The sequence below is a fragment of the Sphingomonas flavalba genome (assembly GCF_004796535.1).
In the GTDB taxonomy this organism is placed as follows: Bacteria; Pseudomonadota; Alphaproteobacteria; order Sphingomonadales; family Sphingomonadaceae; genus Sphingomonas_L; species Sphingomonas_L flavalba.
Genome location: NZ_SPHY01000004.1, coordinates 1 through 57,671, shown reverse-complemented (window position 1 = coordinate 57,671; position 57,671 = coordinate 1). Strand labels below are relative to the sequence as shown.

Genomic DNA, 57,671 nt, shown 5'->3' with positions numbered 1-57,671 from the left:
GAAGCGCTCGGTTGCTCGGGCCTGCCCGAACGCATGCTCTACGCCGGCGTGCCGGACGACCTGTCGGCGCGGCCGACCCTGTCGGTGCTGACCACCAGCGACCGTGCGACGGAGGTCACCGTCCAACTCAGCTATCTGGCGCAGGGGTTCGACTGGTCCGCCAACTATGTCGCCGCCATGGCGGAAAGCGGCGCCACCCTCGGCCTGTTCGCCTGGCTGACCGTCGCCAACGGCGGCAGTCAGGGCTTCGCTGACGCCAGCCTGCAGGTCGTCGCCGGCCAGCCTAACCGCGAGCGCGCCCGGCGCGGCGCGCCAGCCGGCCCGCCGCCGGCACTCCGCCTGCAATGCTGGCCGATGGACGTCACCAGCACCCATCCGCGCTGGTCGCTAGCTCCGCCACCGCCGCCCGCGCCGCCGCCGCCCATGGCGATGGACATGGCGGAGAGCATCGTCGTCACCGCGCAGCGCCGGTCGGCGCCGCTGGCATCGCCGACGCCGGTCGTCGCGATCAGCGCGGAGCAGGAGGAACTGGGCGACCTGAAGCTCTACCGCGTCCCGATCCGGGTGACCGTTGCCGCCAAAGGCCAGAAGCAGGTGGCGATGCTGAACCAGCCGGCGGCGAAATTCGTCTGCCGCTATGTCGCCAACGTCAGTGCTGGGGAAGACACGCCTCAGGCGATGACCCTCGTCCTGCGCGCGAAGAACGACAAGGCCAGCGGTCTCGGCCTGCCGCTCCCTGCCGGCGGCGTCGCGGTGTTCGAGCCGGTCGCCGGCCGCAGCCTGCTGGCCGGGGAAGATCGGCTCGCCGACCGCGCGATCGGCGAGGAGGTGGAAATCGCCCTCGGCGACAGCCCGGACGTGCAATGGACGCTGAAGCGCACCGGTGAGAACAGGCGCCGGCAGGACTGGCGGATTGCGGTGACCAACGCCCTGCCGGTTGCGATCGACGCGGAGTTCGTCATCCCCTACGAGCTGGCCGACCGCCCCGCTGGGGTGGAACGCGGCGAGGGCGGCTGGCTGCTGAAGACGCGAGTCGCCGCCAACGGCAGCGCAGACCTTGCCTATCGCGTGAAACTCGACCGCTGAACCCCGCCCCTCCGTGGTGGAAGGGCGGGGCCTCACGATCAGGCCGCTTCATGCCCCTTCTTCATCAGGCTGCGGCTGCGGCTGTAGACGAAGTAGACCGCCAGGCCGATCAGGTTCCAGATCAGGAACCGGGTCAGCGTGTGCGTCGGCAGGCTGGCCAGCAGATAGACGCAGCCGACGATCGCGCCGGTGCCGACCAGATAGGGCGCCGGGCAACGGAACACCCGCTCCAGGTCCGGCGCGCGCTTGCGCAGGATCATCAGGCAGGCGCCGACCGCGATGAACGCGATCAGCGTACCGGCATTGGCCAGTTCGGCGATCTCGTCGAGGCGGAAGAAGCCGGCGACACCGGCGACGAACACGCCGGTCAGCCCGGTGATCAGCAGCGGCGAGCCGGTGCGCGGCGACACCTTCGCCAGGCCGTGCGGCAGCAGCCCGTCGCGGGCCATGACGAAGAACACGCGGCTCTGCCCGTACATCATCACCAGGATGACCGACGGCAGCGCGACGAGCGCGGCGCCGGCGACGATGTAGGACGCGCCGGGATGGCCCAGCGTGCGCAGCACCAGCGCCAGCGGCTCCGGCGACTTGCCGAGCGCGGTGTAGGGCATCGCGCCGATCGCGGCGAGCGCGACCGCCATGTAGATCAGCGTACACACGGCCATCGATCCGATGATGCCGATCTTCAGGTCGCGGCCGGGGTTGCGGGTTTCCTCGGCCGAGGTCGCCACTGCGTCAAAGCCGTAGAAGGCAAAGAATACGACCGCCGCTGCCGCCATGACCCCGCGCGTCTCACCGCCCTCGACATGGCTGATGAAGCCATAGGGCATGAACGGTTTCAGGTTGGCGATGTCGAACGCCGGCAATGCCATGACAACAAAGGCGGCAAGCGCGGTGAGCTTGATGATGACCAGCACGATGTTGAGCGTCGCGCTTTCCCGCGTACCGGCCATCAGAAGCCCGGCGACGGTCAGCGACACCAGCACGGCGGGCATGTTGACCAGCCCGCCGGCATGCGGGCTGGACAGCAATGCCTCCGGCAACCAGACACCGGCCGATTGCAGCCAGCCGACCAGATAGCCGGACCAGCCGACCGCCACGGCCGAGCAGGCGAGCGAATATTCGAGGATCAGGCTCCAGCCAACGACCCAGGCGACGGTCTCGCCGATTACCGAATAGGTGTAGGTGTAGGCGCTGCCCGATGTCGGGATCAGCGTCGCCATTTCCGCATAGGCCAGCGCCGCGCAGGCGCAGACCGCGCCGGCGATCGCGAAGGCGAGGATCACCGCCGGCCCGGCCCGTTCGGCACCCACGCCGGTCAGCGTGTAGATGCCCGTGCCGACGATCGCACCGACCCCAAGGGCGATGAGATGGTACCAGCTTAGCGTGGGTCGAAGGCGGTGGGCGGCGTCGGCCGCCTGGCTTTCGATCGGCTTGATTGGCCCTAGGATGGTCATGCGTCTCCCCTCAATTGTCCTTTATTGCCCTTCGGCGGTGCAAGGCAGCGTCACGGCTGCACGTCTTCTCCGGCCAGTTGCTGGCGCAGATCATCAAGCGTCTTGCTGACGTGCGCATAGGTCAGCCGCGCGATGGCGTCGCCATCGCGGGCCAGCCAGGTATCGAGCATTTCGCGATGCTCCTCGTTGGCGCGCTCATCCCGGCCAAGCGGTTCCAGGTGTTTGCGCGCATACCGCTCCGACAGAACGTGTAGCCGTTCCAGGAAATGGTTGGTCACCGGCTGGCCGCTGGGCCAGATCAGCGCCATGTGAAAGGCGCGGTTGAAGGCGCCGATGCCGTCCCCGCGTTCGTCCGTCACCTGGTAGAGGGTAGCCAGCGTATCGATGGCGAAACGGCGCTCCTCGTCATTGGCGCGCTGGGCGGCGAGGGCCATCACCTCCGGCTCCAGCTTCAGCCGCAACGCGTAGACTTCCTCCGCCTCGTCGGCGGATAGCGGGCGGACGAAGAAGCCGCGATTGGCCTGGGAATGGACCAGCCCCTCCTGCTCCAGCCGCGCCAGCGCCTCGCGCAGCGGGATCTTGCTGATGCCGAGTTCGGCAGCCAGGGCGTCCTGTCGGATCGGCTTATCGGGAGGGACGGCGCCGGACAGGATCCGGCTTCGTACGAGATCAAACAACTGATCGGAAAGGTTGCGGACGACGAGGCTCATGCACGCCTCATACCACCGAAAACCCCGCCCAAAAGGGGTCTGCGCGATCAATCCATATCGTATTGATCCCGGTCGCGATCGCCGAACCCTCGATCGAGGGAATGATCCCCGGTTTTCCGGCAATATCGGCGGTTGCCTCGACCCGGCCGATGAAACGGCTGCCGATATAGCTTTCATGGACGAACCGGTCGCCGACCTTCAGTTTCCCGCGCGCGACGAGATGCGCCATCCGCGCCGAGGTGCCGGTGCCGCACGGGCTGCGGTCGATCGCCTTCTCACCGTAGAACACGGCGTTGCGGCCGTCGGCGCCATCGCCCTTGGGCGCGTCGGCCCACAGCACATGGCTGACGCCGCGGATCGTGCTTTCCAGCGGATGGACCGGTTCGCAGCGTTCGCGCAGCATCGCCCGGATCGTCCGGCTGAGGTCGATGATCCGCGAGGCACCGAGCGCGTCCAGTCCGGTATACGGCCCCTGCGGCTCTATGATCGCATAGAAATTGCCTCCGTAGGAGACGTCGACAGTCAGCGAGCCGAAACCGGGCACGTCGATCTCTATGCCTTCCAGCGCCAGATAGGCGGGAACGTTGCGGATGCGGACGGCGACCACCCGGTCGCCCTCGACCCGATAATCTGCGTCGATGACGCCGGCAGGCACCTCCACCCGCACCCGGCCTGGTTCGCGGGGCGTGATCAGCCCGTTTTCGAGCGCGAAGGTCAGAATGCCGATCGTGCCGTGCCCGCACATCGGCAGGCAACCGCTGGTTTCGATGAACAGGATGCCGGCGTCGCTGTCCTCCCGCGTGGGCGGATAGAGGAAGCCGCCGGACATCATGTCGTGGCCGCGCGGCTCGAAGCACAGGCCGGTCCGGATCCAGTCAAACCGGGCGAGGAAATCCTGGCGGCGTTCCGCCATCGACTGACCGCGCAGCAGCGGCGCACCCCCGGCGACAAGACGGACCGGATTACCGGCGGTATGTCCGTCGATGCAAAAGAAGCTGTGCCGCATCTCGGATCAGGCGGCGAGCGGAACGTGCGCGCTGGGCCGGGTCTCGGCGCAGTGCTCGACCCAGGCGATCACTTGCTGCCGGCGCGCGCCGGACAGCGGCATCCGCGGCATGCGGACCCGTTCGTTGCCACGCCCCATCACCTGCTCAGCCAGTTTGATGCACTGGACGAGGTCGGGCACCGAATCGAGGTGGAGCAGCGGCATGAACCAGCGGTAGATGTCACGCGCTTCCTCGATCCGCCCTTCGTAGACCGCCGCGACCAGGCGGACGGATTCGGCCGGAAAGGCGCTGGTCAGGCCGGACACCCAGCCGCTGGCGCCGAGCAGCAGCCCTTCGAGCGCGACGTCGTCCAGCCCGGCCATCATCGTAAAGCGATCGCCATAGCGGTTGGCGACGTCGGTGAACCGGCGGGTGTCGGGTTCCGATTCCTTCAGTGCGACGATGTTCGGCACATCGACCAGCCCGTCGAGCAGCTCGAAGCTCATGTTGACCCGGTAGGCGGCCGGGTTGTTGTATAGCATGACCGGCAGCGTCGTTGCCGCCGCCACCGCGCGCAGATGCGTCCGCAACTCCTCGACCGTCGGCACGTAGACCATCGCCGGCAGCACCATCAGCGCCGAAACGCCGATCGCCTCGGCATCGCGTGCATATTCCACCGCGCGCGCCGTAGTCAGTTCCGACACGCCGGCGACGAGCGACACGCGTCCGCCGACCGCCTCGACTGACGCGCGCAGCACCGCGCGCTTTTCTTCAGGTTCGAGCGAGTTGTTCTCGCCACAGGTTCCGAGCAGGACGAGGCCGTCGACGCCATCGTCGACAAGGGCGGTCTGGACCTGCTGAGTCGCGTCGAGATCGACCGAGAAATCCTCGGCAAACTGTGTGGTTGCGGCGGGATACACCCCCCGCCACAAGGCCTGCGACGCGTTCATTCAACGGAGTCCCTTCATTGAAGACGATTATCGTATACGGTATATGATCAATATCTGCAACCCTGATCGGTCCCGGTCGATACGTTGTCCTAGGCGTCGGAAAGCCCGTATGACAATCACAACCTTCATCGTTCCACATCATAATTTGCAAGGCACAGAGCAATGACCAACGGCATCGGCGGATCGACTCCCGCCGCGGAACTGGCCGCCATCCGGCCATGGGCCAATCCCGCCCCCGCGATCACCGCCGACGAGCGCGGCGCGCGGATCGAAAAGGCACGCCGACTGACGGCGGACGCCGGCGCAGACGCGCTGCTGGTCGGCGCCGGCGCCAGCCTGCGCTATTTCGCCGGCGTGCCGTGGGGCGCCAGCGAGCGGCTGGTCGCGATGCTGCTGCCGCGCACCGGCCGGCCGATCGTCGTCGCTCCTGCTTTCGAGCTGGGAACGCTGCAGGCCGACCTGGCGATCGAGGCCGACATCCGGCTGTGGGAGGAAGACGAAAGCCCGGCCGCGCTGGTCGCGGCGGCGCTGCGCGAACTGGGCGTCGAAACGCTGGCGATCGACCCGGCGATGGCGTTCCTGTTCGTCGACCGCATCGCCCGCGCCGCGCCGACGGCGACGCTCGTCGCCGGGTCGGCGATTGTCGACGGCTGCCGGATGATCAAGTCGCCGGCGGAACTGGCGCTGATGCAGCAGGCGAAGGCGATGACGCTGGAGGTCCACCGCCGCGCTGCCCGGGCGCTGGCGCCGGGGATCACCGCTTCGGAGGTCCGCTATTTCATCGACCAGGCCCACCGGGCGATCGGCGCGCCGGACGGCAACGGCTTCTGCATCGTCCAGTTCGGCCGCTCGACCGCCTTCCCCCACGGGCTGCCCGGCGAATGCGTGCTGGCGGAAGGCGATATCGTGCTGATCGATACCGGCTGCGTCATCGGCGGCTATCATTCCGACATCACCCGCACCTATGTGTTCGGCGAGGCGTCGGAGGAGCAAAAGCGGATCTGGGCGCTGGAGCAGGCGGCGCAGCAAGCGGCGTTCGACGCGGTGCGGCCCGGCGTACCGTGCGAGGCGGTCGACGCGGCGGCACGGGCGGTGCTGGAGAAAGCGGGTCTTGGCCCGGGCTATCGTTTGCCCGGTCTGCCCCACCGCACCGGCCACGGCATCGGCCTGTCGATCCACGAGCCGGCCTATCTGGTGCCGGGCGATACGACGCCATTGGCGCCGGGCATGTGCTTCTCCAACGAGCCGATGATCGTCGTGCCGGACAAGTTCGGCGTCCGGCTCGAGGACCATTTCCATGTGACCGAGACCGGCGCGGCCTGGTTCACCGAGCCTTCGCCGGCGATAGACCGCCCGTTCGGCTGAGTGGTCAGTCCAGCAAGGCGCGGATATCGTCGTACAGCGCGCGGGGGATGGTGACGCCGTTGGCCAGGCTGCGGACCCGCCCTTCGTAGCGGCGCTGCGAGGGCAGGCGGGCGCCCTGCCCGGTGATGCCGTCGAACACCGCCTCGGCGCGGGCGATGTGGTCGGCGGCGGCGGCGCCGAGGAAACCGGCCGGGTCGATCGCGACGATCAGCTCGCCTCCATAGGGTGCGGAGCCGGCGCCGTCGTCGAAGGCGAGCGACTCGGCGCTGGTCATGTCGCCGATCAGCGGGCCGGCGATCAGCTCGACCATCGTCGACAGCGCGGATCCCTTGTGGCCGCCGAAGGTCAGCATCGCGCCGGCGAGCGCGGTCGCCGCGTCGGTGGTCGGCCGCCCGTCGCCGTCGACGCCCCAACCCTCCGGAATCGGCTTGCCGGCGCGGCGGTGCAGCTCGATCTCGCCGCGGGCGACGGCGCTGGTCGCGAAGTCGAAGACGTACGGGAACGGACCGGGGCGCGGCCAGCCGAAGGCGATCGGGTTGGTGCCGAACAACGGTTTGCGGCCGCCGGCCGGGGCGACCCAGGCATGGCTGGGGGTGATGGCGAGCGCGACCAGCCCTTCGGCGACGACCGCCTCGACTTCCGGCCAGAGGGCGGCGAAGTGGACGCAGTTGTTGAGGGCGAGGGCGGCGATGCCGCAAGTTTTCGTCTTGGTTATCAGGTGTGGAACACCCCGCTTGAAAGCGAGCTGGGCGAAACCTCCACCGGCATCGACGCGGACCAGCGCCGGGGCGATGTCGTCTACGACGGGCTGGGCGTCGGCAGAAACCTTCCCTGTTTTCAATGTGTTGATGCACCCGAGCAGACGATAGACGCCATGCGCGGCGCATTCGTCGCGCTCGCCGGCGACGATCGTCTCGGTCACCGCCTCGACATGGTCGGGGGCAAGGCCGTGGCGGGTCAGCACGGCGCGCGACAGCGCCGCCACCTCGTCCAGGCTCAGGGTGACGGTGTCGGTATCGGTCATGTCATTCCTCGTCGGGGTAAGGGCCTTTGCCGCCATCGGCGATGAACCGGTCGATGCGGGCCGACAACACCGGCAGCGGCACCGATCCGAGTTCGAGAACGGTATCGTGGAAAGCGCGGATGTCGAATTTCGACCCGAGCGCCGCTTCCGCCTTGGCCCGCCCCTTCATGATCTCCATCTCGCCCAGATAGTAGGACAGGGCCTGCCCCGGCCAGGCGATATAGCGGTCGACCTCCGTCTCGATCTCGTGATTGGACAGGGCGGTGTTGTCGCGCAGATATTGCTGGGCCTGCTCGCGCGTCCAGCCCTTGGCATGGATGCCGGTATCGACGACCAGCCGCGCCGCGCGCCACGCCTGGTAGCTGAGCATGCCGAACACGTCGTAGGGCGTTTCGTATATCCCCATTTCGGTGCCGAGCCGCTCGCAATAGAGCGCCCAGCCCTCGCCATAGGCGGAGATATAGACCTTGCGGAACGCCGGCTGAGCCTTGTTCTCGTTGGCGAGCGGCATCTGGAACGCGTGGCCCGGCGCCGATTCGTGCAGGGTCAGCGCGCGCAGCGAATAGAGCGCGCGCGACGGCAGGTCGTAGGTGTTGACCAGATAGATGCCCGGTCCGCCCCGGCCGGAGGTGTAGAACGGCGCGATGTCATCCGGCACCGGGATGACGCCGAAGCGCTGGCGCGGCAGGTGGCCGATCCACTTGCCGATCCGGTCGTCGACCTGCTTGGCGATCCACGCCGCCTCCTTCAGCAGCTCCGCCGGGGTCTTGGCGTAGAATTGCGGATCGGTGCGCAGGAAGTGGAGGAAGGCGGGCATGTCGCCCTTGAAGCCGACCTGCTGGCGCACCGCCTCCATCTCCGTCCGCAGCTTCGCCATCTCGCTGAGGCCGATCGCATGGATCTGGTCGGGCGTCAGGTCGAGGGTGGCGAATTCCTTGATCAGCGACTGATAATAGGCCTTGCCGTTGGGCATCTTCTCCGCCGCCAGCGCGGTGCGGGCCTTCGGGATATATTCGTCCTGCATGAAGCGCAGCAGCGTGCGGTGCGCGGGGACGACCGAGTCGGTGATCGCCTTGACCGCCGCCGCGCGCAGTTCCGCCTGCGTCGCCGCCGGGATCGACGCCGGCATCGTCTTGAACGGCAGGTAGAAGAGCGAATCCTCCGGCGTCTTCGCGTCGACGACCGCGCGGATCGGCGCGTCGCGCCCCTGCAGCGTCACCCTGGGCGGAGTGAAGCCGCGCGCCAGCCCGGCGCGCATGTTGGCGGTCTGCTCGCTGAAGTAGCGCGGGATGTCGTTCATCTGGCCGATGAAGGCGCGATAGTCCGCCTCCGTGGTGAACGGCCGCCGCGCGGTATAGCCGAAATCGCCCCAGAAGGAGCTGTCGGCGTTCAACGGCTTCTCATATTCCCGAAATTCCTGCTGGGCGATCAGCGTGTCGATCTGATCGCGGTAGACCGCATAGTCGACCTGCGCCGCCGGCGACAGCGACGCTACCGGAATCGCATCGAGCTTGCGGCGGACGTCGCGCCAATGGGCGAGGCGGGCCGCCTGCGTTTCCGGCCGCACGTCCGGCAGCCTGGCCTGGATCGCGCCGTCGTCATCCTCGCCACCCGCCATCTGTTGCTGCCGCCAGCCCCATTCGGCCGACGACAATTCGGTGAAGCGCGCATCGGTCGCCGGATCGGCATGCGCGGGAACGGCCGCCCCGGCGAGGAGCAGGGCGACGGCAAGGCCAGCGAAACGACGAGTCATTGGGAAGCCCCGAAAAATGAGTTAGATGGATGCATCGTATACCGTATAATAATCCCTGCCAAGCACGGTCCGCACTTGACGGCATTCGTATACGTTGTACGAAAACTCGTACAATTTAGGGGAGATTTCATGCGCTCGCACCGCCTTTTGCTCTCGATCGCCCTTGGCGCCTTGCTGTCCACGCCGCTTGCCGCGCAACAGCGCGACACCGCCAAGGACGGCGCCCGCGCGGCGGACAGCGCAAGTCGTGTCGCCGCGGCGAGCGAAGTCGACACCGCTGCCGCCACCGCCGAGGAGGACGCGCAGCCGAAGCGCGGCAGCGTCACCATCGCCGGCAAGCGCATCGGCTATACCGTCACCCCCGGCACGTTGACCATCCGCAACGACGAAGGGCAGGCGGTCGCCAGCATGTTCTACGTCGCCTATGTCGCGGACCGGCCGGCCGGGGCGCCGCCGCGTCCGGTCACCTTCACCTTCAACGGCGGCCCCGGATCGTCGAGCATGTGGCTGCACATGGGCTCGTTCGGCCCGGTCCGGGTCGACACGCCGCTCGACACCGCCAACCCGCCGCCGCCCTACAATATCGTCGAGAACCACCAGTCCATCCTCGACCGCACCGACCTGGTGTTCATCGACGCGATCGGCACCGGCCTGTCGCGGCCGATCGGCAAGGCCAAGGGCGCCGATTTCTGGGGCGTCGACCAGGACATCGACGCCTTCGCGCGCGGCATCCTGCGCTATCTGGCGATCAACGACCGCTGGGATTCGCCGAAATTCCTGCTCGGCGAGAGCTATGGCACGCTGCGCGCCGCCGGCCTCGTCCACACGCTGCAATCGCGCGGCGCGCAGATGACCGGCGTGATCCTGCTGTCATCGATCCTGAACTACGGCATCCGCCAGCCCAATTACGACCAGTTCTTCGTTACCTATATGCCCAGCTACGCCGCCGCCGCCTGGTATCACAAGCGGCTGCAGAACCGGCCGGCGACGCTGGAACCGTTCCTGACCGAAGTGCGCGAATGGGCGCGCGGACCGTATCTGTCCGCCCTGTCCAAGGGCGACGACCTGAGCGACGCGGAGCGCAACGCCATCGCCGAGCAGATGAGCGCCTATACCGGCCTGTCGCCCAAGTTCCTGCTCGACGCCGACCTGCGCGTCGACCTGTCGCGGTTCCGCAAGGAGTTGCTGCGCGATCAGCGGCGGACGATCGGCCGGCTCGACACCCGCTTCCTCGGCATCGACGTCGACGCCGGCGGCGACTCGCCCGAATTCGACGCGGCCGACGCGGCGATCGGCGGGCCTTACATCGGCGCGCTGAACAAATATCTTTTCGGGACATTGGGGTACAAGACGAACCTCAGCTATCGCCCCAATTTCTATTCCGGCATTTCGGGCAAGTGGGACCAGAAGCACAAGGCGCCGGACGGGCGGACGATGGCGCTGGCCGCAACCTCGATCGACCTGGGCACGGCGATGCGGATCAACCCCTATCTGAAGGTGCTGTCGCTGAACGGCTATTACGACACGGCGACACCGTTCTTCGGCGCCGAATACGACCTGAAGCACATGCAGATCGACCCGACGCTGCGCAAGAACATCACCTATCGCTATTACGAGTCCGGCCACATGATCTATATCGAACCGGGTTCGCTGACCGCGCTGAAGCGCGACCTCGACCAGTGGTATGACGAGGCGGTCCGCCGCTGAACGCCACCGGCGGGGCTGCGTCTCAGGCGGCGGCCGGCCTTTTTGCCATGGGGAGGATTGCCATGACCCGCCATCTTGCCGGCGCCTGCGCGCTGGCCGCGCTGCTGACCACCGCCGCCGCGCCGGCGCAGATCGCCCGGACCCGGACGATCAACGCCACCGACGCGCAGACGATCACCGACGCCTGCCTGGCGCTGGCCTCCAAGTCCGGCTGGAAAGTGCATGTCGCGGTGCTGAACGAGCATGGCGACCTGGTCCGCTTCGTCGGCATGGACGGCGCCAGCCGGACCAGCGCCGTCCTCGCCCAGGGCAAGGCGGGAACCGTGTTCCGCACCGGCCGCAGCACCGCCGAGGTGGCGAAGATGGCTGAAACGGCGCAGCGCGCTTTCAACGCGGTCACCTATGCCGGCGGCCTGCCGGTGATGGTCGACGGGCGGCTGGCCGGCACCGTCGGCGTCAGCGGCGCGACCGAGGCGCAGGACGAGGAATGCGCCCGCGCCGGGATAGCCGCCGCGCTGTAGGACGGATCGCCATTTAGCCCTGATGGCCTGCAAATGGCGATCCGTCCTAGCCCGCGTCAGGGGATGAGGACGGTGGAGCCGGTGGTGCGCCGCGCCTCCAGATCGGCATGGGCGCGGGCTGCGTCCTCCAGCGGATAGCGCTGGCCGATTGTCACCCCGACCGCGCCGGAGGCGAGCATCGCCCACAGCCGGGCGACCCCGGCGGCGCGTTCCTCCGCCGTCACGTAGTAATCGAACAGCGTCGGCCGGGTGACGAACAGCGAGCCATGCGCGGCGAGCGCGCCGAGGCCGACGCCGGTGACCGGCCCGCCGGCGTTGCCGTAGCTGACGATCAGCCCGCGCCTGGCGACGCTGGCCAGCGTCGCTTCCCACGTCGCCATGCCGACCCCGTCGAAGGCGACGCGGACGCCGGTGCCGTCGGTCAGCGCCCGCACCCGCGCGGGGATGTCGTCGGTGCGCGACAGCAGGACATGGTCCGCCCCCGCCGCCGACGCCAGCGCCGCCTTCGCCGGATCGCCGACCGTGCCGATCACCGTCGCGCCGAGCGCCTTCAGCCATTGCACCAGCAGCAGGCCGACGCCGCCTGCCGCGGCGTGGACCAGCACCGGCCAGCCGGCCTCGACCCGGGCGCAGCGTTCGATCAGGAACTCGGCGGTGCAGCCTTTCAGCAGCACCGCCGCCGCCGTCTCTGCATCGACCGAGTCGGGCAGCCTGACCAGCTCGGCGGCGGGCAGGACGCGGTGGCTGGCATAGGCGCCGCGCCGGGCGCCGAAATGGCCGACCCGGTCGCCGGGGGCGAGGCCGGTGACGTCGGGGCCGACCGCCTCGACGACGCCGGCCGCCTCCGTTCCCAGTCCGCTCGGCAGCGGCACCGGATAGACGCCGGAGCGGTGATAGGTGTCGATGAAGTTCAGCCCGACCGCGGTCTGGCGGACCAGCACTTCGCCGGCGCCCGGCGGCGGCAGCGCGACATCGTGCCAGGCGATGACCTCCGGCCCGCCGATCCGATCGATCCTTGCCACCCGCGCCATGTCGTCCTCCCGTGTCACCGGGGGTTTGTTACGGCCGCCGCTTCGCGATGCAAGCGATATGGCAGGGTGATCACGCAGGACAGGCCGCCGGGCGCGTAATCGAAGGCGACGGTGCCGCGCTCCGCCGCCACCGTCCGCTCGATCATCCGCGAACCGAAGCCGGCCGCGCGCGGCGGCGTGACCGACGGGCCCCCGCTTTCCTGCCAGGTCACGCTCAGCCGACCCGCGCCGTCCAGCGCCCATTCGACCGCGACCCGGCCGCTGTCGTTGGCGAGCGCGCCGTATTTGCAGGCGTTGGTGCCCAATTCGTGCAGCGCCATCGCCAGCAGCAGCGCGACATTGCTCGGCAGGTCGACCGGCGGACCGCGCGCGGCGATGCGTTCGCTCCACCGGTCGTGGAACGGACGGAGCGCGCGGCGGGCGGTGTCGTCCATCGTCGCCCCCCGCCAGCGGGTTTCGTTCAACAGGTCGTGGGCGTCGGACAGCGCCTGCAGCCGGGCGAGGAAGGTATCGCGCTCCGCCGGCGGGGTGGCACGAAACGTCTGGCGCGCGATCGCCTGGATCGTCGCCAGCGTGTTCTTGACCCGGTGCTTCAGCTCGTCGAGCATCAGCGCCTTCGCTTCCTCTGCCGCTCGGCGCTCGGCGATCTCGCGCTGGGCGTCGCGGTGCAGCCGGGCATTGTCCATCGCCACCGCCGCCTGCGCCGCGATGGCGGCGATCAGCATCTCGCTATCCTCGCTGAACATCCTGGGCTGCTCATGGCCGAAGAACAGGCCGCCGATCACCTCGCCGGTGCCGGAGACGACCGGCACCGCCAGATAGCTGACCACCGGCAGATGCCCCTTCGGCATGCCGAAATGCGGCGGGTTGCGACCGTAGCGCGGATCCCGGCGGATATCGTCGGAGCGGACGATCTCCGTCCCGGCGAAGGTCGGCGCGAACACCGCCGAATTGCGCGGCATGCCGAAATTCGCGAATGCCTCTCGCGGCGCGCCAGACAGGGTGTAGAGCAGGTAGGATTCGCCGCTGTCGTCGCGGACATTGTAGAAGAAGGCGCCGAACTGCGCGCCGCTCAGCTCCGTCGCGATGTCGGTGACGGTGTGGACGAGCCGGTCGATGTCGAGCTCGCGCAGGATCAGCTGGGCGACGCGGTTGAGGGTGGCGAGGCGCTGGCTCTGCCGGCGCAGTTGCGCCTCCGCCGCCTTGCGCTCGCTGATGTCGCGGGCGATCTTCGACGCACCGATCAGCGTACCGTCGGCGCGCAGGATCGGCGACACGGTCAGCGACACCGGTACCCGGCTGCCGTCCTTGCGGCAGCGTTCCGTCTCGAAATGCTGGACTCGCTCGCCGCGCCGCAGCCGGGCGACGATCTCGTGTTCCTCATGCTGCCGCTCGGGCGGGATCAGGGTCAGAATCGAGCGGCCGAGTATCTCGTCCTCGCGATAGCCGAACAGCCGCTCTGCCGCCTTGTTCCAGCTGGTGATCGTGCCGTCCAGCGTCTTGCCGACGATCGCGTCGTCGGACGACTCGACGATCGCCGCCAGGCGCAGCGCGACATCGTCCGCCACCGGCCCGGCCGCATCCCCCCGTTCACCGCCCTTACGCATATGTACTCCGGCCTTTCCGGCGGCGGCACCCCGCAAGGCTGCGGTTGCGGCAATACGCGCCGCACCTGTCGCCCGGCGGGAATGGTGGCACCCGCCGGGGCGGCGCGCAAGCGGCATGGACGGCGCGCCAGCGGGCCCATATAGCGGGCGCTTCTTCTTGTTGTGACAGGGGGTTTTCGCCGATGGCCGTTCGTCCTTCTCTGCTCGCCCTTCCGCTGATCGCGCTGGTCGCCGGCACCGCCCCGGCGGCGGTTTCGCCGGAACAGAAGGCGCTGGAGGCACGGTTCGACGCGGGCATCAGCTCCGCCGACCAGTTGGAATGGCTGAAGCGGATGGCGTCGGCGCCGAACCATGTCGGCGCGCCCCACAACAAGGCCAATGCCGAGGCAAGCGTCGCCCTGTTCAAATCCTGGGGCTGGGACGCGCGGCTCGAGACCTTCTCGGTGCTCTACCCAACGCCGATCAGCACCACGGTGGAGCTGATCGCGCCGGACCGGATCCCCCTGGGCGGACAGGAAACGGCGGTGGAGGGCGACGCCACGTCGCGCAAGCTGGCCGACGCGCTGCCGCCTTATGTCGCCTATCAGGGCGACGGCGACGTCACCGGCGACGTCGTCTACGTCAATTTCGGCATGCCCGCCGACTACGACCATCTGAAGCGGCTGGGCATCGACGTGAAGGGCAAGATCGTCGTCGCCCGCTACGGCGCCGGCTGGCGCGGGCTGAAGCCGCTGCTCGCCCAGATGCACGGCGCGATCGGCTGCATCATCTATTCCGACCCGGCGCAGGACGGCTACGCGATTGGCGACACCTACCCCAAGGGCGGCGCTCGCCCGCCGCAGGGGGTGCAGCGCGGATCGGTGATGGACATGCCGATCTACCCCGGCGACCCGCTGACCCCCGGCATCGGCGCGACCGAGGGCGCCAAGCGGCTGACCCGCGAGACCGCGCCGACCATCCTGAAGATCCCGGTCCTGCCGATGGGCTATGGCGACGCGGAGAAGATCCTGTCGCGCCTCGGCGGCCCGGTCGCGACCGGCGCCATGCGCGGGGCGCTGCCCTTCACCTATCATTTCGGCGGCGACGGCGGGGTGCAGTTGCGCCTGGCGGTCAAGTCCGAATGGAAGCAGCGCGCCATATATGACGTCGTAGCGACGCTGAAAGGCAGCACATTGCCCGACGAATGGATCGTCCGCGGCAACCACCACGACGGCTGGGTGTTCGGCGCCGGCGACCCGTTGTCGGGTAACGTCGCGATGCTGTCTGAGGCGAAGGCGCTGGGCGCGCTGGTCAAGGCCGGCTGGCGGCCGAAGCGGACGATCGTTTACGCCAGTTGGGACGGCGAGGAGCCCGCGCTGCTCGGCTCGACCGAGTGGGCGGAAACCCATGCCGCCGAACTGCAGAAGAAGGCCGTCATCTACATCAATACCGACGGCAACGGCCGCGGCTTCCTCGGCGCGCAGGGCTCGCACGGCTGGCAGCACCTGGTAAACCGGGTGGCGGAGGACGTGACCGACCCGGAAACCGGCGCCTCGGTCGCCGACCGGCTGCGCGCCAACATCCGCGCCGACGCCGCCGACGGCACCGGCCGCAGCGACCCGGTCGCGCTCGCCGCCGCCGAAAAGGGCGCAGACCTGCCGATCGGGCCGCTCGGCTCCGGCTCCGACTATACCGCCTTCATCCAGCATCTCGGCATCCCGTCGATCAATCTGGGCTATGGCGGCGAGGACGAAGGCGACGGCGTCTATCATTCCGCCTATGACAGCTTCGACCATTTCACCCGCTTCGATGACCCCGGCCTGCTTTACGGCGCCGCCCTGTCGAAAACGGCGGGCCGGCTGGTGCTGCGCATCGCCGAGGCGGATACGCCGCCGGTGCGCTTCGCTGATTTCGCCACCACCGTCGGCCGCTATTTCGACGAGATCCGGAAGCTGGCCGACGACCGGCGCGGCGAGGACGGCAAGCGCGGCGCGCTGCTCGCCGACGGCAGCTATCGGCTGGCCAGCGACCCGCTGAAGCCGCTGGGCGCGCCCGAAACTCTGGCCGCCACGCCGCATGTCGAGCTGGCCGTGCTCGCCAATGCCGTCGACCGGCTGAAAGCGGCGGCGACCGCCTATGACGCCGCCTACGCCAGCAAGGGCGCCGCCCTGCCCGCCGCGACCCGCACCCAGCTGAACGCCAAGCTGCGCGACATCGACCAGACGCTGCTGATCGCCCAGGGCCTGCCCGGCCGGCCGTGGTTCAGGAACTCCGTCTACGCCCCCGGCCGGCTGACCGGCTATGGCGCGAAGACGCTGCCCGGCGTGCGCGAGGCGATTGAGGACCGCCGCTTCGACGACGCCAACGCCTACGCCCGGCTGACGGCGGAGGCGCTAACCCGCTACGCTCAGCGGCTGGAGGAGGCCCGCGCCCTGCTCCCCGCCGGCTGACGCTTGACGCCAGCCCGGACACCCCATAGATGCCCGGCTTCGCGCAAGCGGCCCCTTCGTCTAGCGGTCTAGGACGTCGCCCTCTCACGGCGAAAACACGGGTTCGAGTCCCGTAGGGGTCACCAGAATGGTGAAATACAAAAGAAAATTCGGTTTGAGGGTGCTGACTGCGACCTGCAGCCGCGCCGCTGAAATCGCGGCTTTGCGCGCTTGTTCTTTTGCGGTGCCGCTTGACGGCATTTTTTCGTGAGAGCTTTCAGCGAGATGACGTGTCATCTCGTCCTTCGAGTAGTGCGTTGTTTTGCCGTTCGCAATCGAATTTGGATCCGTAGTACCCCAGTCACTCGGGGCGCACCCGGCATGCCTGAGAGCGGACACTCGTGCCGCAGGAAAACGCAACGTTGGCCCCGGTTGGCCCGCTTTGGGAGGGAAAGCGCGAAAGCTGGCATTGAAGCTTATCAACCATGCCCCGCTTCTTCGCCTATTGGCTGGTTTTCAGTAGTACCCGCATGATGTGCCATCCGTCCCCCATGAACTAAGCAATAATGTCCACGGTGGTCGGGCACGCAAGCATTAGTTGAGCGGCCGTACGGAGGGTCGCGGGCTGCCGCGGCAATGTGAGGGGGAGTCACCGTCAGCCATTCCCGCCAAGCGCCCGCAAGCTGACCGTCGAGACCCGGCGGGTTTTGAGGGGCGATAACCGAAAAACCCGCCCGCCGTTTCGGGAGGCTTGCGTTCTGTCATAACGGCTGCCTTGTCGGTAGATGTGCCGCACGGGGGCGAATGAGGCATAACCAGAGCCATGATGTCTGAAATTCTAAGAGAACAGTTGCTGCAGTCCGGCGTTTTGGCGTCGGCAACCCTGCTGGCCGCCCTGTTCGTCATTCGCTTCCTGGCCGGACGGGCATTGAAGCGAGGGGAATTCCCGCCGCTGGTCGTGCGCCGCTGGACCGCCAGTCTGCGGAATGTGCTGATCCTCGTCGCGATTATCGGCCTGGTGATGATCTGGGCGCCGCAACTGCGCACCTTCGCGCTGTCGCTCACCGCCTTCGCCGTGGCCTCGGTCATCGCGATGAAGGAGCTGATCATGTGCTTCTCCGGCTCGGCGCTGCGTACCTTGTCGCGCGCCTATTCGGTCGGGGACTATATCGAGATCGGCGGCAAACGCGGCGAGGTGATGGACTTCAACCTGCTGGTCACGCGGCTCCGGGAATTTGAGAAGCAGGACGGATCGTTCAATCGCACCGGAAAGGAGATCATCCTTCCGCACAGCTTGCTGCTGAGTTCTCCGGTACGCGTGGAAGGGCATGCCGGCGCTCGCGTCCAGCACGTGTTCAGCATGACGTTCGAGCCGGATGCCAATCTCTTCGCCGAGCGCGCCGCGATCGAGGCGGCGGCACTCGAGGCTTACGCGAACACGGCTGCGGGCCAATCGAAGCGGCAACGGGGCGCGCCGGCGGCATCACGGGCGGAAGGCGATCACCCCCCATCCATCACCGTTAATGTCGGCACGAGCGATATCGGCAAGTACCGGCTTGAGGTTATATTTTACAGCAAGCCCGAACTCGCTGGCGATGCCGAACGGGCCATCGCCAGCCGTATCGGCGATCTGGTTCATACTCTGCGCGCTGCGGGAAAGACTGCTGTGCGGAAGGAGAGTTGAAGCGGCCCAGGCCCAAATCGGCAATTACCTTTATCTAAATCCCGGAAGCCGCACGGCCGCTGACGGCCAGGCCTCGCCGGAATGGAAACAGCGGTTTCCGTTTTTTCTTCGCAGAGAGGCGCGCGTCTCCGCCATTCGACCGGTCGCTACGGCGGGCCGCTAACCGGCCTATCCTCGTTTCGCCTGTCCACGGCTGAAGCGCGGGATCGCTTCCCCATGGGGGCCACCATAGCGGTTTCGGGCGGGGGCGGGAGAGGGCGGCCTGGCGCGGCGCGGCGCGGGTTCGAGGCAGTCGTTGTCCTCCGTGCAACATGTCGGTTGGCACGGGGCATTGAATGCATTTTCGTGCATCTTCAGACAGGCTGAGGTGATCGCCTGGAGTTCACATGGCTAGATTTGCGCTTTGGTCGCGCCGTCGTTTTCTGAATGCTGCGGCCGTTTCCGTGCCCGCCGCGGTGGCGCTGTCGGCCTGCCAGGGCTTTTCGCGGCCCAAGGCCGGAAGCGACGCCGCCGCGCTGCAGGAACGGATCGCCGGCACCGTCGTCGTCAAGGGCGACGAGACATACGAGACCTGGCGCGAGGCGATGATCTGGCAGCGCGCCAAGGCCAACCGCCGTCCCGACATGATCGTTCAGGTGGAAAGCGCCGGGGACGTGCAGGAAGCGGTTCGCTTCGCTGCCGCGAACGGCATGAAGGTGACGACCCGCTGCGGCGGCCACAGCATGGCCGCCTGCTTTCTGCGCGACACCGGCATGCTGATCGACGTCAGCCGGCTCGACGGGATCGCTGTGGACAAGGCGGCCAAGACCGCCGTCGTCGGGCCGGGGGTGTTCTGCCGCGGCCTTGCCGAGCGGCTGGCGGAGGACGGCCTGGCGTTTCCCGGCGCGCATTGCGGTACGGTGCCGATCAGCGGATTCCTGCTGGGCGGCGGCGTCGGCATGAACACCAACGCCTGGTCGAGCGGCATGAGCGTGTTCGCGGTGAACGCGGTCGACATCGTCACCGCCGACGGGCGGTTGCTGCGCGCCAGCGCGCAGGACAATGCCGACCTGTTCTGGGCGGCGCGCGGCGGCGGGCCGGGCCTGTTCGGGGTGGTGGTGAAGTTCCACCTGCAGTGCTTCGATGCGCCGAAGGTGATCTGGGGCGCGACCTATGTGTTCGCCTTCGACGCGCTGGACGAGGTCACGCGGGTGATGGACGAGGTCGTGCCCCGGCTCGACAAGGACGTGGAGACGTTGGTCGCGATCGCCGCGGCGCCGGACGTTCCGTTCGGCGAGCCGCCGGAGAAGCGCCAGCGCATCTATCTGGACGTGAACGCCTTCGTCGCCAGCGAGGCGGAAGGCCGGCGCAAGCTGACCCCGCTGCTCGACCAGCCGCTAATCGCCCGCGCGATCGAGAGGATCGAGAACCGGGCAGGTAATTTCGACCGCTATTATAGCGACAACGAGGCGTCCTTTCCGCAAGGCCACTGGATGGGCGACGCCGTCTGGGTCGACGATCCGCAGGCGGCGATGGCGGTGCTGAAGGCGCATATGCCGGAATGCCCGGCCCCGCGCGCCACGCCGGTGCTGCTCTACATGGGGACCAACCCGCTGCCGGACGCGGCCTGCTCGCGGATCGCGCGCTTCTACCTGGCGTATTACATGGAGTGGGACGAGCCGGCGGAGGAGGCGGCGAGCCGCGCCTATTGCCTGAAGGTGTTCAACGCCCTGAAGCCCGTCGCGCGCGGCAGCTACATCAACGAGATGGACCAGGAAGGGCGGCCGCAGGACATCCACGAATGCTACTCTCCGCAGGCGTGGAAGCGCCTCGCCGCGTTGCGCGGGCAGTGGGACCCGAAGGGCGTGTTCCATGGCTTTTATGGCGAATCCTGACCCCGTCCGCGCGGCCCGGATGCCCGCGCCCGTGCAACCCGTCTTGCCGAAAGCCGTGCCATGACATCGAAATTGCCGAAGGCCGGTATCGTCGCGGCGCTGGTCCTGCTCTCCGGCGTCGGCGCGCAACAGGCTCTGACCGCCGGAAAGCCGGCGGATTCCGCCACGGTCGTGCGGGAACTATATGCGGCGTTCGAGCGCGGCGACATGGTCGCGCTCGAGCAGCTGATCGCGCCCGATGCGACGTGGACCTATTACGGGCCGCCCGACAAGCTGCCGTTCGGCGGTACCCGCCATGGGCCGAAGGGCGTGGCAGAGTTCTTCGCCACGGTCGACGAAACCCTTGAAAATCCGGTTGCCGTCCAGCGCGCATTCATCGTTTCCGGCGACATGGTCGCCGTTCCCGGCACCGAGGAGAGCACGGTCCGGAAGACCGGCATCCGCTACAAGGCGGATCTGGTCCATGTCTTCAAGGTGCGCGACGGCAAGATCGTCAGCTTCGAGGAGTTCATCGACAGCGGCAAGGTGCTGCTTGCCTTCCAGGGCGACGGCAGCGCCGGAATCGGCGGCGCGCGGGCCGCATCGGCCCCGGCGGCCGGCGGCGCGCGCCGGCCCGTCGACAGAAGCGCGGGCAAGGCCGCGTTCACCACCTGCCTTGGCTGCCATGGCAATGACGGGCAGGGGCGTGCCTATATGCACGCGCCGGACCTGACCGGGCTGGATGCGGAATATCTTGCCCGCCAGTTGACCAATTACCGCACCGGCAAGCGCGGCAAGCTGGACGATGCCCACGGCTTCCAGATGGTCGGCAGGGCGACCGCCATACCCGGGCCGGATGGGGTGAAGGCGGTGGTGTCCTACATCACGGCGTTGCCGAAACCGCAGGCGGCGCCGGTCGCCAACCGCCCGGTGCCGGCGGCGATCCGCGCCATCGTCCCCACCTGCGCGGCCTGCCACGGCGCGGCCGGCGAGGGCAACGCCGCCCTGCAGGCGCCAGCGCTCGATCGGCTGGACGCCGACTACATCGCCCGGCAACTGGTCAATTTCCGCACCGGCAAGCGCGGCTACCATGCCGACGATGTCGCCGGCGCGACGATGGCGGCTTCGGCCCAGACGATCCCGGACCGCAAGGCGATCGACGCCCTCGCCGCATATTACGGCAAGTGATCAATCCAGATTGAGAGCATTTTCGATGACCATAAGAAGAAAGTCCCGTGCATTGGAAATATCGAGGCGACCGAATTCCCGCGCATATGGCGGTTATGCCCATATGCCGACCGCGCATGCGGGAAGCGCCCATGCATAGCGTCGTAGAAACAGCGCAGGTAGCGGACGCGTCGACGCGGATCGATTTCCTCTATCTGTCCGAAGCGGACATGATCCGTGCCGGGGTGACCGACATGGCGGCTTGCGTCGACACGATGGAGGAGATGTTCGCGCTCCTCTACCACGGCGACTACCGCATGGCCGGCGCCAACAACAATTCGCACGGGTCGGTCATCATCTTCCCGGACAATTCGCCGTTCCCGGACATGCCCAAGGCGACGCCCGACCGCCGCTTCATGGCGATGCCGGCCTATCTGGGCGGGCGTTTCCGCACCGCCGGAATGAAATGGTACGGCTCCAATATCGAAAATCGTTCCAAGGGCCTGCCGCGCTCGATCCTGACCTTCGTGCTGAACGACGCCGACAGCGGCGCACCGCTCGCCTTCATGTCGGCGAACCTGCTTTCGGCCTATCGCACCGGCGCCGTGCCGGGGGTGGGCGCGCGCCATCTGGCGCGGAAGGATTCCAGGGTGGTCGGCATTCTGGGGCCGGGGGTCATGGCGAGGACCTCGCTCGCGGCATTCATCGCGGTCTGCCCGCAGATCGATACGGTGAAGGTGAAGGGGCGCGGGCAGAAAAGCCTGGACGCCTTCCTCGCTTGGCTGGCGGAAACCTACCCGCAGGTCACCAACGTGCAGGTCGTCGACAGCGTCGAGGCGGTGGTGCGCGAATCCGACATCGTCACCTTCTGCCAGTCCGGCGCGATCGGCGATCCGTCGCTCTACCCGACGGTGAAGCGGGAATGGGTCAGCCCCGGGACCTTCCTGTCGATGCCCTCGCTCACCAATGTCGACGAAGGTATGGAGGCGGCCGATGTCCGCAAGGTGCTGGACAATCCCGGCCTCTATGAAGCCTGGTACGAGGAAAACCCCAAGCCGGTCCACAAGCTGGTTCCGGTCGTTGGCATCCGCTACCTCGATCTGGTCGCGGAAGGCCGGGTGCCGCGCAGCGCGCTCGAGGACCTCGGCAAGATCGTCGCCGGCGAGGCGGCGGGGCGCACCGGCGACGACGAGATCATCATCATGTCGGTGGGCGGCATGCCGGTGGAGGACGTGGCCTGGGGCACCGTCGTCTATCGCAATGCGGTGCGGAACGGCATCGGCGTCAGGCTCAACCTGTGGGAGCAGCCGGCGCTGCGCTGAGCTGGGCGGATTCCACCGACATTCATTAAGGGAGCGGGCGGCATGGTCGCTATCGTGAAGGTCAAGACGGGGTCCAAGGCCGAGGCGCTGGGCAGCTATTCGCGCATCGTCGCGGTGGACGACCTGATCTTCGTGTCGAACACCGCCGGGCGCCATCCGCAGACCGGGCTGATCCTCGCCGATCCGGCCGAGCAGACGCGCCAGGTGCTCGCCAACATCGAGCGGGCGCTGGCGGCGGTGGACGCGACCCTGGCCGATGTCGTCGCAGCGCGCGTGTTCATCCAGTTCCCGGAGGATATCGACGCGGTAATGGCGGCCTATGCGGAGCGGATGCGCGGGATCGAGCCGACCCTGACCCTGACCTCTCCGCCGCTGGGCTCGAGCGCGTTCAAGGTGGAGATCGAGGTAACGGCCTGGCGCGGCGCGTCGGCGGCCGATGTCGAAGAGATCGTGCTTCCCGCCTGACGGGCAGCGGCTGCGCAGGCAATCGCCGGATAGGGGGTTTGAAGATGGAAAACAGGGCCCCAGCCATCGTTCCGGTCCGGACCGGCGGGACGCTGCCGGCGACGACGACGGTGGCGATCATCGGCGGCGGCATCATCGGCCTTACCGCGGCCTTGACCCTGGCCGAGCGCGGCATTCCGGCGGTGGTGCTGGAAAAGGGCCGGATCGCCGGAGAACAGTCCTCGCGCAACCTCGGCTGGGTCCGCAAGATGGGGCGGGAGGAGGACGACCTGCCGCTCGCGCTCGCGTCCGACCGGCTATGGGCGGCGATGGCCGAGCGGGTGGGCGCGGATGTCGGCTATCGCCGCGCTGGCATCATGTACATAGCGCGTACCGATGCGGAAATGGCGGCGCATCGCGGGTGGCTGCAGCGGGTCGGCGCGGCGTCGCCGGACTCGCGGCTGTTGTCCGCCGCCGACATCGACCGACTGGTGCCGGGCGGGACGGGGGGCTGGGCAGGGGGCATCTTCACGTCCACCGACGGGCGCGCGGAGCCGACGCTCGCATCGAGCGCGATCGCCAGCAGGGCGATGGCACTTGGCGCGGTGATCGTCGAGAATTGCGCGGTGCGGACCCTGTCGACGACCGCCGGCCGGGTCAGCGGCGTCGTCACCGAACGCGGCGAGCTGCGCTGCAACCAGGTCATACTGGCGGGGGGATTGTGGTCGCGTCGTTTCCTCGGCAATCACGGCGTTGCGCTGCCGACCCTGCCGGTGGTGGCGTCCGTGCTGCGCACCGCGCCGATGGAGGGGCCGACGGACATCGCGGTCGGCGCGCCGGACTTCTCGTTCCGCAAGAGCCATGACGGCGGCTACACGATCACCCAGCGCGGCGCCTTCGTCGCGCCGCTGGTGCTGGACAATCTGCTGATCGGGCTGCGCTACCTGCCGATGCTGCGGACGCAGTGGAAAAGCATCAGGCTGTCGCTGGGCCGCGCCCTGCTGGACGACCTGGCGCTGCCGCGCCGCTGGCGCGCGGGTTCGCCGTCGCCGTTCGAACGGGTGCGGACGATGGACCCGCCGGTCAACGCGGGCCTGAACGCGGAGGCGATGCGCAACCTTGCCGCGGCCTGGCCGGTTTTCGGCCAGGCGGTGGTCCGGCAGGCCTGGGCCGGGATGATCGACGTCACTCCGGATTCGCTGCCGGTGATCGCGCCGGTGGCGAAGCTGCCGGGCCTGACCCTCGCCTCCGGCTTTTCCGGGCACGGCTTCGGAACATCGCCGGCGGCGGGGCAGCTTGCCGCCGACCTCGCGACGGGCTCGGCGCCGATCGTCGATCCGGCACCGTACCGGCTGGAGCGGCTGTAGGCGCGCCCTCAGTCCGCGACCGGCATCACCCCGGCGCGGACCACGGTGTGCGAGAACACGCCTTCGCGGCCCAGTTCGAAGCCGACCCCCGATTCCTTGGTGCCGCCGAACGGCAGGGCAAGGTCGAGGATGTTGTGGGTGTTGATCCAGACCGTGCCGGCCTTCAGCCGCTCGAAATAGCGGTTGGCCCTTTGCAGCCCCTCCGTCCAGATGCTGGCGCCGAGCCCGAACCGCGTGTCGTTGGCGATGCGCAGGGCCTCGTCGTCGTCCCTGAACGCAAAGGCGCACAGCACCGGGCCGAAGATCTCCTGCTGCACTGTCGGATGGGTGTGATCGAGGCCGGTGATCACCGCGGGGGTGAAATAGCTGCCGGCGCCGTCGACGCTTTCGCCGCCGATGACCTGCGCGCCGGCGGCGCGCGCCCGCTCGACATGCTGCGCGACGCGGGCGCGGTGGCTGTCGCGCACCAGCGGCCCCATCATCGACGCCGGGTCGAGGCCGGGACCGAGGCGGACCGACGCGGCGATGTCCGCCACGCCCGCGACCACCCGGTCGAAATGCCTCGCGTGGATCAGCGCGCGCGAACCGGCGCAGCAATTCTGCCCCGAATTGCCGTAGATCGCCCATGCCGCGCCGGGAATGGCCTTTTCGAGATCGGCGTCCTCGGCGATGATCAGCGGGGATTTCCCGCCGAGTTCCAGATTGTAGCTCTTGAAGGTGCTGGCTGCCTGCGCGGCGATCTCCAGCCCGACGCGGGTCGAGCCGGTGAAGCTGATCTTGTCGACGCCCGGATGCTCGACCAGCGCCTTGCCGGTCACTTCCCCGACGCCGGTGACAACGTTCACCACCCCCGGCGGCACGCCGGCCTCGTCGCACAGCTCGGCCAGGCGCAGCGCGGTCAGCGAGGTGAACTCGGACGGCTTGAGCACCAGGGTGCAGCCCGTCGCCAGCACTGGCGCCAGCTTCCACACCGCCTGGCACAGCGGCACGTTCCACGGCGTGATCGCGGCGACGACGCCGATCGGAAAGCGGCGGGTGAAGCCGTTGAAGCGGACGTCCGGCAGATAGGGGACGGACAGGTCCATCGTCTCGCCGTGCAGCTTCGTCGCCCAGCCGGCCATGTAGCGCAGCGTGTGGACGGACAGGTCGGCGTCGAACAGCCGGGTGTTGCTGATCAGCTTGCCGCTGTTGACGGTCTCTATCTCGGCGAGCGCCTGGGCTTCGGCGCCGATCAGCTCGGCCAGCCGCAGCATGATCTCCTCGCGCCGATGGGGGCGCATTCGCGCCCAGGCCGAATCTTCCAGCCCGCGCCGTGCCGCCCGCACCGCCGCGTCGACGTCGGCGGCGCCCGCCTGCGCGATCCGGCCGACTTCCCGGCCGCTGCTCGGGTCGATCACCGGCAGCGTCTCTCCGGTTTCGGCCGGGCGCCATTCGCCGTCGATGAACAGCGCCTTTTCGCCGGAGATGAAAGCGGCCGCCTTGGCGCTGAGCAGCGAAAGGTCGTTGGCTGTGGTCATGGGGTCTTCTCCTGGCTGGATGGTTGGCCGGCGATCCGGCTGGAGCCGATGCGCGCGAAGATGTCCGGCCGGCGACGGCGCAGCGCCACCGCCTGCAGCCCGCCGGCCAGCGCGATCACCACCAGCAGGATCGGCAGGCGGTTGACGAGCACCGAATCCGTGCCGGTCAGCAGCGGGTAGTTGCCGACCGACATGACCGTGCCGGCGAGCAGCAGCAGCCCGCCCGCGAAGGGAAAGAGCGACACGCGGCCAAAGCCGCCGGTTTCGGCGCGCAGGAAGAACGGCACGGCGAAGGCGGTGACGCATAGCAGCGCCATCAGCCCGACGGAGCCGAAGCCGGTGAGCGCGGTGGTCAGCGACAGCAGCGGATCAAGCCCGGCCAGCGCGAACAGGATGATGACGATCGAGAGGACGGCGACGATCGGCAGGCCGGCGTTGAACGGCGCGCCGTTCGCTTTGCGCGTGCGGGCGAGGAAGGCCGGCAGCACGCCGTCGCGGGCGAGCGCGAACATGTAGCGGGTGCTGTTGTTGAACAGGCCGAGCGCGGCGGCGAAGGCGCTGCTGATCACCAGCAGCGACAGAACGGTCTCCGCCTCGCGGCCCAGATAATGACGGGCCATGCCGAAGACGAACGCACCGGGATCCTTGCCCGCGATCGCCGCGATGCCCGGCCCGTTGGCGACGGCGAAGGCGTAGGCGGTGAACACGTAGAACAGGCAGATGACGACGATCGCGGCATAGGTTGCGCGCGGAATGCTCACCCGCGGGTTGCGGGCCTCTTCCTGATAGATCGCCGTCGCCTCGAAGCCGATCACCGAGTTGAACGCATAGATCGCGGCGACGCCGAAGCCCGGCGCGAAGACGACCGAAGGTGCGAACACCGCGCGCGGCGTGCCGAGACCCTCTGCATGCAGGATGGCGAAATCGAGCAGGAGAATGGCCAGCACCTCCGCACCCAGCGCCACCGCCAGCAGCTTCGCGGTGAAATCGATGCGGAAATAGGACAGGGTGGCGAGAATGGCGACGGTCGCCAGCGCCACCGCGCCCCAGTGCAGGAAATCCAGGCCGAGCGTGTGCAGGAAGCCGGTGAGGAAATAGGACAGTGCCCCCAGCGTCGCGCAGCTCAGCGCCATGTAGGAGACCAGCGCCACGTAGGAGCCGCCAAGCCCGACGACCTTTCCGAAGGTCTGCGAGATGATCGCGTAGAACGCCCCCGCATTGCGGATGTAGGGGATGAGGCGGACATAGCCGATGGCGAACAGCGTGATCGCCAGCCCGGACATCGCATACGTCCCGGCGACCCCCATGCCGTTGCCGAGCGCGAAGGCGATCGGCATCGTCGCCACCACGATCGCCATCGGCGCCGCCACCGCCAGCACCATGAAGGTGATGTCGACGCTGCCCAGCACGCCTTCCGAAAGCCGATCTTCCGCCGCGGCGGGTGGTGTGGTGGTCGTGTCGTGCAATATATCGGCCTCCGGCTGCGGATGCGTGGCGAGCGCGCACCATCATCCGGCGCATGCTTCGCGGGAATAGCGCAAACGCTCAATCCCGCCCGGCGGCGAAAATGTTGCCGGCGGCGCAACAACCGCTCTGGCTGCCGATATTGACCTTCAGGCCGGTATCGTCATCAATCCGCGCCGGATCAATCGGCCCGCCGGGGAACCGCCCCCACCGGCGCGCCAGCTTCGATGAGGTGTCGCGATGACGAGTCCCCAGGATAGTGCCGACGTCGTCAGGCGGTTCTTCACCGCGTTCGGCGCCGGCGACATGGACGGGGCGTTCGCCATGCTCGCGCCGGACATCACCTGGACATACTATGGGCCGGAGGACAGGATTCCCTTCGCCGGCGCGTTCCGCGGCCATGACGGGGTAAGGCAGTTTTTCGCCCGCGCGGCGGAAACCATCCGCATCAAGGAGATGACGCCGTCCGCGCTGGTCGGCATTGCCGGTGGGGCGGCGGACGGCAGCGTGCTGGGACGCGGCGTGGAGCACAGCGTGTCGCTGGCGACGGGTCGGGAATACCGCGTGGAATGGGTGCACGTCTATCGGGTGAAGGACGGCCTGATGACGAGTTTCGAGGAGTTTCTTGACACGGCGGCGGTGGTGGACGCCCTTGGCAGCTAGCCCGCCGCCGCTGGCCGTCACGGATTTCTGCATGGGATGGAGTGGTTCCGGATGTCTGGTGTAGAGGCCGTTTCGCAGCGGGTGGCCAGCAAGTGCAGGCAGTTCGAGAGCCGTTTCCGCGCGAAGCGGATCCCCGCGATGGTCCGGGATTTCTATCTGCCCGACGCGGTGATGGAAGGGCGGGACCTGCCGGCCCAGGTCGGCCACAAGGCGATCACCCGCATCTTCACCGAGGCGCGGAGCGCGTGCTGCCGGATCGACATCGAGCTCGACGCGCTCACCGTGGTCGGCAAGGTGGCGTTCGGCAACATCACCAACCGCAACACGCTGACCAGCGGAGAGATCGAGATCCACCGCGTGCTGATGATCTGGCAGGAGGTGGACGGCGACTGGTTCGTGTCCCGCGATTTCTTCTTCGCCGAGCAGGACCTGCTGCTGACCGAACTGGAATTCGCGCCTTCGATCGACGAGATCGACACGATGCGGATCCCGCGCCGACGTGGCATGCGGCCCCAGGCAGCGGCCCGCGGCCGGCGGAGAGTGGACAGCTAGATGCCAGGTGTAAGCCGCCGCACCTACGAGATCAGCGTCCAGGATCATCGGCTGCAATATCTGTCGTTATGCGCGCGCCATGGCTCGATGCGCGCCGCCGCCGATTACCTCGGTGTCGCCGCCTCTTCGATCAGCCGGCAGATCAAGCTGCTCGAGCGCGTGCTCAGCATCGATCTGGTCGTCAAGGGGTCGTACAAGGTCCAGCTGACCGAAGCCGGCCAGTTGCTGGTCGAATATTACGACCGCCGCGTTGTCGAGCATCAGGAACTGATGGTCCGCCTCGCCGACCTGCGCAGCACGCGATCGTCGACGATCCGCGTCGTCGTCGCGCAGGGGCTGCTCGCCGGCCGCTTCCTGAAGGCGTTCGCGGCGGTGTGCGGCAGGTTCCCCGACATCAACATCGAGATGCGCACCGTCGATGGCGACGAGGCGCAGAATCTGGTGCTGAACGACAGCGCGCAGTTCGGCCTTCTGTTCGACACCGCGCAGGATGTTCCGCTGAAGATCCTGGCGACCACGCGTCAGCCCTTTTCTCTGTTCGTCCCCGAAAGCCACGCGCTGGCCCGGGAGAAGGCGATCCTGCCGGCGCAGATATCGGGGCAAAGGAATTCCGGCTGTTCCACGACGGCGCGACCACCGACTGGACCGTCGGCGTCTATGCGCTGCGCGCGACCGGCAAGAACCAGCCGAGCGCGGTGTTCAACTTCCCGGTCGACCCGCCGGCCGCGGACGGCATGTACAACGGTGCCGTGTTCCCGCTGTCGCTGAACGCCGACTGGCGGCTGCGCACCAATTCGATCTCCGCCTTCGGGCAGGTCGAGCACGACCTGACGCCGGAACTGACCCTGCTCGCCGGCGTGCGGGTGACCCATGACGACAAGACCTTCAAGGACGCGGACAACGCGGCCTTCCGGACCTGCGACAGCGGGCAGCCGGGGTCGTGCTTCCTGAAGGCGGACGGCGGCGACGGCACGCCCAACCCGTTCGCGCTTGGTTATGACGCCTGGCTGGTGTCCGGCAAGATCCAGCTGGATTACAAGCCGAACGCCGATACCCTCCTCTATGCCAGCGTATCGCGGGGCACGAAAGGCGGCGGCTTCAACAACGGCTTCTATCCGGACAATACGTCGCTTAGCCAGATTCCCTATGGCGACGAGACGCTGCATGCCTTCGAGGTCGGCGAGAAGATCACGCTGCTTGACCGCAAGCTACGTATTAATTCCAGCATCTTCTACTATGATTACAACGACTACCAGGTGTTCAACTATTTCGGGCTGGTCGGCCTGATCTCCAACCAGGACGCCAGGGCCTATGGCTTCGAGACGGAGATCGAGGCGCGCGTCCTGCCGGAACTGACCATTTACGGATCGGCCGCCTATCTGAAGACCAAGATCTTCGACGTGGCCAAGGCCGCGCCGAACGGCGACCTGGTGGTCGACGATCGCAGCATGGCCTTCGCCCCGAAATGGAGCGGCAGCGGCGGGCTGACCTATACCGTGCCGATCGAGGGCACCGGCGAGGTGGCGTTCGACTGGAATTTCGAGGCGCGCAGCGCCCGCTTCTCCGGGAATTTCGGCGATCCGGGGACTGCGCTGGAAGGCTATTTCAAGCATAATGCGTCGATCGCGCTGACGCTCGACAGCGGCTGGGACCTGCGGGCCTTCGTCGACAATATCGGCAACCGCAAGAACCGCACCTACGGTGGTCCGTCCTTCGCCTCGCTGGGGATTGTGCAGTCGCGTTACGCCATGCCACGTGTGTTTGGCGTGGCGGCCAGCTTCCGCTGGTAACGATTTTCGGTGGGGACAGAGCCGATGAGCGACAACGACCCGGTGCCGACGGCCTATGTGAACGGGCGCATCTACACGGTGGATGCCGCCCGACCCTGGGCGGAGGCGATACTGGTACGGGACGGCCGGATCGCTGCCGTCGGCTCGTCCGCCGACATCAGCGCGGCGCTGGGCGCCGGCGGGAAGGTTGTCGACCTGGGTGGGCGGATGGCGATGCCGGGCATCCACGATGCTCATTCGCACCTGCTGTTCAGCGGCCTGAAGAACCTCTACGAATGCCGGTTGTCGCCGGACGCGAAAGCGACCGATTACGCCGGCCAGCTCTGCGAATGCGTGCGCTGCATGGGCGGCAAGCTGGGCGACTGGGTGATCGGCGGCGATTTCAACCAGTTGCTGTCCGAGCCGGGAACCGTCGACCGGAAATTCCTGGACGAGGCTTTCCCCGACCGCCCGGTCTTCCTCACCGACTGGTCGCTCCATCACGGCCTTGCCAATAGCCGCGCGCTGGAGCTGGCGGGCATCGACGCGGCGACCGAGGACCCGTTCGGCGGGCGCATCGTCCGCCGCGAAGGCAGCGACGAGCCGACCGGCGAACTGGTCGAGCGGGCGACGTGGAAAGTCGTCAACGTCATTCCGCAGCGCGACCCCGATATCTATCGCGACGCGCTGAAATGGGCGCTGAAGACCGCCAGCCGGTTCGGCGTCACGTCGGCGCAGGAGGCGTCCGCGACCCGACCGGAACTGGAATTCCTGAAGGCGTTCGACGAGGACGGCAGCCTGCCGATGCGGGTCGCGGCGCATATTCCCTGGCGCGAAGAGCATTTCGGCATGGCGACCAGCGAGGAGCTGGACCGCCTGATCGCCGGGCGCCATGCCTATTCGGGCCGCAACGTCCGCACCGATTTCGTCAAGGTGTTCATGGACGGCACGCCGCTGGCCCCGCACTTCACCGACGCGCAACTCGACCCGGAAACCGGCATGCCGGTGCCGGGCAAGCTGCTGTTCGAACGCGAAGTGCTGGCGGAGGCGCTGAAGGCATGGGACCGGGCCGGGATCACCGCCAAGATCCATTGCACCGGCGACGCCGCCGTCCAGCGCGTGCTGCAGGCGATAGCGGATGCGCGCGCCAGCGGCGCGTGCGAGACGATCCAGGAAGTCAGCCATTGCTGCTTCGTCAATGCGGACGACCTGAAGCGCTTCGCTGACCTGAACGTCACCGCGGAGATGTCGCCGCCGGTCTGGGTGGGCGATGCGCCGGAACTCGCCGCCTTTAGGGAACGGGGCTATCCGTTCGCGTCGCTGGCAGCGCTTGGCACCCGAATCACGCTCGGCACGGACTGGATCTTCCTGCCCGAACCCAATCTTTTCCCGGCCCTGCAAGGGGTGTTGCAGCATGGCAAGGAGGCCGTGTCGCTGGAACGCGCGCTGGAAATGCTGACGCTGGCCGGCGCGCAGGCGGTGGGGCTGGGGGCTGTCGCCGGATCGATCGAGGTCGGGAAGTCGGCCGATTTCATCGTGCTCGACCGCAACCTGTTCGAGGTGCCGGTATCGGCGATCGAACACACGAAGGTCGAACTGACGGTCTTCGAAGGCCGGGTCGTGCATGAAGCATAGGCCGGGCCCGCTTCCGGCCTATCTCGTCACCGGCTTTCTCGGCGCCGGCAAGACCACCCTCATCCGCTCGCTGCTGACGCAGCCGCAATTCGCGCGGACGGCGCTGCTCGTCAACGAACTCGGCGAAATCGGCATCGACCAGGACCTGCTTGGCGCCGGCACGACGAGCGTTCTGCTGGAAAACGGCTGCGTCTGCTGCGCGCTGAACGGCGACCTCGCCTTTGCCCTGCGCGACCTGCTGATCGCGCGCGACAACGGCGAGATGGCGCCGTTCGAGCGCATCATCGTCGAGACGACCGGTATCGCCGACCCGATCCCGATCCTGCGCGTGATGATCTCGGACCGCGCCCTTGCGCGTGATGTCACGCTCCATTCCGTCGTCACCCTTGTCGACGCCCGCGTCGCGAAGGCCACGCTGGAAGAGCAGGCCGAGGCGGTCGGCCAGGTCGCGGCGGCCGACCTGATCGTCATCAGCAAGAGCGATCTGGCCGGTGACGCGGCGACGCGCCGCCTTGCGGCGGACCTGCGGCGGATGAACCCTTATGCCCGGCAGGTCCGGGCCGATCACGGCGCGCTCGATCCCGCGCTGCTCTGCGCCGCGTCGCCGCGCGAGGCGGACGGGGCGTTCGCCGCTCTGGATCGGGACGGCGATGCCCATGCCCATGCCCCTTCCGGGCACGCTCACGCGCACGCCGTCCGGTCGGCATCGCTGCGCTTCGAGGAGCGGCTGCCCTGGGCGAGAATTGCCGATGCGCTCGATCGCGCGGCATCGCGGCACCGAGGCAAGCTGCTGCGTTGCAAGGCCATTCTCAATGCGCGGGACAGCGAGCGGCCGGTCCTGGTCGACGGGGTGCAGGACGCCTTTCACCCCCCGGCTTTGCTCGACGGCTGGCCCGATGCGGACCATCGCAGCCGTATCGTCATGATCGGCCGCGACGACAGTGCAGCGCGGGCTCTTGCCGATTTCAAGGGTTTCGCTGGCCTTTGACGGGACGTGCGCCGGCGATGCGGCAGCCGTGCAGCGCGTAATAGGCGATATACAGATAAAGCAGCAGCATGATCGCAGAGAAAACCGCCTGGAAATCGACATGGGGGATCAGCGCGGCGAACAGTTGCGGGATCACCGCGCCGCCGCTGATCGCCATGATCAGCATCGCCGCGCCGGTTTCGGTCTGGTGGCCCAGCCCGCGCACCGCGAGGGTGAAGATCGCCGGCCACATCATCGCGTTGGCGAAGCCGAGCGCGGCGACGAAGCCGACCGAGACGTAGTCGGTCGTCAGGTAGGCGCTTGCGACCGCGGCGATTCCGGCCAGCGCCGACAGCGCCAGATAGCGTTCCTGCGACACGAAGCGCGGGATGGCGAGCAGCCCGGCGATATAGCCGAGCAACATCGCCGCCAGGGTGAAGGAGGTGAAGTAGGCGGTCTGTTCGAGCGGCAGGCCGAAGGCGGCGCCGTAGGTGCCGATCGCGTCGCCGGCCATCACCTCCGCCCCCATCGCCATGAACAGCGCGACGACGCCGAGGACGAGGTGGCGATGGCGAAAGATCGACGTCATGCCGTCGGCTGGGGGGACAGAGACCTTGGCCTCCAGCGTCGGCAGCGGCGAGCGGTGGACGAGCAGCGCCAGCACCGCGAGCACGACCGCCATCGCGATGTAGGGCCAGTAGATCTTCTGCGCGAATTCGTCGAGCAGCGCGGCCCGCGCCGCCGGGGCGGTGGCATCGAGGCGGGCTTGCAGCGAGCCGATGCCGCGCATCACCAGCAGGCCGAAGGCGATCGGCGCCAGCATCCCCGCCGTCTTGTTGCAGATGCCCATGATCGCGATCCGCCGGGCGCCGGTTTCGATCGGGCCGAGGATGGCGATATAGGGGTTGGCAGCGGTCTGCAGCACGGCGAGGCCGCCGCCGATGACGAACAGCCCGGCCAGCGCCCCGCCGAACCAGCGGTGGGTGGCGAATTGCCCGAACAGCAGTGCGCCGGCCGAAATCGTCAGCAGGCCAATGACCATGCCGTTCTTCATGCCGGTGCGGCGGAGCAGCCAGGCGGCGGGCAGGGCGAGCACGAAATAGGACATGTAGAAGACCGAGGGCACCAGGAACGCCTCGAAATCGGTCAGGGTGAAGGCGAGTTTGACGAAGGTGATCAGCGGCCCGTTCAGCCAGGTGACGAAGCCGAAGACAAAGAACAACGCGCCGATGATCGTCATCGCCAGCTTCAGCGAGATGCCGTCCTGCGGCGCGCCGGCGGCGCCGGGCCGGCCTGGACGGATTTCCTGCGGCGTTTCGCGCATCCCCACCCCCATTTTTCGTTGCGATGACGCCGCCCGCGACCGGGCGGCGCGGCCGGCCGGTCAGTCGCCGATCGGTTGTTGCGGCGCGATGCCGTGCAGCGATGCGACGCTGGCACGTGTCTGGCGCAGCACCTGCCGGGCCTTGTCGCCCAGCGTGTCGGCGACCTTGAACGCCAGCAGGTCGATGACGAACAACTGGCTGTAACGCATCGGATTCGGCTGGAATTCGTTGACGCCGGATTGCGACAGGCCGACCTTCAGGCAGACGTCGACATCGCGGCCAAGTCGGCTGTCGTTGTCGGTGATCGCGATCGACTGGGCGCCGTAATATTGGGCGATGTCGAGGCTGTCCTGCAGCGCGCGCGGCCGGCCGGTCGACGAGACGAACATCGCCACGTCCTCCGCCGTCAGCGTCGCGGCCAGCATCCGCTGGGTATAGCTTTCGCCGACGAAGACCGAGGCGATGCCCAACCGATAGAGGCGGTTGTGCATTTCCTCCGCCATGATCGCCGAACTGCCGCCCAAACCGTAGATCGCGACGCGGCGGGCGCGGGCGAGCATGCCGGCGGCCAGCTCCAGTTGCCTGAAATCGATCTCGGCAAGCGCGCTGTCGATCGCCTGCACCGCCCGCGCATGCAAGTGTGCGGCATAGGCTTCGCCGGGGGCGATCTTCGCGTCGCCGGTGCCCGACGCGGCGGTCGCGGCCGCCGGCGGGCGCCGTTCCGGCATCGGCAGGGTGGAATCGCGCTGCGCCTGCAGCACGGCCAGTTCCTGGGTTATCCGGAACTTCAGGTCCTTGAACCCCTCGCAGCCGACATTGCGGCAGAAGCGGACGACGGTCGGCTCGCTGATCCCGATCTCCGACGCGATCTCGCGGACGCTCGAGCGGATGAAGGCGTGCGGCGAGGCAAGCAGCAGCTTGGCGATCTTGACGTCCGATCGGCTCATCCCCGGTATCGCCGCCTCGATTTTGCCGAGCAGATCGTTGTCCACGGTATCCCCGAGCATCGTCTCTCTCCGGGTTGTCGCGCAACCCCCTCTTGTAGAAGCTTTGTTACATTTGCACGTTTCCAACCCGACCGCAACCGCCTTTTGTGGGGGCGACCCCATCTGCGTCGTGACAAGCGATTGCGCGGAGCGCCAGGGCCGCGCCGGGGTGTGCCGGGGATTTCCGCCGTGGAACGAGCGGATGGCGCTATACCGTTGCCGGTGTAACGATGAATGTACTCAAATTACATTTTGCTTGACCACCGCCGCCACCGCCGCGCATAGTGGCCGGGTCGGCGCTGCGACCGCGACCAGAGCAACGGAAGGGGCAGGGCATAGCATGATCGAGAGGATTGGCGGCACGCGCACCGGATCGGGCGGCCAGCCGCTGCCGTTCAGTCGCGCGACCCGCGCCGGCGATTTCGTATTCGTTTCCGGGCAGGTGGCGTTTGACGCGGACGGCGAGATCGTACCCGGCGGCATTGTCGCGCAGACCCACCAGACGATGCGCAACGTCATTGCCGTCCTCGAAGAAGCGGGCTGCACGCTGGCCGATGTCGTCAAGGTCGGTGTCTGGCTCGACGATCCGCGTGATTTCCAGGCGTTCAACCGTGTCTATGCCGGCTATTTCGGCGATGCGCCGCCGGCGCGGTCGTGCGTCCAGTCGGCGCTGATGGTCGACGGCAAGATCGAGATGGATGCGATTGCCTACCAGCCCGACGGCCGCCGATGACGGCAAGCTTCGGCTATTACGCCTATCCGTGGAACCTGCACGCGCCGCGCGACGAGCTGCGGCACATGCAGGATGCGGGGCTTGGCCATCTGACGGTTGCGGCCAGCTACCATGCCGGCAAGTTCGTGCAGCCGCGCGATCCGCGCGCCCGCGTCTATTTCCCGGAGGACGGGACGGTCTATTTCCATCCGGCGCGCGCCGATTACGGCCTGCTGTCGCCCCGCGTCGCCACGACCACTGTCGCGCAGGACACGCTGGCCGATCTGTGCGCGGCCGACATAATGCCGATCCGCGCGTGGACGGTGCTGAACCACAACAGCCGGCTCGGCTGGCAGCACCCGGACGCGGTGGCGCGCAACGCGTTCGGCGACCCCTATCCGTACAGCCTGTGCCCGGCCCACCCGGAGGTGCGCCATTATGCCGTCACGCTCTGCGCCGATCTGGCGCGCGGCTATGGCGTGCAGGCGCTGCTCCTCGAAAGCCCCGGTTGGCTGGCCTTCGCCCATGGTTATCACCATGAATTCGCGCAGGTGGAGGTGGGGCCGGCCACGGCGGCGCTGCTCGGCCTGTGCTTCTGCCGCCATTGCGTGGGCTCGGCCGGCGCCGCCGGCATCGACGCGGAAGCGCTGCGCCACGTCGTCGCCGGCCATCTGGCCGACGCGCTGGGCGATAGCTCCGAAGCGGCCGAGGCCCGGTCGCGCGCGCTGATCGCCGACGACTGCATCCAGCGCTATCTCGGCTGGCGCTGCACCGTCGTCACCGGTTTGTGCGCCGAGATCCGGGCGGCGGTGCCGGCGGCGGTTGCAGTCAGGGTGATTTCCACCTGCCAGCGGCCGCACGCCGCCGCGATCTGGGAAGGGCACGATCTGGCCGCCATCGCGGCGGTGACCGACGGGCTGGAACTGCCGCTCTACCAGCCGACGCCCGACGCGGTGGCGGACGACCTGCGCTATGTGCTGGGCCTGCTGCCGGACGGGGTGACGCCGAGCGCGATTCTGCGGCCGGGGCCGCCGGACATGGCCAGCGCCGCGCAGCTTGATGCGACGCTGGAGCGCGTGACCGGGGCGGGGCTGCGCGACCTGTCCTTCTACAATTTCGGTCTGCTGCCGACCGCCAGCCTGGACTGGGTCGAGCGTGCGGTCGCGGCCTTCGGGGAGATTGCTCGGTGACATCGACGCAGCAACGCAATATCCTGGTCACTGGCGCGGCCGGCGGCATCGGCACCGGTTTGTGCACCCATTTCGCCGATCGCGGCGCGCGCGTGCTGGCGCTTGACGTCGACGAGGCCGGCCTTGCCGCGCTCGCCGCCCGGCGTCCCGGCCTCGTCCATCCTACCGTCGTCGACCTGCTCGATGCGGCGGCGGTGGCGGCGGCGGTCAGTGCCTTCGCCGACGCGCACGGCCCGGTCGATGTGCTGATCAACAATGCCGGCGCGGCGGCGGCGACCGCGCTCGCCAACCTGACGCCGGAAGCGTGGCGGCAAGACCTGGATATCAACCTCACCGCCGCCTACCATTGCGTCGAGGCGGTCAAGCCGGCGATGATCGCGCGCGGTGCCGGCGTCATCGTCAATATCGGCTCGGTCAACGCCTTCCACGCGCTTGGCCACCCGGCCTACAGTGCCGCCAAGGCCGGGCTTATCAGCTATACCCGCGCGCTGGCGGTCGAATACGGGCCGCTTGGCATCCGGGCGAACATCATCTGCCCCGGCACGGTGCGGACGCAGGCGTGGAACGCCCGGGCGGAACGCAACCCCGATATCTTCACAGCGCTGCGCAAATGGTATCCGCTGCGCGACTTCCCCGACCCGTCCGACATCGCCGCCGCCGCCGAATTCCTGGCGAGCGATGCGGCGCGGATGATCACCGGCGTCGTGCTGCCGGTCGACGCGGGGCTGACCGCCGGCAACCCGGTGATGGCAGCCGAACTGACGCTGGAGCGCTTCTGATGCCGCTTGCTCTCGACCCGCTGCGCCGGGCGCCGTTGCCGCCGGGAACCAAGGGGCTGCCCCCCGGCCTGCCAGCCGGCTTCGCCGCCGCCGACATCGCCGGGCGCGGCTGGAACCTGCTGCGCGGGGACGTGCCGTTGCCGGCGGCGGTGCTGCGACGATCGCATGTCGCGGCCAATATCGCCGCGATGCAGAGCTATCTTGCCGAGCGCGGCGCGCTGCTCGCCCCGCACGGCAAGACGACGCTGTGCCCGGAGCTGTTCGCGCGGCAGATCGACGCGGGAGCATGGGGGATCACCGTCGCCAACGTCCAGCAATTGGCGCTATGCCATGCGACCGGCGTCGACCGCGTGCTGATCGCGAACGAGGTGGTCGGCGATGCCGAGCTTGACGCGCTGGCGCGGATGGCGGCGGAGCGGCCGGCGGCGGAGTATATCTTCCTGGTCGATTCGATCGCCGGCGCCGATCAGGCGCAGGCCGCCTTCGCCCGCGCGGGCGGGGCCGGACCGGCGCAGGTGTTGGTCGAGATCGGTTTCGCCGGCGGCCGCTGCGGTGTCCGCTCGATCGATGCCGCGCTGGCGCTGGCCGCGCACGTCCGCCGCCTCGACCGCCTGTCGCTGCGCGGGATCGAGGGGTATGAAGGGCTGCTGCTTGCCGCCGACGGCAGCGCCGACCCGGCCGCGACCGAGCGCTATCTCGACAGCGTTTGCGCGGCGGCCGGCGCGATCGCCGCCGAAGGGCTGTTCGATGTCGCGGGCGGCGTCATCCTCAGCGCCGGCGGGTCGGTTTATTACGACATGGTCGTCGACCGGCTGGCGCGGTCCGGGCTGGACGGCGCGCGTGTCGTCATCCGCAGCGGCTGCTACGTCGCGCACGACCACGGCTTCTATGCCCGCCATCACGACCAAGCGCGCGCGCGCGCGACGAGCGGGGCACCGCCGGCGCTTGCCCCAGCGCTTGAGCTGTGGGCGCGGGTGCTGAGCCGGCCGGAGCCGGATCTGGCAATCCTGTCGGCGGGCAAGCGCGATCTGTCCTTCGATATCGACCTGCCGGTGGCCGACCGCTGGTTCCGCCCCGGCCACCACGCCGCACCCGAACGCTTCGACGACGGCGCGGTGTTCAGCCTCAGCGACCAGCACGCCTTCCTGCGGCTGGGGCCGAGCGCGCCGGCGATCGCGGTCGGCGACGTCGTGATCCTCGGCATATCGCACCCGTGCACGACGTTTGATCGCTGGCCGCTGTTGCTGGAGGTGGACGATGCTTTCACCGTCGTCGTCGGCCTGCGGACCTGTTTTTGAGGGATCGTCGGGTGGCGTACGGGCAATCGGCTGATATCATCCTGCGCGGAGGCACCGTTGTCGACGGACTCGGCAGCGCGCCGGTCGTCGCCGACGTGGCGATCGCCGGCGACCGGATCGTCGCGGTCGGCGCGCTGGGCGGAATGACCGCGCCGAGCGAGATCGACGCGCGCGGCCTTGCCGTTGCCCCCGGCTTCATCGACGTCCACACCCATGACGACCTTGCCTGCCTGGCCGCGCCGGAGATGACGGCGAAGCTGAGCCAGGGTGTGACCAGCGTGATCGTCGGCAATTGCGGCATTTCCGCCACCCATCTGCGCTTCGACGCGGCGGTGCCGGAACCGTTCAACCTGCTTGGCGACGCCGACCGCTTCACCTTTCCCGGTTTTGCCGACTATGCCGCCGCGGTCGACCGCACCCGGCCGGCGGTCAATGTCGGCGCGCTGATCGGCCATTCGACGCTGAGGCTGGCCTGCATGGCGGCGCGCGACCGCCCGGCCGGCGCCGAGGAAATCGCCGCGATGCGCGCGCTCCTGGCCGATGCGCTGCGCGACGGCGCGCTGGGCCTCAGCTCCGGCGTGTTCTATTCGCCCGCCCGCGCCGCCGACATCGCCGAGCTGCGCGGGTTGATGGGGGCGCTGGCGGCGGCCGAAGCGGTCTACACCGCCCATATCCGCGACGAATATAACGAGGTCGCCGCCGCGCTCGACGAAGCGTTCGAGATCGCCGGGCCGGACCGGGTAAGGCTGGTCATATCCCACCACAAATGCGCCGGCGTCCAGAATTGGGGACGCTCGGTCGAGACGCTTGGCCTGATCGACGCCGCCCGCATCAGGCAGCCGGTGCTGCTTGACTGCTATCCCTATACCGCCGGGTCGACGATCATCCGCGACGACCTGGCCGACGGCAAGATCGAGATCCTGATCAACTGGTCGGAACCGCACCCGGAAATGGCCGGGCGCCAACTGGCCGACATCGCCGCCGAATGGGGATGCGACCAGCCGGCGGCGGCACGCCGGCTGGCACCCGGCGGCGCCAGCTATTTCCAGATCCACGAGGACGACATGCGGCGGATCATCGCTCATGACGGCTGCATGATCGGCTCCGACGGGCTGCCGGTTGATCCGCTGCCGCATCCCCGGCTGTGGGGAACCTTTCCACGGGTATTGGGGCGCTACACGCGCGAGCTAGGCCTGTTCACCCTCGAACAGGCGGTCCACCGGATGACCGGGCTTTCGGCGGCTACCTTCGCGCTGGCCGATCGGGGGGTGATCGCCCCCGGCATGGCGGCGGATATCACGGTGTTCGACCCGACGTCGGTTGCCGATACGGCCACTTACGACGTGCCGCAGGCGATCGCCCGGGGCATAGATCTGGTCTTCGTCAACGGCCGGCTGAGCTGGCGGCGCGGCGAGGGCACCGGCACGCGCGCCGGCCGCTTCCTGCGCCGCCAGCCGCGCGCCGCGCCGCCGGATCAGTCCGCATAGCCGGCGGCGTGGAGCAGGCGGCGTGCCGGCTCGACCTGCCGCGCATAGCGGCGCCAGGCGCCGACCGACGCCGCGTTGATCGGCTGGCGCACCTGCACGGCGCTGGCCGTCGTCACCGCGCCGGCGTTGCGTTCGATATGGACGCAGGCCTCGTCCCAGCCGAGACCGCAGAAGGCGAGCAGGCGGGCGGTTCCGGCGCGGGGATCGCGCACCAGATCCTCGTAGTGGATGCTGAGGAAGCGGTCCGGAAAGCGGTCCCGCCACAGCCGCTCGAGCGCGCGGAAGGCGATGACGAAGCGCGCCGTATCCTCGATATCCAGCGAATAGCGGTAGATCGGGCTGTCGAACTCGAACAGTTGCCGGAAATTGCTGGCGACGGTGTCGAGCGGGTCGCGGACCAGGCAGACCACCCTCGCCCCCGGCAGCATCGCCATGATATGGCCGACCAGCAGGACATTCAGATGCATCTTGTCGATCGTGCGGTGAACCACCGGGCCGTCCCGCCCGCGCGCAAGCGCGCGATAGGCGTCGCCCAGCGCAACCAGGCTTTTGCTACGCGCCAGCAGATCGAGCATCGGCTGGTCGAGCAGGGCGCGGCCGGTGCTTCCGCTCGCGCGGCGCAGGATCGCGGCGGCGTGCATCGGCTCGCCGAGCGAGCGGCAGCGGGGGTGGCCGGACAGGATGCGGTCGACGACGGTGGTGCCGGAACGCGGCATGCCGACAACGAAGATCGGACCGTCCGGATCATCCTCCGCCGGGGGCAGCGCGGTGGCGTCGACGGCGGCGGCGATCGCCTCCACCGGCGGCGGCAGGACCGGTTCCGGCGGCAGTACCGCGCGCAGATCCGCCTTGCCGCGCGCCAGCAGCGTGAACGCCTCATCATGGCGGCCGATCTGTTCCAGTTCGCGCGCGGCGGCGTGGACGACATGGATGCGTCGGCGCGGATCGGGCGTTGCCGCGATCAGCGGCAGCAGCCGGTCGAGATGGTTGTCGGTTGCGGTCATCCCGCCCAGCGAGGTCAGCGCCGCATGGGCCTTGTGATAGTCCGGCGCGATCCGGATCGCGGTTTCGTAGGCGGCGCGCGCCTCGTCGAACGCGCCGAGGAACTTCGCCTGGGTGCCGAGGTTGAAATGCACCGCCGGGTTCAGCGACCCGGCTGCCGCCGCGCGGGCCAGAGCGTCCCGCGCCGCGCGATGCTCCCCGCACTGAGCGAAGGCAGTGGCGACTGCGTCCAGCGCGATGGCGTCGGTCCCGGCCAGCGCCTCAGCCTGACGGGCGAGCGCCAGCGCCTGCTCGACCTGCCGCGCCCGGGCATGGAGGCGGGCGAGGAAAGCGGGCGGCAGCGGATCGGTCGGATCGAGCGCGGCGGCGCGGGCGAGAGCCTCCATCTCGCGGGCCGGGTCGCCAGTCACGGCGGCGAGGCGGCTGGCGAGGAAATGCGCCTGTGCGCAGTCCGGCCAACGGGCGATCAGTCGGTCGACGGCGGCGCGCGCCGCGACGATCCGCCCCTCGACGATCGCAGTGCGCGCCGCGTCGATCGCGGCCGGGGGCGGTGTCGCCCGGGTCATGCGGCGCGGCCGGGGCGGGGGAGCGGGGCGCGATGATCGCCTGCGACCATTTCCTGTTCCTTCACCTGCACAAATCCGGCGGCACCTTCGTCAACCAGTTGCTGCTGCGCTGCATCGCCGGTGCGCGGCAGATCGGCTATCACCTGCCCTATGCCATGTGCCCGGACGCGCTGCGAGGCCTGCCGGTGCTCGGCACCGTCCGCAACCCTTACGCCTATTACGTCAGCTGGTTCGCTTTCCAGTCCGGCCTCAACCGCCGCAATGCCTTGTTCGAGGTGTGCAGCGAGGGCGGTACGCTGGATTTCGCCGCGACCACCGCCAATCTGCTGCGCCTGCACCAGGACGATTACCGCATCGACCGGCTGGCCGCCGCCCTCCCGGAGCAGTTCGTCGGTCATGGCCTGAACCTGACCCGGTCGTGCATCGAAGGGCTGCGCGGATCGGGCCTTGGCTTCTATACCTTCCTCCACGACCGGCTCTATCGTGGCGCGGTTGAACCGGCGATCCTGCCGGCCGAGGATTTGCGTGCCGGGCTGTCCGCCTATCTCGGCCGCCGCCTGCCCGACATGCCGCCGCTCGCCCGGCTGTATATCGACCAGGCACCGGCGATGAACCGCAGCCGCCACGCCGATGTCGCGTCCTATTACGACGCGCCGTTGCGGGCGCTGGTGGCGGCACAGGACGCGCCGGTGATCGAGCGCTATCGCTATGCCTTCCCCCTTTAGCGGCTGAGGGCGCGGGCGGCGGCGACCAGAGTGGCGGCATCTGCCGCGATCCGGTCAAGCGGCTTGCCCGGCCGGTAGAGCGCCGAGCCGATGCCGAAGCCGTCCGCCCCGGCGGCGTGCCAGCCGGGCATTGTCGCCGCCGACGCGCCGCCGACAACAAACACCGGAAGCTGCGCCGGGAGCACCGCGCGCTGGGCGCGCAGCACCGCCGGGGTCGCGGCTTCGGCAGGGAACAGCTTCAGCGCGTGGGCGCCGGCGGCGAGCGCCGCGAACGCTTCCGACGGGGTCATGTAGCCTGGCACCGCGACCAGCCCGGCGGCGACGGCGGCGGCGATCACCGCCGGATCGCTGTTGGGGGCGACCATCAACTGGCCGCCGGCGTCGCGCACTCGGCGCGCGGCGTCGGCGCTCAGCACGGTGCCAGCGCCGATGACAGCGCGGTTGCCGGCGATCGTCGCCAGCCGCTCGATCGTGCGGAACGGATCGGGTGAGTTGAGCGGCACCTCGATCAGGCCGATGCCGGCCTCGATCAGCGCCGCCGCGACCCCGTCGATCTCGGCCGTTGTTACCCCGCGGAGGATGGCGATCAGCGGGCAGACGCGGCGCGCGGCGGTGAAGCGGGCGAGTGCGTCGCTCATAGCGATGCCTGCAAGGCGTGGATGCCGGCGACGAAGGCGGTATGCGAATCGACCCGGACGGCCGCGCCGCCGAGCAGTCCGATCGCTTCCGCATAGAGTGCGCCGAGCCGGTCGTCGGCGATGATGTAGACAGTGCCCGCCGCGTCGCCCAGCTCGCCGGCGATTTCGGCGCCGATCAGCACGCCGCTGGCATAGGCGGCGGCATTGCCCACCGGCAACCGGCCGAGCAGCACCGCCGCGCGCGTGCCGAACAGCGCCGCGCCCAGGCTGCGCGCCGCCGCCCCGGCGCTGACTCCGTCGCGAAACGCCACCCCGACTGCAACCGGGCCGTCGAGCAGCATCGCCAGCGACCCGTCGCCGCGCAGCAGGGCGAACAATTCCCCGGTCATCACGCTGCGGAAGGTCGCGATCCGCCCATCGGCCAGCGTGATCCACTTGCTGTGGGTGCCTGGCTGGCAGACCAGCGCATCGGGCGGGACAAGGCCAGCGGCGGCGGCGCCAAGCGCCTGTATCTCCTCGCCGCGCATCACGTCGCAGCCTTCCGCCGCGTCCAGCGACACGCCGGGGGTGAGGGTGCAGTCTTCCGCCGTCACCCGCGTTGCCGCGCCGGCCAGCGCCGCCAGTGTCACCGGGGCGGAGAGATAAGGGGTCGATTGCCAGCCGAGCTGCGAGCCGACCATGCCGGCGGCGATGACCGGCAGGGGGCCGAGCGCGTCGCGAAGCCCGGCGAGCACCGCTGGATAGCCGCCGGCGGCGACCGAGCGCGCGCCGCAATCATCCTCGATCCTCGCGAGGATCCGCCCCGCCGCATCGACCCGATAGGCCCGCCGCCGCGATGTGCCCCAATCGATCGCGATATAATCCGGGCTGGCCGTCGGATTCACGCAAGCTCCTTCCCGGATATCCGCCCCTCTCACTTTACTACATGAACCTTGACTCGCCAAGGCGATAAATGTCTATAAATTACATATTGCGGGGACGGTATCCGGTGTTCCCGTTGTAACGCAATGGGTTGTCTTATATTTCGGAAAAGGGGCGACGCGATGCCGGTCGACGCTACATCATGCGCCGGAACTGCCGCCGGGCGGTGCTGGCTGGGCTGCGGCGTGGTGCTGGTCGGGCTGACCGCCGCGCCGGCCGTGGCTGGGGCCGGGGCCTGTGCCGGCGCCTATCTGTCCTGTGATGATTTTGACGGGCCGGCGATCGATGCCGCGAAATGGCGTCGCGCCGACCTGAAGATCGCTGGCAAATACCCGGTCAGGCCCGGCAATCTGGCGCTGCGGACGATTGCCGACGATGACGGTGCGCCGGTTACCGTCGTCGAAGCGCAGATCTTCGGCGACAGGCATCGCGGGGCGCGGCGGCAGGGCGGCGTGCTGATCACCCGGCAGCGCTATGGCGGTGGCCGGTACGAGGTCCGCATGCGGAACCTGCCGGGGCCGCACGGCTGTTCCTGCATCTGGAATTACTACGGCAGCGACAATAACGCGCGGCCGCCGGCGGCGCGCCGCTATACCGAGATCGACATCGAGGTGCCCGCCCATGTCACCCCGGTACCGCCGGCATGGGCGGAATGGCGCCGGATGCTGGGCCTGAACAGTTGGAGCCGCAGCGACGCCGACGCGGATGCGACGATGATTAGCCACGCCGCGCCGATCGACCCGTTCGACGGGCGCTTCCATGTCTATCGCTTCGACTGGCGCGACGGCGTCGACGGAACGACGCGGATCGACTGGTATGTCGACGGCGTATGGCAGGCGGCGACGACGGCGCATGTCGGCACGGACCCGCCGCAACTTTGGGTCGGCGCCTGGCCGGCGCCCTGGCCGGGAATGGACTATGCCGTCGACGTCGCCCACCTGTATGTCGACTGGGTCAGGATCAGTGCGCTGCCCTGAGCGGGCGGCGGCATGGGGAGCGGATGCGGCATGTTCTTCGACGGCGAATACCGGCCGATCGGCAAGGTTGACCCGGCCCCGATACAGGCGGCCGTTGCCGCGCTGCCGGACGCGCGCTGGGCGGAACAGAGCGCGCGGCAGCAGGTCTACCGCGTCCATTCGCAGACCGAGACGATCCCGATCCTGTTCGACCCGGACATGCGGCACAGCCGACCGACCGAATGGCCGGCGCTCGCCGAGTTCGGCCCGCTGCTCCGGCCGGCGATGACCGCGATAGCCGATCATCACACCGCGCTGGTCGCGCGCTGGTCCGCCGGGCAGGCGGGTTATTTCGTGCGGATCATCCTGACCCGGCTGGCCGGGGAGGGCAGTATCGCCTCGCATCGCGACAACGGCTTTTCGCTGTCGCGGGCGCATCGCATCCACCTGCCGATCGTCACCCATCCCGACACGCTGTTCGCCGTTGCCGGCAATATCCGCCACCTGCCGGCCGGCGAGCTGTGGGAGATCAACAACCGCAAGGCGCACGCGGTCCGCAATCAGGCGCCGGCGCCGCGAATCCACGCGATATTCGACTATGTCGTGCCCGGCGAGCCGATCGACGACCCGGACGGGCGGCTGACCGCCTGACCGCCCCGGGGGCGGCCGCCCCGATGAAGGCGATGCGTTGTCTTGCCCCACCCATGCAGCAGGGCGTTGACAATCTCTGTAACTCGGTTACGTAATATGGCTACAAATATGTCGGTGCACCGACGTCCGCGCCTGTCCGGCGTCGGGCGGTGCAACCGGGCAGCGGCCGGCGGTGCCGCGCGATTGGGAAGGGGGCTATGTCTGTGAACCGGATACTCAACGGGTCGTTCCAAAAGCTGCACCGCGCGCGCTACGGCGTCTCGCCTGTTGCTCTGGCCGCGGCCGCCTTCGGCCTAGCGCCCGCCGCCCACGCGCAGGATGCGGCCCAGCCGGGCGACCAGCAGGACATCGTCGTCACCGGCATTCGCGCCAGCATCGACCAAGCGTTGCAGAGCAAGCGCAGCGCCGATTCGATCATCGACAGCATTTCGTCGGAAAGTATCGGCAAGTTCCCCGACAGCAATGTCGCCGAATCGCTGCAACGGATTCCCGGCGTGTCGATCGACCGCCAGGGCGGAGAAGGGCGCTTCGTCAGCATCAACGGGCTGGGGCCGGAATTCTCGTCCGTGCTCGTCAATGGCCGGCCGATCGCCAGCGACAACCCGGACCGCTCGTTCAGCTTCGACACCATCGCGTCGGAGCTGGTGTCCACCGTCAACGTCTACAAATCGGCCAATGCCCGCATTCCCGAAGGCGGCGTCGGCGGTACCATCGATGTCATCACCGCGCGGCCGTTCGACTATTCCGGCTTCACCTTCGCCGGCAGCGCCTCGGCCCAGTATGAAGGCAACAGCAAGAAGACCAGCCCGCAACTGTCGTTCATCGCCAGCGACCGCTTCGCCGACGGCAAGCTGGGCATCCTGCTGTCGTTCACCCACCAGGAACGGCGCAACCGCACCTATCTGGTCCAGAACAGCGCAACGATCCACAACCTGTTCTACGACACCAGCGCCTATGCCTATGTGTCCGACGACCTGGACGAGGCGTGGCGGATGCAGGACCTGCAGCGCTCGATCGTCGACGAGAAACGCACCCGCACCGGCGGCAGCGCGGTGATCCAGTTCGAGCCGAGCGACAAGTTGCTGTTCACCCTCGACTATCTCTATTCCCGCTTCAAGGTCGACACCACCGTCAACGCCGCCTCCAACTGGTTCTGGGCGGTGCAGGATACCAGCCGCAACGTCGTCGACCCGCACGGCGTCTACACCACCTTCGACCACGGCGTCGGCATGGGGTTGTCCGGCTATGCGTTCATCCTCCAGAAGCAGCAGCGGCCGACGACGACCCAGCAACTCGGCTTCAACACCAAATGGACGCCGGACAGCCGGCTGACCGGCGTTTTCGACCTGTCCTGGTCGCAGGCGATCAACAACAACCGCGGGCGTGACCGCGACTACACGCTGGAGGCGCTGGACCAGCCAGGCTTCCTGGTGGTGACGCCGCCGGGCGGGGTGCCGTATCTCGACGGCCAGGGCTTTGTCGTCAACGAAGCGAACGAGAGCCTGCTGCGCGCCCGGATCAACAGCAATTCGGGCACTTATGTGAAGGCGACCAACTGGCAGGCGCGCGCCGATTTCGACTATGAATTCTCGTCGTCGTTCCGCGCCCAGTTCGGCGGGTCCTACCTGAACGCCCGCAAGCAGAACGAATTCTGGCAGACGCCGGAGGCGATCCGCCGCATGTACCATAAGAACGCGCAGAAGCAGGTGATCGATTACCAGTCGATCATCACCGGCATCGCCCGGCCGGGCAATGTGTTCGGCAACCCGCTGCTCAACGGCGACATGTACCTGATCGACGGCGAGGCGCTGCGCGCGTGGATGGCGGACCCGGTCAACCTTGCAAACCGCACGCTCAACCCCGGCGGCGGCGGGCTGGCGGAATTCATCGCCAACGGCAACAGCTGGGCCGCGGTCAAGAGCGGCGATTCCTACGTGATCGACGAAAAGGACCTGTCGGCCTATGTCGACCTGCACCTCGACACCGATCTGCTCGGGTCGCCGCTCAGCCTGGTTGGCGGCCTGCGCTATTCCCACACCAGCCAGAGTTCGGAAGGGACGACGCGAATCCTCGTCGACCTCTACACCGCGCCGGGGGAGACGACCGGCATATTGACGCCGCTTTATTCATCGAACGGGCTCGAACGGATTGTTGCGAAGAACCGATACGGTTATTTTATGCCGTCGTTCAACGCCAGGTGGGACCTGCCGAGCGGCTTCGTCCTGCGCCTCGCCGCGTCGCGGACGATGACGCGGCCGATCCTGGAGGATCTGGCGCCGCAGATCACCTATGGCAGCATGTTCAAGGTCGCCCGCTATGCCAAGGGATCCAACCCCTATCTGCGGCCGTTCACCTCGATCAACATCGACGGCTCGGTCGAATGGTATTACAAAAAGGACAGCGCGCTGTCCGTGGCGTTCTTCCACAAGGACATCGACAACTACATCGTTTCGGGCGTTGCCGACGAGGTGATCGATACCGTCGCGACACCGGCGTACCAGACCTTCACCATTACCCGGCCGCGCAACGCCGACACCGCGTGGATCAACGGCCTGACCGTCGCGTGGACCCATATTTTTGACTTCGGCTTCGGTTTCCAGGCCAACTACACCAAGGTCAGCGGCAAGGTGAAGTCGAGCGACCCGGCGGTTGGCAGCTTCGCGCTGCCGGGGCTGAGCGACACCGCGAACCTGATCGCGTTCTTCGAACGTGGGCCGTTCGGCGCGCGGGTGGCGTATAACTGGCGCGGGAAATTTCTTGCCCAGCCGAACTACGGCGGAACCGCGCCGCCGCAGCCGCGGAATTATCAGACCTATCACCAGATCGACGCGCGGGTCAGCCTGGCGCTGCTGAAGGGGACGACGCTGGCGGTCGACGTCGTCAACCTGACCGGGGAGAAGGTGCTGTCGCACGCTACCTACGATTCGCAGTTTATCAGCTACGCCGATTACGGACGCCAGTATAAGCTTACCCTTTCCCAGCGTTTTTGACGGGGCGAACGATGCTGATCGAGATCCGGACGTCCGCCCGGCGGATGGCGATTGCCCTTGCGGCGGGACTGGTTGCCGCCGTCGCACCGGGCGGCGCGGCGGCGCAGTTGCCGCCGCAGTCGCAGACCCCGCCGGCGCCGGAAAGCGACGTCGCGAAATGGATCGTACCGGCGGTGCGGTACTGGCAGCCGGATGGTGGCACCGCGGCGATCGCCGGCACCGCCCGCATCGTCGTGGCGCGCGGCGCCGACGCGCGGGTGGCGGAGGTCGGTGCCCATCTGCGCGCCGCGCTGGTCGCGATCGGCGGGCCTGACCTGCCCGTCGTTTCGACTGGTGCGCGCGCCGGCGACATCGTGCTCGACGTCGCCGATCCGGCGGTGCCCGCCGGCGCCCCGGCCGACGAAGCCTATCGCCTGATCGTCGGCGAGCGGACGACGCTGCGCGCGGGGAACGCCACGGGGCTGTTCTATGCCGGGCAGAGCCTGCTCCAACTGCTGCGCCGGTCGCCGGGATCCGCCACCCTGCCGCGCGGCACCATCGTCGACTGGCCTGCCTATCCGATGCGCCAGATGATGCTCGACGTCGGCCGTAAATATTACGCGGTCAGCCAGATCGAGGCGCTGATGCGCCGGATGGCGTGGATGAAGATGAACACGCTGCATCTGCATTTCACCGACTGGCCGGCTTTCCGCCTCCGCTCCGACCGTTATCCCGGCCTGGCCGACGCGCGCGCCTATGACCGGGCCGACATCGCGCGGCTGGAGCGGCTCGCCCGCCAACTGCACATCACGATCATTCCGGAAATCGACCTGCCGGCCCATGCCGCAGCGCTGATCCGCCATCGCCCGTCGCTTGCCTTCCAATGCCCGTCGATGCGCCAGTCGGAATGGCTGAGCCGGGCGGCCGGCGATCGCGCCGCCGATCTGGCATGGACGGTCGACATCACCCGCGCCGAAAACCGCGCCTGGCTGGCCGGGCTGCTCGGCGAGTTCATCCCGTGGTTTAGCGGGCCGTATTTCCACATCGGCGGCGACGAATATCAATATGACGCCGACAAGACCCGCTGCCCCGAACTGGTCGCGGCGGCGAAGCAGCGCGGCCTCGCCACGCCGGGCGACGTGTTCGTCGACTGGATCAACGAGACCAACGCGCTGGTCCGCAAGCACGGCAAGACCACGGTCATCTGGAACTGGTGGCGGTTCAAGGACGACCGGACGACGATCGAGCCGAGCACCGACATCGTCATCGAGACGTGGAACGCGCCGCGCCTGCGTGACATCCTCGCCAGCGGCTACCGGGTGATCGTCTCGCCGGAGGAGATGCTCTACGTCGTCCCCGGCATCGCCGATTTCGACGGGCAGGGCTACGGCCTGGTCCGTTCGAAGCAGGTCTATGAAACGCAACCCTTCGTCACCGGGTCAAACGTGCTCGGCTACAGCGTCGCGCTGTGGGCCGATGCGGCGGAGGCGTGGTCGGACGAGCGGATGCTCGGCGAAGCGTTCGAGCCGATGGTTGTCGTCGCGGAACGCACCTGGCATGGCGCAGCGCCCTCGACCTTCGAAGCGCTGCTCGGCCGGATCAACGACCTCGGCGCCGCGCCGCGCTGAGCAGACGCCGTTGATGCGGGCGGCATTCTCACTCAAAAATCGCAACCAGCCTATCCACCGCCGACGAAACCTGATTGTCCTTGAGGAGGCCGAAACCGATCGCGCAGCCCGAAAGCGGCTGGCTGATCATCGCGTAGCGCGAGCATCGTTCGAATGCGACGTTGCGTTCGCTGGCCCGCTGCAACGCCTTTTCCCAGTCCACCGGCCCGGTGAGCCGGAACGAGAAATGCAGCCCTGCAGCGGACGGCAGGATTGCGATGTGGTTCCCAAATCGGTTTCGCAGGCCATCGAGCAAGGCGGTCCGTCGACGCTCGTAGAGCCGCTGCATGCGGCGCACGTGGCGATGAAGATGGGTCGGTGATCAGGTCATGGGCCTTCGGTAGCCGGTAAAGCGCATCACCAGTTCGCGAAGCAACGGATGCCGGGGCTCCGGCTTGCCTGCGCTCTGTCGCAAGCATGCCGGCGTAGCGATGCTCTAAGATGACCGTTGCGGGGGGGACTTGGTAATTATATTGCATTTTCATATTTATCTACATACTCTCACGCGCACTAAGTCTATCCTGCTGCGAAATGGGGCGGTGCAGAATGACGGATGCCTTCAAGAAGGGTTTGAAGAGGGTTCCGTCGACAGCGTTCCGTCGGGTTTGCCTCGCTCTTGTCTTCACCGTCACCATATCGGTTCCGACGGCGAACATAGGAGCGCAAGCGCCGGGGCAGGCACGAGGCGGCCTCCTTCCCTCGCCGGCCAGCTTTCTCGGGCATGAGGTCAGTGCCGACTATACGCTCGCAAGCTACGAGAAGCTCACCGAGTATTGGACCATGCTTGCCGCCCGGTCGGACCGGATCAAGCTGGTCGACATCGGCCCCACCACCGCCGGACGACGGCAGCTGATGCTGGTGATCTCGTCGCCGGAAAATCTCGCCAAGCTCAATCATTACCGTGCGATCGCACGCAAAATCGGCTTCCCCCACGGGGTCTCCCGCGAGGAAGGCCGGAAGCTGGCGCAGGAAGGGCGGGCGATCCTGTGGATCGACGGATGCCTGCACACCACGGAAAGCATTCCGTGCCAGTCGCTGTTCGAGCAGGCTTACCAGATGGCCTCGCTCAACGACGACGAGACGCTGGGCTTCCTGCGGGAGAACATCCTGCTGCTCGGCAATGCGAACCCCGACGCCATGGACGAGCTGGCCAAGGGCTACATGGCGGAGAAAGACCCGAAGAAGCGCGCCGTCGTGCTCGCGGATACCCAGCCGTTCCTTACCCCCGCGAATGCCGGGCATGACAGCAACCGCGACTATGCGCGCATCGCTCTGCCGGAAACCGCCAATATCAGCCGCGTGCTGTTCAAGGACTGGCTGCCCCAATTCTCCTACAACGCCCATCAGACCGGCCCGCAGGGCGGCAGCATCTGGATCACGCCCGCGCTGGGGCCGACCAGCTACTACATGCATCCGATCATCAAGAACCGGCTGAAGGAATCCGGCGCAGCGGTAACCGGCCGTCTGCTGGCCGAGGGCAAGGAGGGCATGTATTCCAGCGACAAGGCCACATACGACCATTGGGGCACGGCGAACCAGATCGGCGCCAGCCTCATGCACAACGTGCAGAGCATCGCGACCGAGCTGAGTGGACAGCCGCACCCGATCCAGATCCCGCTGGTCCCCGAAAAGCAGCTCGGCGATTTCACGCTGCCTCGGCCGATCCAGCCCCGCATCTTCCACGCCAGCGAAGGGCTGCAGTATCAGATCAGCGCCCATCGCGCGACGATGCGCTACATCGCCACGAACCGCGAACAGTTGCTGTGGGATACCTATCTGACCCGCGCGGAATCGATCGAGGCGGGCGAACGGGATAGCTGGACGGTCCGCCCACGGCACATCAAGGCGCTCGAACAGGCCGCGAAGGGCATGGTCGAACCGGACTATGGCGATTTCGGCCGTTCCGCCGGCCTGCCCGGCAACCTTCGCGGCTGGAGCCAGGTCGACGCCGCGCTCTACGACACATATCTGCGCAAACCGGCCGAGCGTGATCCGCGCGGCTACATCCTGCCCGCTGACCAGGCCGACTTTCCGAATGCGGTCGAATTCGCCAACGCGCTCATCCGGAGCGGCGTGACCGTGGAGCGCGCGCGCGCGTCATTTGAGGTCGCCGGCAAATCCTATCCCGCCGGCTCGCTCGTCGTGCGAACCGCTCAGCCTTATCGGCCGCATATCTTCGACGTATTCGAGCCGCAGGATTATCCGGACGACGACCTCCTCTATCCCGGGGGGGCGCCGCGCGTGACCTATGACGTCGCCGGCTACACCCTGGCCTTCCAGATGGGGGTACGGTTCGATCGGATTCTCGATGGTTTCGACGGACCTTTCGACGCGCACGACGAAGTCCTCGCTGTGCCGCCAGGCACGATCATCGGAACAGGCGACGCGGGGTTCCTGGTCGATCATCGCGCCAACAACAGCTTCATCCTCGCCAGCCGGCTGCTCAAGGCCGGGGCACGCATAGCGTGGGCAAGAGGCTCCAGCGCAACGGAAAGCCAGGCGCTTGCTCCGGGCGCGCTCTGGGTGCCGAATACTGGCCAGAACCGCGCGACGGTCGAGAAAGCTGTCGCCGAGCTCGGCCTCAATGCCTATCGCGTTGCCACAGCGCCCACCGACCTCCTGCCGCTCAAAATGCCGCGGATCGCGCTTTACGATACCTATGGTGGCCTGATGCCAGCCGGCTGGAATCGCTGGCTGCTCGACAAGTTCGAGATTCCGTACACGACCGTCTACGCGCCGGAGATTAATCGCGGCGACCTTTCGGCCAAATATGACGTGATCCTGTTCAGCAACGGCTCGCTGAAGAAAGTCGGCGGGCGGATTGTCGGCAGTCCGCAGATTTCCGACCGCAGCAAGGTTGCCCCGCAATACGCCTATATGGTCGGCGACCTTGAGGAAAAGGCGTCGCGCGAACTCGGCGGCTTCGCGGCCGCCGGCGGCACTATCGTGTCGGTCGGTTCGGGCGGCAACATGGTCGGTTTCCTGGGATTGCCGGTCGGCGACTATCTGACGGAGAACCGCGACGGCAAGGCCGAACCGCTGCCGAAGAACAAGTTCTTCGTCGCGCCGTCGGTGCTGTCGCTCAGCGTGGATCCGGCGACGCCGATCGCCTTCGGCGCCGAGCCGCGCGAGGACGTGATGTACGATTCAAGCCCGGTCTACCGCGTCGCGCAGGGGCCGGACCTGCGGGTTGTCGCCTCGTACAAAGGCTCCAACCTGCTGCGCAGCGGCTTTCTGCTCGGCGAGCACTACCTGGATGGCGGCGCCGCGATCGTCGACGTCAGGCTGGGCAAGGGCAACGTCACGCTGCTGGGGCCGGAGGTCACCTATCGGGGCCAGGCATCGGGCAGCTACCGCTTCCTGCTCAACGCGCTGTTGCTTTCGGGCAGCCCGAATAACGGCTGGTAATGGAATGACGGGCTTAGCGTATTCGGGAAGTCGCCATAGTCAATGAAGGAAAAGAGCCGGGCATGAAACATGGAGGCGCAATCGCTGCCTTGAAATGGGGTCACGATTGGGTCGGATTCGTCATCATTAAAGCGACACACTAGTTTAAATCTATAATAATTACCGCCATACGCGAAGGGAGATGTCGATGAGGCTTGCTAAACTCGCTGGGGGGACCGGTATTCTTCTGTGCCTCGCTTTGTCCGCCCATGTGTCCGCGAATCCCGTCGCGGCGGATCAGGGCGCCGCACCGCCGCAAGCCGCCGGCACGGCATCGGGCCAGTCGGAGCCGGATTGGGTTCCGGGCAGCACCTACGATCCTGCGATCCCCACCATCCATCAGGTGCTCGGCTTTTCGCCGGGCACGCAGATGACGAGCTTCTATGAGACGGAAACACTGCTCCACCGCTGGGCCGCGATTTCCAACCGGGCCAAGCTCATCCCCTACGGCAAGGATTATGAGGGCAAGACGCTGTACATGCTGGTCGTCAGCAGCCCGGAAAACATAGCCGCGCTGGACAAGCATGTCGGCAAGCTGGGTAAGCTCGCCGATCCGCGTACGCTTGGCGCCGGAGAGCTCGACGGCATCGTCAGGAACACGCCCGCGGCCGTCATGGTCTCCACCATCGACACGAGCGAAGCCTCCTCGGTCGAGGCGATGCAAGTGGTTGCCTATCAATTGCTCGCCGGCACCGATGCACGGACGAAACGCATACTCGACAATGTCCTGACCTACATCATCCCGGTGGAGAACCCTTCGGCGCGGGAGCGTTACGTTTCGTGGTATCGCACGGCGCAGAGCCGGATCATCAAGACCGATCCGAACGCCGCCGAGCATAATGAGCCCTGGGGCATCGGCAACGATGCCAATCATTATCAGCTCGATCCCAATCGCGACATGGTCCCGCTCAAGATGCTGGAAGGGCAGGCGAAGGTGAAGCTCATCCGTGACTGGCGGCCCGAACTGGCGCTAGACATTCACGAGATGGGCGTGGACTCCACCTTTTTCTTTCCTCCCTATCCCGAACCCTACAACACCAACCTGTCGATCGACTGGCTGAAAAAGTGGTGGAACATCTATGCACAGGACATGCGCCAGCAGTTCGATCGGCGCGGATGGCGCTATTATTCCGGCGACAGCTTCGGCTCGCCGTTTCTGGGCATGCACACGCTGTACACCCAATATCACGGCATGATCGGCATTCTGTTCGAACAGGCGGCCGGCAGCGGCGGCCTGGCGATCGAGCGCCGGAACGGATCGATCCTGACGCTGAACGACCGCATAGAACATCACGTCACCGGCATCATGTCGTATCTGGATACCACGGTCGCGAACCGCGAAGACCTGCACCGCGACTTCCAGACCTTCTTTGCGTCGTCGATGAATGGCGTACCCGGCGTGGCGCAGAAGGCCTATGTATTCCCTCCCGATGCTGACCCGAACAAGATGTCGCAGTTCATCGACAGCCTGCTTGCCCACGGCATCGAGGTGCAACGGACCACGCAGCCATTCTCGATGAGCCAGAGCGAAGGCTATTATCCCGGGCCGCGACGCAAGGACTTTCCCGCCGGTTCCTATGTGGTCTCGCTGAGGCAGCCGCTCAGCCGCCTGGCCAACGCGCTGCTCGAAAAGGAACCGTTCCACTCGATTCCGGTATTCTACGACGTCTCGGTATGGGCGCTTCCCTATCTTTACGGCATCGACGGCTACTGGACCAACACGGCGCCGAAAGTCGCCACCGAACCGGTGACGCAACCGCTTTCCCTGCCCAACGGCGTCATCGGCGGGCAGGCCGGTACCGCTTATGTTTGGCCCTATCGCGGCGCGCTCGATGCTGCGGCGGCCTATGCGCTCGCCGAGAAGGGCGTGAATCTCTACGTGCATCCCGGTCCGTTCGAAATCGGCGGCCAGTCCTATGGACCGGCTTTCGTCGTGCCGATCGACGAGAATGAGCTCTCGGTCCACGAAAAGGTCGAAGCCACCGCCACGCGTTTTCCGGTCCGTATCCAGGCGCTGTCGACCGTCCATTCGACGTCGGGTTCGGATCTCGGATCAGGCGTCATGCGGCCGGTGAGTAAGCCGTCCGTCGCGGTCGTCACCCGCGACGGCACCGACATCACCTCCTGGGGCAGCTTCTATTTCTTTTTCGATCAAATGTACGGCCTGCCTTTCACCCCCATTTCCATCAACGATCTGACCGAAGCCGACTTGCGCCGCTACAACACGATCATTCTTCCCGACGGCGGGCAGACGTCTGGTCGTGGCGGCCTGAGGGGCAAGCCGTATGAATGGTATTTTCGCGAGAGCGGCACCAGGCATCTCAAGACCTGGGTCGAGCAGGGCGGCACCCTTATCACCGTCAAGGGCGGCACGGCATTCGCGGCCGCCGACGGCGGTGCTCTGACGAGCACTGAGTCACAGGGCGTGACCAAGCAAACCCCCGGCGCGATCGTCGAGGTCAAGGCGAACGGTCGCTCGCCGCTGACCATCGGCTACCCCCAGTCGTTCCACGTGCTGGCGCGCAACACGCGTTTGTTCACGGCGGGTGAGAATGGAAAGGCGGTCCTGTCCTACTCGGCTCCGGACAAGCTGAAGATCGCCGGTTATCTGACCGAAGGGGACCATGCCAGCATCGCCGGCAGCGATTTCCTGATCACCGAGGCCGTCGGCAAGGGCAACGTCATCATGTTTGCGGAGGACCCCAACCTGCGCAATCAGTGGACCCACCTTCACCAACTGCTGTTCAACGCGATCCTTTTCGGGCCGCTTGTCCGCTAGGACAAGCGACCGGCGAACAGATCCGGCCTGTGACCGCCAATGCGATCAAGACGGTCACGTCGTCGACGGGGCCCCTACAAGGCCATGAGCGCGTCGTTCGACGACCGGGGGCAGCAGATCTGCTCGACGGTGCGGATGAACCCGGCGGTGTTTGGCGCGCTGTCGGCGGATGCGTGCGCGCAGGGGGCGCAGGGGGCGTCCGGGCAGGACCGGATCACGCGCGACAGCTATGATGCTGCGGGGCGGCTGCTGCAGGTGCAGAAGGCTTACGGCACGCCGCCGCAGCTACGACGACTACTGCATTCCGGCGTCGACCAACTGGGCGATACCAGTATACCGGCTAGGCATAGATGGTGCTCGTCTGCGCCACCGCCTCGCTCCCGCTACGAGAATTCTAGAATGGTTGGTGCGCGACGCAGCCCGGAGCTAACAGGTCTCTAGGGTCAGGACCCATTGATCAGAGCCAGAAGATGACGGTTGCTGCGAGTGCGATGGCGGAGAAGAAGGCCTGCGGGCACCGGTCGTAGCGCGTGGCGACGCGGCGCCAGTCCTTGAGACGGCCGA

The 57,671-nt window shown here is 67.6% G+C and carries 46 protein-coding genes, 1 tRNA gene and 1 pseudogene (1 of these 48 running past the window's edge); 31 read left to right on the top strand and 17 right to left on the bottom strand.

Annotated elements, in window-relative coordinates:
- Positions 1-1,086, top strand: partial view of a DUF4139 domain-containing protein gene (locus E4A53_RS05640; protein ID WP_136162128.1) — the 3' portion only. It extends 459 nt beyond the left edge of the window; only the last 1,086 of its 1,545 coding nucleotides appear in the window; its start codon lies off the left edge, out of view; the stop codon is at positions 1,084-1,086.
- 38 nt (positions 1,087-1,124) lie between these two features.
- On the opposite strand, the gene E4A53_RS05635 is transcribed toward E4A53_RS05640, so the two are convergent.
- The 4 genes from E4A53_RS05635 to E4A53_RS05620 are packed head-to-tail and all read right to left on the bottom strand — an operon-like array spanning position 1,125 to position 5,189.
- Positions 1,125-2,543, bottom strand: coding sequence for an amino acid permease (locus tag E4A53_RS05635; RefSeq protein ID WP_136162127.1), 1,419 nt, complete (start codon positions 2,541-2,543; stop codon positions 1,125-1,127).
- Positions 2,544-2,593: 50 nt separating this feature from the next.
- Entirely contained in the window at positions 2,594-3,253 is a 660-nt protein-coding gene (locus tag E4A53_RS05630; RefSeq protein WP_136162126.1) for a GntR family transcriptional regulator, read from the bottom strand.
- Positions 3,254-3,260: 7 nt separating this feature from the next.
- Positions 3,261-4,259: a 4-hydroxyproline epimerase gene (locus E4A53_RS05625; RefSeq protein ID WP_136162125.1), complete on the bottom strand. Its 999-nt coding sequence runs from the start codon at positions 4,257-4,259 to the stop codon at positions 3,261-3,263.
- A 6-nt stretch (positions 4,260-4,265) separates the two neighbouring features.
- Positions 4,266-5,189, bottom strand: coding sequence for a dihydrodipicolinate synthase family protein (locus E4A53_RS05620; RefSeq protein ID WP_136162124.1), 924 nt, complete (start codon positions 5,187-5,189; stop codon positions 4,266-4,268).
- Between the two features lie 162 nt (positions 5,190-5,351).
- On the opposite strand from E4A53_RS05620, the gene E4A53_RS05615 reads away from it, so the two are divergent.
- Positions 5,352-6,554, top strand: a complete 1,203-nt coding sequence (locus tag E4A53_RS05615) for a M24 family metallopeptidase (protein ID WP_136162123.1) — start codon at positions 5,352-5,354, stop codon at positions 6,552-6,554.
- A gap of 4 nt (positions 6,555-6,558) precedes the next feature.
- Here E4A53_RS05615 and E4A53_RS05610 read toward each other — a convergent pair whose 3' ends face one another.
- Entirely contained in the window at positions 6,559-7,578 is a 1,020-nt protein-coding gene (locus tag E4A53_RS05610; RefSeq protein WP_136162122.1) for an Ldh family oxidoreductase, read from the bottom strand.
- A 1-nt stretch (position 7,579) separates the two neighbouring features.
- The gene (locus E4A53_RS05605) at positions 7,580-9,331 is read right to left on the bottom strand and encodes a DUF885 domain-containing protein (RefSeq protein ID WP_136162121.1); all 1,752 of its coding nucleotides are present in this window, start codon (positions 9,329-9,331) and stop codon (positions 7,580-7,582) included.
- 129 nt (positions 9,332-9,460) lie between these two features.
- Between E4A53_RS05605 and E4A53_RS05600 the strand changes: the two genes are divergently transcribed.
- Positions 9,461-11,038, top strand: a complete 1,578-nt coding sequence (locus E4A53_RS05600) for a S10 family peptidase (RefSeq protein ID WP_136162120.1) — start codon at positions 9,461-9,463, stop codon at positions 11,036-11,038.
- A 62-nt stretch (positions 11,039-11,100) separates the two neighbouring features.
- Positions 11,101-11,559 carry a GlcG/HbpS family heme-binding protein gene (locus E4A53_RS05595; RefSeq protein WP_168694318.1) on the top strand — a complete coding sequence of 153 codons (459 nt, stop codon included), beginning with the start codon at positions 11,101-11,103 and terminating at the stop codon, positions 11,557-11,559.
- A 56-nt stretch (positions 11,560-11,615) separates the two neighbouring features.
- Here E4A53_RS05595 and E4A53_RS05590 read toward each other — a convergent pair whose 3' ends face one another.
- Both E4A53_RS05590 and E4A53_RS14600 read right to left on the bottom strand, forming a co-directional pair.
- Positions 11,616-12,590, bottom strand: a complete 975-nt coding sequence (locus E4A53_RS05590; protein WP_136162274.1) for a quinone oxidoreductase family protein — start codon at positions 12,588-12,590, stop codon at positions 11,616-11,618.
- 14 nt (positions 12,591-12,604) lie between these two features.
- Positions 12,605-14,197 carry a sensor histidine kinase gene (locus E4A53_RS14600; protein ID WP_206366254.1) on the bottom strand — a complete coding sequence of 531 codons (1,593 nt, stop codon included), beginning with the start codon at positions 14,195-14,197 and terminating at the stop codon, positions 12,605-12,607.
- Between the two features lie 182 nt (positions 14,198-14,379).
- On the opposite strand from E4A53_RS14600, the gene E4A53_RS05580 reads away from it, so the two are divergent.
- The 8 genes from E4A53_RS05580 (at position 14,380) to E4A53_RS05545 (ending at position 24,442) form a co-directional block, all read left to right on the top strand.
- Entirely contained in the window at positions 14,380-16,626 is a 2,247-nt protein-coding gene (locus E4A53_RS05580; RefSeq protein WP_136162118.1) for a transferrin receptor-like dimerization domain-containing protein, read from the top strand.
- A gap of 49 nt (positions 16,627-16,675) precedes the next feature.
- Positions 16,676-16,751, top strand: a tRNA-Glu gene (locus E4A53_RS05575).
- Between the two features lie 677 nt (positions 16,752-17,428).
- Positions 17,429-18,289 (top strand): mechanosensitive ion channel family protein, encoded by an 861-nt coding sequence (locus E4A53_RS05570; protein ID WP_136162117.1) that lies wholly within the window; start codon positions 17,429-17,431, stop codon positions 18,287-18,289.
- Positions 18,290-18,732: 443 nt separating this feature from the next.
- Positions 18,733-20,163 (top strand): FAD-binding oxidoreductase, encoded by a 1,431-nt coding sequence (locus tag E4A53_RS05565; RefSeq protein WP_239018148.1) that lies wholly within the window; start codon positions 18,733-18,735, stop codon positions 20,161-20,163.
- Between the two features lie 60 nt (positions 20,164-20,223).
- Positions 20,224-21,330 carry a nuclear transport factor 2 family protein gene (locus tag E4A53_RS05560; protein WP_136162115.1) on the top strand — a complete coding sequence of 369 codons (1,107 nt, stop codon included), beginning with the start codon at positions 20,224-20,226 and terminating at the stop codon, positions 21,328-21,330.
- 131 nt (positions 21,331-21,461) lie between these two features.
- Positions 21,462-22,631, top strand: a complete 1,170-nt coding sequence (locus E4A53_RS05555; RefSeq protein ID WP_136162114.1) for an ornithine cyclodeaminase family protein — start codon at positions 21,462-21,464, stop codon at positions 22,629-22,631.
- Between the two features lie 42 nt (positions 22,632-22,673).
- On the top strand, positions 22,674-23,096 hold the full coding sequence (locus E4A53_RS05550) for a Rid family hydrolase (RefSeq protein ID WP_136162113.1): 423 nt from the start codon (positions 22,674-22,676) through the stop codon (positions 23,094-23,096).
- Between the two features lie 44 nt (positions 23,097-23,140).
- Positions 23,141-24,442, top strand: a complete 1,302-nt coding sequence (locus E4A53_RS05545; RefSeq protein ID WP_136162112.1) for an NAD(P)/FAD-dependent oxidoreductase — start codon at positions 23,141-23,143, stop codon at positions 24,440-24,442.
- Positions 24,443-24,450: 8 nt separating this feature from the next.
- Here E4A53_RS05545 and E4A53_RS05540 read toward each other — a convergent pair whose 3' ends face one another.
- Both E4A53_RS05540 and E4A53_RS05535 read right to left on the bottom strand, forming a co-directional pair.
- Positions 24,451-25,959 (bottom strand): aldehyde dehydrogenase family protein, encoded by a 1,509-nt coding sequence (locus tag E4A53_RS05540; RefSeq protein ID WP_136162111.1) that lies wholly within the window; start codon positions 25,957-25,959, stop codon positions 24,451-24,453.
- Positions 25,956-27,425: an APC family permease gene (locus tag E4A53_RS05535; RefSeq protein ID WP_136162110.1), complete on the bottom strand. Its 1,470-nt coding sequence runs from the start codon at positions 27,423-27,425 to the stop codon at positions 25,956-25,958. The genes E4A53_RS05540 and E4A53_RS05535 overlap by 4 nt, the downstream gene beginning before the upstream one ends.
- A gap of 238 nt (positions 27,426-27,663) precedes the next feature.
- On the opposite strand from E4A53_RS05535, the gene E4A53_RS05530 reads away from it, so the two are divergent.
- From E4A53_RS05530 to E4A53_RS05505, 6 genes are read left to right on the top strand one after another with little or no spacing between them, the layout of a single operon-like run.
- Positions 27,664-28,086: a nuclear transport factor 2 family protein gene (locus tag E4A53_RS05530; protein WP_136162109.1), complete on the top strand. Its 423-nt coding sequence runs from the start codon at positions 27,664-27,666 to the stop codon at positions 28,084-28,086.
- A gap of 51 nt (positions 28,087-28,137) precedes the next feature.
- Positions 28,138-28,638, top strand: a complete 501-nt coding sequence (locus E4A53_RS05525; protein ID WP_206366252.1) for a Cif family virulence factor — start codon at positions 28,138-28,140, stop codon at positions 28,636-28,638.
- Positions 28,639-29,406, top strand: a complete 768-nt coding sequence (locus E4A53_RS05520) for a LysR family transcriptional regulator (RefSeq protein WP_239018147.1) — start codon at positions 28,639-28,641, stop codon at positions 29,404-29,406. It begins immediately after the preceding gene.
- On the top strand, positions 29,301-30,428 hold the full coding sequence (locus E4A53_RS05515) for a TonB-dependent receptor (RefSeq protein WP_338054977.1): 1,128 nt from the start codon (positions 29,301-29,303) through the stop codon (positions 30,426-30,428). The genes E4A53_RS05520 and E4A53_RS05515 overlap by 106 nt, the downstream gene beginning before the upstream one ends.
- Before the next feature lie 24 nt (positions 30,429-30,452).
- Positions 30,453-32,042 carry an amidohydrolase gene (locus E4A53_RS05510; protein ID WP_136162107.1) on the top strand — a complete coding sequence of 530 codons (1,590 nt, stop codon included), beginning with the start codon at positions 30,453-30,455 and terminating at the stop codon, positions 32,040-32,042.
- Complete coding sequence (locus tag E4A53_RS05505; RefSeq protein WP_136162106.1) at positions 32,032-33,030, top strand: CobW family GTP-binding protein; 999 nt, start codon at positions 32,032-32,034, stop codon at positions 33,028-33,030. Before E4A53_RS05510 ends, E4A53_RS05505 begins: the two co-directional genes overlap by 11 nt.
- Here E4A53_RS05505 and E4A53_RS05500 read toward each other — a convergent pair.
- Together E4A53_RS05500 and E4A53_RS05495 are read right to left on the bottom strand one after the other, a co-directional pair.
- Positions 33,008-34,333, bottom strand: coding sequence for a sugar MFS transporter (locus E4A53_RS05500; RefSeq protein WP_136162105.1), 1,326 nt, complete (start codon positions 34,331-34,333; stop codon positions 33,008-33,010). The two genes, E4A53_RS05505 and E4A53_RS05500, sit on opposite strands and share 23 nt — an antisense overlap.
- Positions 34,334-34,393: 60 nt before the next feature.
- The gene (locus E4A53_RS05495) at positions 34,394-35,341 is read right to left on the bottom strand and encodes a MurR/RpiR family transcriptional regulator (protein ID WP_168694316.1); all 948 of its coding nucleotides are present in this window, start codon (positions 35,339-35,341) and stop codon (positions 34,394-34,396) included.
- Positions 35,342-35,660: 319 nt separating this feature from the next.
- On the opposite strand from E4A53_RS05495, the gene E4A53_RS05490 reads away from it, so the two are divergent.
- Genes E4A53_RS05490 through E4A53_RS05470 form a run of 5 tightly spaced genes read left to right on the top strand, consistent with a single transcriptional unit; the run spans position 35,661 to position 40,786 of the window.
- On the top strand, positions 35,661-36,053 hold the full coding sequence (locus E4A53_RS05490) for a RidA family protein (RefSeq protein WP_136162103.1): 393 nt from the start codon (positions 35,661-35,663) through the stop codon (positions 36,051-36,053).
- On the top strand, positions 36,050-37,222 hold the full coding sequence (locus E4A53_RS05485; protein ID WP_136162102.1) for an alpha-amylase family protein: 1,173 nt from the start codon (positions 36,050-36,052) through the stop codon (positions 37,220-37,222). Before E4A53_RS05490 ends, E4A53_RS05485 begins: the two co-directional genes overlap by 4 nt.
- Positions 37,219-38,001: an SDR family oxidoreductase gene (locus E4A53_RS05480; protein ID WP_136162101.1), complete on the top strand. Its 783-nt coding sequence runs from the start codon at positions 37,219-37,221 to the stop codon at positions 37,999-38,001. Before E4A53_RS05485 ends, E4A53_RS05480 begins: the two co-directional genes overlap by 4 nt.
- On the top strand, positions 38,001-39,299 hold the full coding sequence (locus E4A53_RS05475; protein WP_136162100.1) for a type III PLP-dependent enzyme domain-containing protein: 1,299 nt from the start codon (positions 38,001-38,003) through the stop codon (positions 39,297-39,299). Before E4A53_RS05480 ends, E4A53_RS05475 begins: the two co-directional genes overlap by 1 nt.
- 11 nt (positions 39,300-39,310) lie before the next feature.
- On the top strand, positions 39,311-40,786 hold the full coding sequence (locus E4A53_RS05470) for an N-acyl-D-amino-acid deacylase family protein (protein ID WP_136162099.1): 1,476 nt from the start codon (positions 39,311-39,313) through the stop codon (positions 40,784-40,786).
- On the opposite strand, the gene E4A53_RS05465 is transcribed toward E4A53_RS05470, so the two are convergent.
- Positions 40,774-42,354, bottom strand: coding sequence for a tetratricopeptide repeat-containing sulfotransferase family protein (locus E4A53_RS05465; protein ID WP_136162098.1), 1,581 nt, complete (start codon positions 42,352-42,354; stop codon positions 40,774-40,776). The two genes, E4A53_RS05470 and E4A53_RS05465, sit on opposite strands and share 13 nt — an antisense overlap.
- Before the next feature lie 32 nt (positions 42,355-42,386).
- Between E4A53_RS05465 and E4A53_RS05460 the strand changes: the two genes are divergently transcribed.
- On the top strand, positions 42,387-43,079 hold the full coding sequence (locus E4A53_RS05460) for a hypothetical protein (RefSeq protein WP_136162097.1): 693 nt from the start codon (positions 42,387-42,389) through the stop codon (positions 43,077-43,079).
- On the opposite strand, the gene E4A53_RS05455 is transcribed toward E4A53_RS05460, so the two are convergent.
- Together E4A53_RS05455 and E4A53_RS05450 are read right to left on the bottom strand one after the other, a co-directional pair.
- Entirely contained in the window at positions 43,076-43,717 is a 642-nt protein-coding gene (locus tag E4A53_RS05455) for a 2-dehydro-3-deoxy-6-phosphogalactonate aldolase (RefSeq protein ID WP_136162096.1), read from the bottom strand. The two genes, E4A53_RS05460 and E4A53_RS05455, sit on opposite strands and share 4 nt — an antisense overlap.
- Complete coding sequence (locus tag E4A53_RS05450) at positions 43,714-44,601, bottom strand: 2-dehydro-3-deoxygalactonokinase (protein ID WP_136162095.1); 888 nt, start codon at positions 44,599-44,601, stop codon at positions 43,714-43,716. The genes E4A53_RS05455 and E4A53_RS05450 overlap by 4 nt, the downstream gene beginning before the upstream one ends.
- A 159-nt stretch (positions 44,602-44,760) precedes the next feature.
- Between E4A53_RS05450 and E4A53_RS05445 the strand changes: the two genes are divergently transcribed.
- The 4 genes from E4A53_RS05445 to E4A53_RS05430 all read left to right on the top strand — a co-directional run bounded on the left by E4A53_RS05445 (position 44,761) and on the right by E4A53_RS05430 (position 50,842).
- The gene (locus E4A53_RS05445) at positions 44,761-45,615 is read left to right on the top strand and encodes a glycoside hydrolase family 16 protein (protein ID WP_168694315.1); all 855 of its coding nucleotides are present in this window, start codon (positions 44,761-44,763) and stop codon (positions 45,613-45,615) included.
- A 12-nt stretch (positions 45,616-45,627) separates the two neighbouring features.
- Positions 45,628-46,245: an aspartyl/asparaginyl beta-hydroxylase domain-containing protein gene (locus tag E4A53_RS05440; RefSeq protein ID WP_136162093.1), complete on the top strand. Its 618-nt coding sequence runs from the start codon at positions 45,628-45,630 to the stop codon at positions 46,243-46,245.
- Positions 46,246-46,448: 203 nt separating this feature from the next.
- Positions 46,449-49,235 carry a TonB-dependent receptor gene (locus tag E4A53_RS05435; protein ID WP_168694314.1) on the top strand — a complete coding sequence of 929 codons (2,787 nt, stop codon included), beginning with the start codon at positions 46,449-46,451 and terminating at the stop codon, positions 49,233-49,235.
- Between the two features lie 11 nt (positions 49,236-49,246).
- Positions 49,247-50,842, top strand: coding sequence for a beta-N-acetylhexosaminidase (locus E4A53_RS05430; RefSeq protein WP_136162091.1), 1,596 nt, complete (start codon positions 49,247-49,249; stop codon positions 50,840-50,842).
- Positions 50,843-50,870: 28 nt separating this feature from the next.
- On the opposite strand, the gene E4A53_RS05425 is transcribed toward E4A53_RS05430, so the two are convergent.
- Positions 50,871-51,170 carry an aminotransferase-like domain-containing protein gene (locus E4A53_RS05425; protein WP_136162090.1) on the bottom strand — a complete coding sequence of 100 codons (300 nt, stop codon included), beginning with the start codon at positions 51,168-51,170 and terminating at the stop codon, positions 50,871-50,873.
- A 491-nt stretch (positions 51,171-51,661) separates the two neighbouring features.
- Here E4A53_RS05425 and E4A53_RS05420 point away from each other — a divergent pair, with 491 nt between their 5' ends.
- From E4A53_RS05420 to E4A53_RS05410, 3 genes are all read left to right on the top strand, one after another.
- Positions 51,662-54,289, top strand: coding sequence for a M14 family zinc carboxypeptidase (locus tag E4A53_RS05420; RefSeq protein ID WP_168694313.1), 2,628 nt, complete (start codon positions 51,662-51,664; stop codon positions 54,287-54,289).
- A 187-nt stretch (positions 54,290-54,476) separates the two neighbouring features.
- Positions 54,477-57,107, top strand: coding sequence for a M14 family zinc carboxypeptidase (locus E4A53_RS05415; protein WP_168694312.1), 2,631 nt, complete (start codon positions 54,477-54,479; stop codon positions 57,105-57,107).
- Positions 57,108-57,191: 84 nt separating this feature from the next.
- On the top strand, positions 57,192-57,548 hold the full coding sequence (locus E4A53_RS05410; protein WP_136162087.1) for a hypothetical protein: 357 nt from the start codon (positions 57,192-57,194) through the stop codon (positions 57,546-57,548).
- Positions 57,549-57,564: 16 nt separating this feature from the next.
- On the opposite strand, the pseudogene E4A53_RS05405 reads toward E4A53_RS05410, so the two are convergent.
- Positions 57,565-57,671: pseudogene (locus E4A53_RS05405) on the bottom strand (IS5/IS1182 family transposase); the annotation flags it as partial.

Bases quoted from the DNA above. Each gene is read 5' to 3' on its own strand.
- E4A53_RS05635 (WP_136162127.1), bottom strand. From the start codon at position 2,543: ATGACCATCCTAGGGCCAATCAAGCCGATCGAAAGCCAGGCGGCCGAC.
- E4A53_RS05630 (WP_136162126.1), bottom strand. From the start codon at position 3,253: ATGAGCCTCGTCGTCCGCAACCTTTCCGATCAGTTGTTTGATCTCGTA.
- E4A53_RS05625 (WP_136162125.1), bottom strand. From the start codon at position 4,259: ATGCGGCACAGCTTCTTTTGCATCGACGGACATACCGCCGGTAATCCG.
- E4A53_RS05620 (WP_136162124.1), bottom strand. From the start codon at position 5,189: ATGAACGCGTCGCAGGCCTTGTGGCGGGGGGTGTATCCCGCCGCAACC.
- E4A53_RS05615 (WP_136162123.1), top strand. From the start codon at position 5,352: ATGACCAACGGCATCGGCGGATCGACTCCCGCCGCGGAACTGGCCGCC.
- E4A53_RS05610 (WP_136162122.1), bottom strand. From the start codon at position 7,578: ATGACCGATACCGACACCGTCACCCTGAGCCTGGACGAGGTGGCGGCG.
- E4A53_RS05605 (WP_136162121.1), bottom strand. From the start codon at position 9,331: ATGACTCGTCGTTTCGCTGGCCTTGCCGTCGCCCTGCTCCTCGCCGGG.
- E4A53_RS05600 (WP_136162120.1), top strand. From the start codon at position 9,461: ATGCGCTCGCACCGCCTTTTGCTCTCGATCGCCCTTGGCGCCTTGCTG.
- E4A53_RS05595 (WP_168694318.1), top strand. From the start codon at position 11,101: ATGACCCGCCATCTTGCCGGCGCCTGCGCGCTGGCCGCGCTGCTGACC.
- E4A53_RS05590 (WP_136162274.1), bottom strand. From the start codon at position 12,590: ATGGCGCGGGTGGCAAGGATCGATCGGATCGGCGGGCCGGAGGTCATC.
- E4A53_RS14600 (WP_206366254.1), bottom strand. From the start codon at position 14,197: ATGCGTAAGGGCGGTGAACGGGGGGATGCGGCCGGGCCGGTGGCGGAC.
- E4A53_RS05580 (WP_136162118.1), top strand. From the start codon at position 14,380: ATGGCCGTTCGTCCTTCTCTGCTCGCCCTTCCGCTGATCGCGCTGGTC.
- E4A53_RS05570 (WP_136162117.1), top strand. From the start codon at position 17,429: ATGATGTCTGAAATTCTAAGAGAACAGTTGCTGCAGTCCGGCGTTTTG.
- E4A53_RS05560 (WP_136162115.1), top strand. From the start codon at position 20,224: ATGACATCGAAATTGCCGAAGGCCGGTATCGTCGCGGCGCTGGTCCTG.
- E4A53_RS05555 (WP_136162114.1), top strand. From the start codon at position 21,462: ATGCATAGCGTCGTAGAAACAGCGCAGGTAGCGGACGCGTCGACGCGG.
- E4A53_RS05550 (WP_136162113.1), top strand. From the start codon at position 22,674: ATGGTCGCTATCGTGAAGGTCAAGACGGGGTCCAAGGCCGAGGCGCTG.
- E4A53_RS05545 (WP_136162112.1), top strand. From the start codon at position 23,141: ATGGAAAACAGGGCCCCAGCCATCGTTCCGGTCCGGACCGGCGGGACG.
- E4A53_RS05540 (WP_136162111.1), bottom strand. From the start codon at position 25,959: ATGACCACAGCCAACGACCTTTCGCTGCTCAGCGCCAAGGCGGCCGCT.
- E4A53_RS05530 (WP_136162109.1), top strand. From the start codon at position 27,664: ATGACGAGTCCCCAGGATAGTGCCGACGTCGTCAGGCGGTTCTTCACC.
- E4A53_RS05525 (WP_206366252.1), top strand. From the start codon at position 28,138: ATGTCTGGTGTAGAGGCCGTTTCGCAGCGGGTGGCCAGCAAGTGCAGG.
- E4A53_RS05520 (WP_239018147.1), top strand. From the start codon at position 28,639: ATGCCAGGTGTAAGCCGCCGCACCTACGAGATCAGCGTCCAGGATCAT.
- E4A53_RS05510 (WP_136162107.1), top strand. From the start codon at position 30,453: ATGAGCGACAACGACCCGGTGCCGACGGCCTATGTGAACGGGCGCATC.
- E4A53_RS05505 (WP_136162106.1), top strand. From the start codon at position 32,032: ATGAAGCATAGGCCGGGCCCGCTTCCGGCCTATCTCGTCACCGGCTTT.
- E4A53_RS05500 (WP_136162105.1), bottom strand. From the start codon at position 34,333: ATGCGCGAAACGCCGCAGGAAATCCGTCCAGGCCGGCCCGGCGCCGCC.
- E4A53_RS05495 (WP_168694316.1), bottom strand. From the start codon at position 35,341: ATGCTCGGGGATACCGTGGACAACGATCTGCTCGGCAAAATCGAGGCG.
- E4A53_RS05490 (WP_136162103.1), top strand. From the start codon at position 35,661: ATGATCGAGAGGATTGGCGGCACGCGCACCGGATCGGGCGGCCAGCCG.
- E4A53_RS05485 (WP_136162102.1), top strand. From the start codon at position 36,050: ATGACGGCAAGCTTCGGCTATTACGCCTATCCGTGGAACCTGCACGCG.
- E4A53_RS05475 (WP_136162100.1), top strand. From the start codon at position 38,001: ATGCCGCTTGCTCTCGACCCGCTGCGCCGGGCGCCGTTGCCGCCGGGA.
- E4A53_RS05465 (WP_136162098.1), bottom strand. From the start codon at position 42,354: ATGACCCGGGCGACACCGCCCCCGGCCGCGATCGACGCGGCGCGCACT.
- E4A53_RS05460 (WP_136162097.1), top strand. From the start codon at position 42,387: ATGATCGCCTGCGACCATTTCCTGTTCCTTCACCTGCACAAATCCGGC.
- E4A53_RS05455 (WP_136162096.1), bottom strand. From the start codon at position 43,717: ATGAGCGACGCACTCGCCCGCTTCACCGCCGCGCGCCGCGTCTGCCCG.
- E4A53_RS05445 (WP_168694315.1), top strand. From the start codon at position 44,761: ATGCCGGTCGACGCTACATCATGCGCCGGAACTGCCGCCGGGCGGTGC.
- E4A53_RS05440 (WP_136162093.1), top strand. From the start codon at position 45,628: ATGGGGAGCGGATGCGGCATGTTCTTCGACGGCGAATACCGGCCGATC.
- E4A53_RS05430 (WP_136162091.1), top strand. From the start codon at position 49,247: ATGCTGATCGAGATCCGGACGTCCGCCCGGCGGATGGCGATTGCCCTT.
- E4A53_RS05425 (WP_136162090.1), bottom strand. From the start codon at position 51,170: ATGCAGCGGCTCTACGAGCGTCGACGGACCGCCTTGCTCGATGGCCTG.
- E4A53_RS05420 (WP_168694313.1), top strand. From the start codon at position 51,662: ATGCTTGCCGCCCGGTCGGACCGGATCAAGCTGGTCGACATCGGCCCC.
- E4A53_RS05415 (WP_168694312.1), top strand. From the start codon at position 54,477: ATGAGGCTTGCTAAACTCGCTGGGGGGACCGGTATTCTTCTGTGCCTC.
- E4A53_RS05410 (WP_136162087.1), top strand. From the start codon at position 57,192: ATGAGCGCGTCGTTCGACGACCGGGGGCAGCAGATCTGCTCGACGGTG.